Below are 49,512 nucleotides of genomic sequence, written 5' to 3'. Positions count from 1 at the left end.
CGCTGATGACCGCCCCTGTCCCAACCAGGCCAGCCGTGAAGAAGGCAACCCCAAGCCACATGCCGCGAGTCCAGGCGAAACCTCCGGCCAGTCCGAGCAGGCTGCCTCCAAGATAATAGAAGAACAGGTAAAGCGAGGCTGCCTGAGCACGGTCAGCGCCGGCGCGGCGGCCCACCCACCCCGAGGCAACGGAATGCGCCCCGAAGAAGCCGATGGTCACAACCGCAATACCCAGAATGATGACGGGAAGAGGCATGGTAGCAGTCAAAGCGATGCCGGAAAGGAAGAGGAGAAGGAAAGCCCAGAAAACCTTGCCTGCGCCATGTCGGCCGGCCAGACTTCCGGCCCACGTCGAGCTGAGCGAGCCTACAATGAAGAGAAGAAAGATCGCTCCGACGGTTGCTTGGCTGAGATTGTAAGGCGCAGCTACGAGACGGTAGCTCGCATAATTATAAATGCTGACAAAAGCGCCCATCAGGAGGAAAGCTTCCGCAAACAGCCAAGGGATGGCCCTGTCCGAGAACAACCGCCTCAACCCGCCAAGGTAACCCGCCATCGACTGCCGGCGCGGCGTGAAATGGGCAGAGTGGGGCGTATAGCGCCAGAAGAGCAGTGCAATGACGAATACGATGCTGCCGACAAAGCCGACAGCGACGCGCCAGCCTGCATACTCGGCGATGAAGCCGCCTAGCAAGCGACCCATCATGCCGCCCATGGCTGTACCCGCAACATAAATCCCCATCGCGTGGCTTGCAGCCGCGTCCTCCACCTCCTCGACGATATAGGCCATCGCCACTGCAGGCACACCAGCAAGCGCAAGGCCCGCGAGCAGGCGGAGCGCCAGAAGAGAGTGCCAGTCCGGCGCTGCTGCTGCTGCAAGCGTGACAAGACCGGCCGCCAGTAGCGAGGTGATCATCAGGGGGCGGCGACCGAGACGATCGGACAAGACGCCGGCAACCAGTAACGCGATTGCCATGGGACCGATGGTGATCGACACCACGAGGCTCGCCTCTTCGGCCTCCACTCCAAAGTTGTCGCTGAACAGGGGAAGCAGTGGCTGCACGCAGTAAAAGACAGCAAAGGTGGCAAGCCCCGCCAGCAGCATTGCCGCCGTGAATCGGCGATAGGCCGCAGTGCCCCGGGCCGTCTTCTGTGCTGCCATGATCATCCGTCCCCGAATTCCGCTTCAACGTCGAATAAATGAGGTGGGCACCAGCCGTCGAAACCTTGAGCAAGAGCCGCTCCGTCCCGCCATTGAACCCAGCGTCCATATATAGTAAGTACACACTCATCTGCAGTTCGCACTGACGAAAAGCAAGAATTGAATGATCATGCTGATGTTTTGCCTATATGGGGCAGCGATGCATGCAGCTCATCTGGAGGACCATGACAGATCTGTTCGCGCCCCTCTCCTTTGCTCGTGGCCCTGCCGTGAAGAACCGCTTCATGCTGGCACCGATGACAAATCAGCAAAGCCATACCGACGGGCGTTTGTCAGAGGAAGAAGTCCGCTGGCTGGTCCAGCGCGCCAGTGGCGGCTTCGGGCTGGTCATGACCGCTGCTGCCCACGTGCAAGCGGCAGGCCAGGGCTTTCCCGGCCAGCTCGGCATCTTTGGCGACCAGCACCTGGAAGGCCTGACCCGCCTGGCACAGGAGTTGAAGATCCGTGGTGCACTGTCCTCGGTCCAGCTTCATCATGGCGGCAACCGGGCACCCAGGGAACTGGTCGGCACGCCCATATCACCCTCTGATGATCCCAAGACCGGAGCCCGCGGCCTGACCCAGAGGGAGGTCGAGCAGCTGCGCGATGACTTCATCGCTGCGGCCAGGCGTGCGGAGAAAGCCGGCTTTGACGGCGTTGAGATTCACGGCGCACACGGCTACATTTTAGCGGCGTTCCTCTCTCCGGAGATCAACCGCCGTACCGATCGCTACGGTGGCAGCCTCGAGAATCGAGCAAGGATCCTCTTCGAGATCATCGACGGCATCCGCGCCGAATGTCGCGCAGACTTCCAGGTCGGGCTGCGCCTGTCACCCGAACGCTATGGACAACGCTTGCCTGAAATCCGCGAGGTGGCTGGCGAGATCATGCGGCAGGAGAAGATCGATTACCTGGACCTGTCGCTGTGGGACGTGACCAAGGAGCCTGAAGATGAGGCATACAAGGGACGAACCCTGCTGAGCTGCTTTATGGATTTGCCACGCGGCAAGGTGCGCCTAGGAGCTACAGGCAAGGTGATGAACGGCCGGACCGCTGCAGAGGTGATCGAGGCAGGCTGCGACTTTGTTTCGATTGGCCGCGCGGCCATCCTGCGTCACGACTTCCCGCAGCGCGTTCAATCCGATCCGTTCTATCAATCCCCGCCCATGCCAATCAGTGCCGAGCATCTGACGACAGAAGGTGTCAGCGCTCCCTTCCTCACCTACTTGCAGACCTGGCCCGGTTTCGTAGCGGAGGTGCAAACGCCCGCCTGAGCTTGCCGTGATCGGCGTCGGCAGATCCTCGCGAGACCATGAGAACCACTACCCGTCTGTTGTCTACCCCTGTGAGCTGGTGCAATAGGCACTCGGTCTCGGGGCGGGAAGGCGCGACGTGACATTCGCTGCACCTTGATTTTCTGCCCGCCTCACGCCCGCATGCTTCCCGGGGCGCCCTAACACTCCAGCAGCCCGCGGATCGTCTCCAAGTGCCGACGCATCGCCTGATATGCACCGTCGCCGTCCCCAGCGGCGATCGCATCGACAACAGCCAGGTGCAAGATGCTTTGCCGGGCTGCGTACTCCTCCTTGCGCGCCTTCCGAAACATGGCGTCGTGGCGGCGCTGCCAAGAGGCACGACCACGCACGGAGGCAAGCGTGGTGAAGATCGCAGCAAGGAGGGGATTACTACTGGCGCGTGCAACCGCCTTGTGAAAGGCATCATCAAGCCGCTCGTATTCCCACCAGTCTCGGGCCGCTCCCGTGGCGATGGCAAGTTCACGTAGCTCCTTGATGTTCTCTGGCGTTGCTGCTTGCGCAGCAGCGGCGGCCAGTGCTGGTTCATAGACCAGGCGCGCCTCGATAAGGTCGGAGATCGAGGCACTCTCCACAACTCTGTGAACCGGCCTTTCAATGCCGGCAGGAGCTGGCCCGATGAAAGTGCCCTTTCCCTGATGACGCCAGATCGTGCCTTCACCCTCCAACTGCTGCAGCGCCCGTCGCACGGTTTCGCGACTGCAGCCAAGCTCCGCCGCCAGTACGCGTTCGGGTGGAACACGGTCCTGCGGCCCCAGGCGCAGACGTCTCAAGAGAGTGCGTAGCCGCTTCACAACCTCCCCGGCGGGACTACGGCTCGTCATTCTACCCTCAATTTCAGACCAATTTGTGGACCAACACTGCCAGAGAGTATGGTCGCCAGCAACAGTTGGTCAGCGGCCCGCATTTGGCGCGACCTCTTTGCTCTGGGTGCGAGTATGCGACTGAATTCCTTTCTGATGCTGATGATTGTTGCAGTCGTCGTTGCAACAGTATTCCCCGCGACAGGGCCAGCGGCAGATATCATCGACTGGATCGGCACGGCAGGCGTTGCCCTGCTTTTCTTCGGGCATGGGGCCGCATTGTCGCACAAGGCAGTGCTGGCTGGACTGAAGCAATGGCGGCTTCACGGATTTATCTTTGCAATTACTTTCATCGTGTTTCCGCTGATAGTACAGCCACTGCGTCTGGTGCCTGACCACTTCCTTCCGGCCGACCTGGTTCTTGGCTTCATTTACCTCGGCGTCCTGCCATCGGCCGTCTCGTCCTCGATCGCCTATACGGCAATGGCAAGAGGCAATGTCCCGGCGGCCGTTTGCAACTCCGCCGCCTCGAATGTCTTCGGGCTGCTCCTGACGCCTCTGCTGATGGCCTTGTTCATCAAGTCTTCACCCTCGGCGCCAGTCGACCTGAGCCAGGTCCTTGGCAGTGTCTTTGTCGAGTTGCTGCTGCCGTTCGGTCTTGGTCAGGCCATTCACAGTCGAGCAGGACCATTCCTTGCTACACGGAAACATTGGCTGGAAAGCTACGATCAGTCGGTGATTGTGCTGATCATCTACGCAGCCTTTTCCAAGTCCGTCACGGCGGGCCTCTGGCACACCCTTCCCCTGACCGGGCTGCTGATGGCAGCCGGCCTGTGCACGCTCCTTCTGGTCATCGTATTCGTCTTTGCAATCGGCGGTGCTCGCTGGCTCGGTTTCAGCCGGGAGGACGAGATCGCGGCCGTATTTTGTGGATCAAAGAAAAGCCTCGCGTCGGGCCTACCGCTTGCACAGGTCCTGTTTGCCGGAACGAGCGGCTTTGGGATGATCGTGCTGCCGATCCTGCTTTATAATCAGATCCAGATTCTGCTTGGAGCAATCCTGGCTCAACGCTACGCCGCAAGCACCAAAAGGCTCCAGAAAGCAGTCAATGACTAGATTACAGACCAGGCGCTCTCCAGAGAGCCTGCCAAGCTCCGGATCCGGCTGACTGTCAGGTCTGATCCCGCCGGTTCAAGGAACAGGCCCTCAGCAGCGCCTCCATCTTGGCGGAGGTTTCATGCTGGGACAGCGGAGTGAAGATTTCCACGCGAAAGTTTGCATCCACATCTGCATAGAACGAGTAGTATTCGAACGTCATCGCCCCACTGCCTGGGTAGTCGAACGTGATGCGGCGAGATGGTCCGACAGGCAGGTCATAGTTGTTCCACAACTCGCGAAATTCCGGGCTTTCCTTCAGCAGACGCCCCACCAGGGCTTGAATATAGGGGTCGTTGGCATTTCGGGCATAGGTCGCACGAAACAGTGCGACCTGCTGACGGGCCGACTCCCACCAGTCAGGTAGATACTGGCGCACCGGCTGGTGGAGAAACAAGGAGAGCAGCAGATTGCGCTCCGGCCCGGCAAAGGTTTCAAAGTCGCCGAAAAAGGCCCTGGCGGCCTGATTGGAGCCGATGTACTCGCCCCGCGGGGTCAGAATGAACGCCGGGCTCAACCCCAGCCCGTCGATCATGGTCTGAACTGCTGGCAGCACGTCCTCGGGCACCGGCACATCCGGGTTGGCAGCTTCAGGCAGGCCGAGCCGATAGAGCTGCACCCGTTCGACGGCCGTCAGACGCAAGGTATTGGCCAGACGCCGCAACAGGCGCGAGGATACTCGGATATCCAGGCCCTGCTCCAGTTTGGTGTACCAGGAGGGAGAAACGCCAATGAGTTCGGCCACCTCCTCCCGGCGAAGCCCAGGCGTGCGCCGGCGTGTTCCTTGCGGCAATCCCAGATCGGCAGGAGGAAGACGGGCCCGGCGCGTCCGCAGGAAGGTGGCCAGTTCCTGGCGGCGCGCAACATCGGCACCTCCCGCCTCAAGCTTCATCCTGTCACTCTCAGTCATAGGATAAACGTTCCTAGTTTTGGGCCAGAGCCGCTGCATATAAGCTGAGTGTCTGCATAGAGGGAACGGCAGTTGGCAGGGGGGAGCGCGCATGCGGACCCTGTCAGTGGCCTGAAAAAGAACTCATTGGAGAGGCAGGCACCGGATGGGAAAGGTTGTGCGCATAGGCGGAGCTTCCGGGGCGCTGAACGACAGCGCTCTGGCGGTGCCGCAGTTGCTGACGGTTGAAGATCTGAATTACCTGATCTTCGATTATCTTGGCGAAGGCGCCATGGGCCTGTTCAGCCGCATGAAGGCAGCGGACCCCGGTTCCGGATTCTTGCCTGACTTTGTCGATGTTCACATCGGCCCGCATTTCCGGGCGCTGCGCGAGCGCGGCATCAAGGTCGTCACCAATGCCGGCGGGATGAACCCCGAAGGGCTGGCACGGCTCATCGAGGCTCGTGCCAGAGAACAGGGCATCGACCTGCGTGTGGCGGCGATCATCGGCGATGACGTGAGCCAACTGATGCCCGATCTTCCCGCAGCCGAGCGGGTCGACATGTTCTCGGGCGAGCCGCTGCCTGAGGCCCTGACCAGCGCCAATGCTTACTTTGGGGCACTGCCCATAGTTAACGCCCTGGCGCTTGGCGCGGATATCGTGGTGACGGGTCGGGCCGTTGACAGCGCCCTCGTGCTCGGGCCTCTGATCCACGAGTTTGGTTGGTCAATGCAGGACTATGACCGGCTGGCGGCCGGAACGGCTGCCGGACACCTGCTCGAGTGCGGCGCACAGGTCTCCGGGGGAACCTTCACCGACTGGCAGGAGGTGCCGGACTGGGCCAACATCGGGTTCCCGGTCGGCGAATGCTTCGAGGACGGCAGCCTCATCATCACCAAGCCTGCGGGTACTGGCGGCCTGGTCAGCGAAGGAACGGTTGCTGAGCAGCTCCTCTACGAGGTCAGCGATCCCCAAGCCTATTTCGTACCCGATGTCACCTGCGATTTCAGTGCCATACGCCTGGAACAAGTGGGACCGGACCGTGTGCGTGTATCCGGCGCCAGGGGCTACCCGCCAACCAGTCACTACAAGGTCTCGGTGACCTATGATCAAGGCTGGCGATCCATCTCCCTCCAGCCCATCATCGGCATAGACGCAGTCGCCAAGGCCTGCCGGCAGGCCGATGCCATCCTCGAGCGCACAAGCTGCATGCTGCGCGCCCGAAACCTGGGCGACTGGTCCAACGTGCAGGTCGAGGTGATTGGGGCCGAGGCCAGCTATGGTCCCCACGCCCGCCCGGTTGCACCACGCGAAGTGCTGCTGAAGATCGTCGTCGACAGCCCATCCATGGCTGCGACCGACCTCTTCTGGCGCGAAGCCAGCGCCGCCATCATGAACATGTCGGTCGGAACCAGCATTGCACCGGTGCTGGCCACTCCACGCTCCGTGCCGGTCAGCCATCACCGCTCAGTTCTGCTGCCCAAAACGAGGGTTGAGGCTCGGGTCGTGCTCGACGGGCAGACGGTGCCTGTCATCGTGCCGATGGACGGCGGGTTCGAGCCGGGATTGATCACGCGCCCGGCCCTCTCCTGCGAAACGCCTGGTGCGAAAGAGGTGGATACGGCAACAGTTGAGCTGATCCGGCTTGCCTATGCCCGCAGCGGCGACAAGGGAAACCTGTTCAATGTGGGAGTGATCGCCCGCAAGCCGGAATTCCTGCCATGGATCCGCGCAGCTCTGACTGAGGAGGCGGTGCGCGACTGGTTTGCCCACCTGTTCTCAGATGATGCCGGTGCCCGTGTTGATCGGTTCGAAGTTCCGGGCATCCACGCGCTCAATCTCGTCGTGCATCAATCTTTGGCAGGCGGAATGACGGCCTCGCTCAGGCTGGATCCGGCTGCAAAGTCCCATGCACAGATGCTGCTGGAAATGCCGGTACCTGTGCCGAACCACCTGCTGCCCCTGCTGTAAAGGATGTTTCATGAGCAAGGATAAATCGAACCAGCCTTATCTCCTTCGCGGCCTGCAATCGCTGACGACCAAAAGCTCTACTCTGATCAGTTCGTCCAAGTACCTGAACGATCCCCGGCTCAGAGATTGGATCGCCACTCATTTCCTGCGCCGCAGCGGCAAGGACCGGCCAACATCGGCAGATGCCTACCAGCTCTACGAGTTTCTGTTCGACGTTCAGGATCTCGAGCGGATCGAGGACCTGTTCACGCAGGAGCGCGCGCGCTGGCCGGAGCTCGACGCCTGGTTTCACGAGGGCTTTATCTCGACCTTCACAAAGGAGGATCTGCTGGACTGTCCGCAAGGGTCTTTGGGGCGCATCTTTGGCGAATATTTGCGAGACAACAACTTCGAACTGGACATCATCGAGCGGTTCGAGCCGCGCACCCAGTACGACTACTACCGCTTCCGGAGCGGACAGACCCATGACATCGAGCACATCATGTTTGGGGGCGCATTCAATATCCTGGGCGAACTCGTCCCCTACTATGCACGCCTGAGCAACGTTCCGCGCTTTCTTGCACCAGAGCTGGCGGCCGAGGTCAACCTGGGTCAGCTGCTTGGCGCGCAGCGCCTCCTGATGCGCACCGCCTTGCACTATCAGCAGTCGTACTTGAAAGCGCTGGAAGCGACACGGGTGGGGATGGACGTCGGGCTCGCCTCCGATCCCATCTTTCTGATCCGCTACGAAGATGTGCTGCATCTGCCGGTAGAGGAAGCCCGTCGCATCAAAGGCATTCGGAGTGCCCGGGAGGTGGACACGCTGGCGGCTTCGCTCGAGTGGGATGAGTACCGCCCGGACTGAACCTGGCGCCCGGCACCTATAACAAGAAAAATATCCGAAAATAGCGGACAAGTCGCCGCGCCGGTCAGGCTTTGCCTGAAACCGGGCGGGAACACGCAACAACTGCCTGCGGGGCTTGCCGAAGAAAATTACAAAGGGGAGGAAAAGGATGCAGAACTCTGTAGGCACCAAAGGTGCGCTCGCACAGGTCCGACGGCAATCAAATGGCCGTCTGCTCAGCTGCGGCGTGATTGTCGCCGTTGCTTCCAGTGCCCTACCGGCACTGGCGCAGTCCGATGCCGACACAACGCCAAGACTTGAAGAGATCGTGGTAACTGCACAAAAGCGCAGCGAGCCATTGCAGCGCACGGCGCTTGCCATCAGTGCCGTGTCTGCCGACACGCTCGAGACGCGCGGCATTGAAAGCGCGGGCAAGCTGACCGGCATTGCTCCGAACCTGACGACGACGTCGGGCAACGGCAACAGCTCGCACCTGATCATCCATGTACGTGGTATTGGCGATGCCGAGCCGATCCTGACGGCGGACTCGCCGGTCGGGCTTTATGTCGATGGCGTGATCATCGGCCGCTCGACCGGTGCGATCTTCGACGTGGTGGATCTGGAACGCGTCGAGGTTCTGCGCGGACCGCAAGGCACGCTCTATGGCCGCAACACCACGGGCGGCGCCGTCAACTTCATCTCACGCAAGCCAGCAGACGAGTTCGGCGGAGAGCTCGGAGGTAGCCTTGGCAACCTGGACTACTCACAGGTGCGCGCAAGCCTTGACACCGGCCTGATCGGCCGAGGGCTGAAGGCCCGCGTATCTTACACCCACAAGGAGCGCTCCGGCTATGTGGACAATGTCCTGAAGGCGGACAAGAAGGATCCCGGGGCGACCAATGTGGATGCCGTCCGCGCAGTACTCGCCTACGATGACGGCGGCCGCTTCCGCGCCACCTACAGCTTCGACTACTCCGATATCAACAATGTGGTGCCGGCCTCCCAAATCGTAGCGGCTACCGATGCGGTAGTCAGCTATTACCGCCAATCAGCAGCCAATGGCGGCTCGGCATTCATCGAACCGTCCACAGACCGGATCGATGCGCTGCGCGCGGATTACACACCCGTCCATGAAAAGGTGCAGGGCCATGCCCTGACACTGGAAGCCGATGTAGGCGACAGCCTGACGGTGCGCTCGATCACCGGTTTTCGCAAATGGAATTCGGAGTTGCTGAACACCGATCTGGACGGCAACGAGGGCCTCAAGGGCCGGCTCATAACCGGCGTCATTGGTGACGTCTCGCTCTTTGGCGCGGACAATGACCGCCGTCAGAAACAATGGTCACAAGAAATCAACCTCATTGGCAATATCGGCAACCAGCTTGATTTCGTCCTGGGCGGTTTTTACTTCCAGGAAAAATCCCATGAGTATAATCCGCAGTGGTATACCTATCTGGTCGATCTTGGCGGCATCTACCGCGGGTTGGGCCTTACAAATCTGATGGAGTATAGCCACAAGAACCGCAGCACAGCGTTGTTCGGCCAGGCAACCTACCATCTGACTGAAGACCTGCAGTTTACAGGCGGCCTGCGCTACACGCGCGACAAGAAGTGGCTGGACCAGACAAGCCCCACTCCCCGCTCGCTCGAGCGCTCCTGGGAGCGCACCAACTGGGCGGCGACCTTGCAGTACCAGGTCACGCCGGACGTGATGACATTCGCGCGCGTGGCAACCGGCTACAAGGCAGGCGGGTTCAATCCGCGCGCCATGAACGATGGCTATGACCCTGAAAGCCTTACTTCCTATGAACTCGGCTTCAAGTCCGAACTGCTCGACCGGCGCATGCGCCTGAACGGCAACCTGTTCCACATGAGGTTGAAGGACAAGCAGCTCAACCAGCTGATCGCGGGCACGGGCGGCGCCAACTCAGTGACGGTTAATGCCGGAAGCGGCCACTTCACCGGGGTGGAGCTGGAGCTGGATGTGCTGCTGACCGACCAATTGCACATCAATGGCTCGGCTGGCTATACCAAGCGCAAGGTCAAATCCTTCATCGTGCTGGATCCGACGACAGACGAATATATCGATGTGGCAGACGAAGCCCGCTTCAACTATTCGGCCAGCACCACATTCAACGTTGGAGCGGAATATCGGTTTGGCGAGGTGGCTGGTGGCGAACTGACCGCCCGGCTGGATTATGCTTGGCGCAGCCGCATATACTTCAATGCCATTCCCCGGTTCGGACCTTTCGACGATTACCTGACGAGCGGCCCGGTAGGCCTACTCGACGGCCGGGTGGCCCTGACAGGCTTTGAACTCGGCAGCTATGAGGCCACACTGGCACTTTGGGGCCGCAATCTTACGGACAAGAAGCACGTGACAAGCGGTGTGGACTTCGGCTCGCTCGGCTTTGGTACTGTGACCTACAGTGAGCCGCGCACCTGGGGCGTGGACATGAAGGTCAGGTTCTAGGACCTCAAGGACGGGAGCCGGCGCGACCACGCCGCGCTCCCGCGCGGGCCTCACGATCTGATCAGGCCGGATTTGACCGATCAACTCTTAGCAGCTGATGCCAATCTTGCGGTTCTGGCATGCAATCTCGGCGACGACGCGTTGCACGACGCCCCGCTTGCCAGAATCGTAGAAAATTTCCAACGCTCCTGCGCATAATGGGGGGTGTACCCGGCAACCACCCTGAAGATCACTTGCTAGATCGAAGTATTAGAATAGACTTCCCTCCATCCTTATTCCGGTTAACCACTACGGGTCTGCATATGAAAAATAAGGAGAAATACCCGGATTAAGGCAGGGGAGGAAAGTATGGTCAACGTATCGACGAAGTTCGGGATTCTGTTTGGATCTGTTGCGTTCGTGTCCTCTCTCAACCCGGTTCTGGCACAGGAAACAGCCCCGTCGGCACCCCCGGAGGCCTCGACCGGCCTAAGGCTCGACGAAATCGTCGTCACGGCTCGCCGGCGTGAGGAAGCCCTTCAAACCGTGCCGATTGCCGTTCAGGCATTCACCGGCGAAGCGCTGGCCCAGCGCAACATTCAGGACGCGACGGACCTGCAGCGCATGGCCGTGTCGCTGACCACCTACCAGCAGGCGCGCGATGAGGTCACCCTATCGATCCGCGGTATGTCCAGCTCGGGTGCATCCGCCCAGGGCCAGAATCCGCGCGTCACTGCCTATTTTGCCGAAGTGCCGCTCCAGACCGCCGATTCCGGCGGCCCGGGCCGCTTCTTTGATCTGCAGAACGTGCAGGTCCTCAAGGGTCCGCAGGGCACCCTGTTCGGTCGCAACTCGACGGGCGGCGCAGTGCTCTTCGAGCCCCAGCGACCGACGGACGAGTTCGAAGGCTATGTGTCTGGTCAAATCGGTCGCTTCGACGAACGTCAACTGGAAGCGGCGCTGAACGTACCGGTCTCGGAAACCCTTGCGATCCGCTTTGCTGGGAAGCGCTCCAAGCGCGACGGCTTTACGGAAAACCTGGTGACGGGCCAGATGCAGGACGACCGTGACTACTGGGGCGGCCGCGTCTCGGCCATGTTTACGCCCTCCGACCGTTTCAGCAACTTCCTGATGTTTGACTATTATAAGTCGGATACCAACGGCTCGTCACAGCAGATCGGCGGCATCGATCAGAACAAGGTTCTCACGGGCAATGTGCTCGCCTCCTCCCCGCTCGGCGGGTCGCTGCCGCCTTTGCCGCTCTACCTGGGCGGCAACAGACCGTCCGTTGCCTTGCTGCGCACCGATCCGATGGGTGCCATCATGCAGGCCATTGCCGCCGGCGGCTTTGCTTTCGCGCCCTCGCCTATCCTCGACCAGCAGCTGGCAGCCCAGAAGGCCGGGGGGCCGCGCGTTACTTTATCTTCGGTTGATGGCCTGTCCCGCACGCGCAGCTGGGGCATCACCAACATCACCGAATTTGAGCTCAACGACAACCTGATGTTCAAGAACATCTTCGGTCTTCGCCGCTTCAAACAACTCAGCCGCTATGACATGGACGGGACGGCTCTACCGCTGCTCGACCAGACGACGCCCGACGGATGGTCGAGCAATCTCCGGCAGATCACCGAGGAGCTTCAACTGCAGGGCAGCGCCCTTGACGGCAAGCTGGACTTCACCTTGGGCGGCTTTCTCCTTTGGGAGAAAACGCCTGACGTCCAGAAGCTCATCCAGGTGTCCGTCGGCACGCCGTCGCTCAATCTGATCGAGCGCAAGGAGCGCAGCCAGGCAGTGTTTGGACAGTTGTCCTACGACCTGTCAGATCTGGTGGCCGAAGGTCTCAGTATCACGGCCGGCTACCGCTACACCCATGATTATCGGTGGATCAAGACCGACAATCGCCGCGATCCGGCGGGCCAATTTCCGATCACGTCGTGCAGCCTGATCAACGGCTGTCCGGCCGTTGTGGATGAATCCTTCAACGCTTCGTCCTACAATATCAGCCTCGACTGGCAGGTATCGCCCGAGACACTTTTGTACATCACCCACCGCCGCGGCTACCGCGCAGGTGGCCTCAATCCGCAGGCACTTGATTTCGGCATCGCCTATGAGCCTGAAACCGTGACCGACGTCGAGGCCGGCCTCAAGGCTGACTTCGAAATCGGCGGCATGCCGGCGCGCACCAACCTTGCCCTGTTCCGCTCCAAGCTGAAGGATGCACAGGTCTCTGAATCCTTCTCAGAGACCAATCCGGTGACCGGCGAGCTCTCCCTCATCAATCTCATCGTCAACGCGGCCGAGGCGACTGTCAAAGGCCTCGAAGTCGATGCAATGCTGATGCCTGTCGAAGGCTTGAGGCTGACCGCTTCTTATGCTTTGACGGACGCAGAATATGGCCGCTTCATCAGTCGCCGGACGGGAGAGCCTGAGCTCAACCGGCCCTTCCCGTTCCTCGCCAAGCACCGCCTGTCGCTCGGGGCTCAATACAACATGCCGCTGCCGGGTGAGAACGGAGAGCTCAATTGGGCCGCGAACTGGAGCTACTCCAGCAGTTACTCCCTCTCCGTGTTCAAGGACCCGATCGGCGAGGAAAACGGCTACAACCAGCTGGACCTGAGCCTGGAATGGGCAAACATTGCAGGCAGCGATGTGAGCGCCTCCTTCTTCGTCAACAACGTCACGAAGGAGGTCTACAAGATCGGCGGCGTTCCCATCATGAGCGTCCTTGGCACCACGAGCCTCGTTTACAACGAGCCTCGGACCTGGGGACTACGTCTTAACTACCGCTTTGGCAACTAAGGTTCTTCCGATCGAAGAGCAGCCGATCGCCCCTCCCCTGTTTCAAGGGGGAGGGGCGACGGCTTTCAGGCATCAGGGACCATGGCAGTTGTAGTTCTCATCTCAGCAAGCGCCTTCCTCGCCGCGGCCCCGGTCAGATCATGATTTGACATTCCGTCTGCGATGAATTGATTAAGGCTTCCAAGAATACGCGGCGTCAGCGTCACCTGCCTGCGGTCCTGACTGAGCGCGACGAGGCCTTGAGCTTCGGCATCCATTAAAAGTTGGCGAACATGGGTGCGCGAGACCACGAAGCGGCGGCTCAGGTCCGCAAACGACAGCGGCACAGTGGTTGCTCCCTGGCTCATAGCCTCCTTGACAAGTTGCGCCAGCACCAGGATGCCCGCGTCGCGCGTCAGAAAGAGCATGATGTCGGGATTGCGCAGCAGAACCATAGCCGACTGAGCAAAGAAACCCGTGGCGATCTGCCTCTGGACACGTTGAAACTCAGGGTCGCCACGGAGTGGAAGGGCATAATCGGCATCACCATACAGGATCGCAAGTGGTGCGTAATGCGCAGCAAGCCAGTCCTGATCGTGCCGCTTCATCCTGTCGGTGGGCAACAGCAGGCGTGCACGCCTGTCTTGGGGCGAAACCTTGCTTTCAAGATAACCCGTTTGTATCAGGCGGCCAAGGACATGATCAATCCGCCTCGGACTTGCGATATTGAACAACGCAAGCGCTTTCTTGAGGTTACCGACCGTCGGCCAGGTGGCCCGGTCTTCCTTTCGGTAGCCAGCCTCCAGACAGATGACCACCGCAAAGATTACGATCCTTGCGGCTTCCATCAGCAGTTTGTTAAGAAACGCGTTGCCTCCATAGAGCGTCAGCACACTGTCGAGATAGACCAGGCGCGCCCGGGGGAACTCGGCATGACTGAGGATTGCTTCTGCACTCCGGTATGCGACGCCGAAATGCGGATCGTACGCCCTGCGATCAGTTCTTCCGCTCACGCCTGTCAGACCTCGACTGGAAATGTCCAGATCACTCTGGCAATCCTTCTGCTGCCATTCGCATACGACGATTGGGGCAATAAATATACGCAAAAAGTTCCGGTGCTAAGCTGATAGGATTGCGATAGCCGTGGATAAGGCGATCGGGGGAGGACTTGGGCGTTGCTGGTTCAGAACTGGGCAAAAGTGCGTGCTAGGCGTCCAAGCGCATGGCTTTTGCGGCTTGTCTGAGCGACTGCGAAGCTCCCGTATATCACCACAACGGCTGAAGCGGATCTCTGCACTACGGCGTCAGTTTGGCCCAGGCCAGGCCCTTCTTCGGCTGGTGCCGATAAACCTAAGATCAACTGGAAAGACAGCTCGCTCCTCAACAGGTGGCCAGCTTTCCCGCATAATCTTCACCAGGAGTGAAAATGAAACGCTCACGTATAACTGTGCTTGTGACCGGTGCCGTGCTCGCTGCAACCCCGGCGATCGGCGGCTCCACATCGACTGCCGAGATCTATTCCTTGCTTACAGCGTTGCCCGTTTCAGAGGCTTCTTCTGAGGCAATATCGAGCCGGTGCAACAGGGTACTTGCGCTGACCAACAAGGCAAAGTCCGAGCTGGAGAAGCGCAGCGCCCGGGCGACCTTCAATGAAGACTTCGTGGCTTATGACACCCTGATGCTCGGCCTTGGCGACGGCTACAACGAGATGGCTCTCATCTCGCAAACCAATCCAGACAAGGAGGTGCGGCAAGCCGCGGAGACCTGCGTTGCGAAGCTGTCGGATCTCAATAGCGCGATCAGTCTTTCCTTGCCGATCTATGAGCGACTGGCGAGCCTGCCGACGCCCAGCGATGCAAAGGCAGCCTTCACGCTCAAGAAGATGCTGACCAATTACAGGATTGCAGGTGTGGATAAGGATGCAGCGACCCGCGCAAAGGTTGCTGAACTGCAGAAAGAGATCACCGAAGTTGGATTGGCCTTTGCTGCCAACATCCGAGACGACACCGGTGACATCAAGTTGCGGCCCGAGGAACTGGCTGGGCTTCCGCAGGATTATCTGAGCGCCCACAAGGCGGGCGCAGACGGATTTGTGCACCTGACCTATGATTATCCCGACATCTTTCCGGTGCTTGAGTTTGCAAGCAATCGGGAAACCCGCAAAAAAGTGATGACAGCGTTTCTGAACCGGGCGTGGCCGACCAATGCGCCAGTGCTGAAATCGCTACTGGAGAAGCGCTACGCCTTGGCCCAGACGCTCGGCTACCCTGATTACGCTACACTTGTGACGACGGACAAGATGATCGGCGATCCACAGCGTGCCGGTCAGTTCTTGGATGAGATCAATGCGGCCGCCCAACCGAGCGCCGAGAAAGACATGGCGGAACTCCTTGCCTTCGCAAAGACGGTTGACCCGAGCATTACCGAACTGCAGCGCTATGACACGCGTTACTTCTCCAATCTGTTGCGCAAAGAGAAGTATGCAGTCGATGCTGCGGAAGTGCGCCAGTATTTCACTTACGACAAAACGCGTCAGGGCATCTTTGGCTTGATATCGGATCTGTTTGGCGCCGATTTCAGGCCATGGAACACCAAGGTCTGGGCGGATGGCGTCACGGCTTGGGAACTCTATGACAAAGACGGCACGCTGGTAGGACGTTTCTATCTCGACATGCATCCAAGAGAAGGCAAGTTTAATCATGCTGCCATGTTCCCGGTGCGCACCGGCATTGCAGGCAAACAGATCCCAACGGGCGCGCTGGTTGCAAACATGCCCGCCTCCGGACCGATGGACCATCAGGATGTTGTCACCTTCCTTCACGAGTTCGGCCACCTGATCCACAATCTTTACTCTGGCAGAACCCAATATGGGGTTCAGTCGATGGGCAATTTGCAGTGGGATTTCATCGAGGCCCCCTCGCAGCTGCTGGAGGAATGGGTCTGGGACTACGACACCCTGAGGACATTCGCATCCAATCCGCAGGGCGATCCAATACCCCAGGCATTGGTCGAAAAGATGAACGCAGGCCGCCGGTTCGGCCAATCCGAAATGTGGAAACGCCAACTCGCTCTGGCGGCGGTATCTCTGAATTATTACAATCGTGCGCCAGACTTTGATCTTAAAGATATGTATGATGCTCAGTCCCAAAGGTATGTGCAATTGCCCCTTCTGGACGCCGCTTATGAGTTTGCGAACTTCGGTCACCTCGATGGCTATTCGGCGATCTATTATACTTATATCTGGTCGAAAGCGATCGCATTGGACCTGTTCACTGCGTTTGAAAAGGCTGGGTTGCGCGATCCCCATGCCGCATCGCGCTATCGCAAGCTGGTGCTGGAGCCCGGCGGGTCCCAGGACGCCAATGTCCTGATACATGACCTGCTTGGCCGAAACCTGAGCCTTGAAGCCTTCAAAGCTGAACTTCAGAAGTAAAGTATCAAGGGGCGGGTGGGACTTGCAGTGCTGTCCCACCCGACCTGCATCGTTTCGGCCTCGAGAGCAGAAGGCCTCCTCCCGAGCATTGCATCTCCGTTGCCGCTCTCAAGCTTGCCTTTAGCGCCAGTTGGTTAGAGCCTTACGAGGCGGCACTGTTGTTGTGATCTTGTCCGCCGCTGCTTTGCGGCGTGAGGATGAGCGTTCGCCCTTCCACCCTCCAGGAGGCGAGCTGGGACAAGAAATTCATACCTAGAATATCAATCGGGCCGAGCGCCGCAGAGACGACGACTTTGAGATTGCGTGCTTCGATCCCGCCGAGGCTGAGCCGTTCAACGGTACCCGTCTCAGCTTCCACGATGCCATTGGCAGTTCGCATCATGACCGGAAGCATACCGGCACTTCGATCAATCGACGCGGCCTCGGCTGTCCGCTCTGACAGAGCGGTCACGGTTGCGCCGCTGTCTACGAGCATCCGTCTCTCAACCCCATTTATGGCAACCTGCGCCCAGAAATGGCCGTCAGGCGACATGCGGATCCGCACCTCCTCACCCATGACCTCCTGCTGATCAAGGCCAAATCGCGCTGTGATCCGCGCCAGGGTTGGGTCAAACGGCGCCTGCTGAAACAGCAGAAAAAGGCAGAAGACCAGCAACGCAAATGAAAACAGCGAGCGGATGATGCGGCCAACAAAAGGGATATTGAAAAGCAGGATCAGTAGCAACGCCGCACCCGCAGCATAAAGCCCCAACTGCTGCCATTCGGGATTGATCGTGATCGGCATATCCTCCCCCTATGAAGTCTGCTCTGCCGGACCCTCTGGCATTTGTGTCCGGATGACCTCATGCCGTCGTGCGCGCTTCATCATGGGAGCCCTGACAGGTGCTTGCGGCCTAAATCGTCTGACTTCCGGTTCGTATACGCCTCATCATCAGCTGTCTCCCGGTGGCCAGCGCTCGGCAGGAGTCTGTATCCCGTTGACCCAATCCCCAGGCCCGCCTGGCCCGGTCGACACTGCCGGCATCAAGCCATCCCGGTTCAGATGCGGACCGACAAAAGAGTAGGTTCTCGGCCATGACGAGGTGGCCAGCGCTCGCGCTGGAGCGCTGGTTTAGACGATGTTTGCGCAGGACCACCTGCTGAAATCGAGCGGAATGGGTCATCCCCTGATTAAGCGAGCGATCCTAAAGCCGGTTCCGTCAATTGGCCAAATCTGTCCCTGACTGCTGATCTTCAGGCCCACCTCGGTCTGTATGGGCGGAACGGCACCCGACAGACTTACGTTGTACTGCAAATGACAGGGCTGGGGGAAAGATCCGGTGAACGATGAAAGCAAGCCGATTGTTGTCATAACCGGTGCAACCGGCAATCTTGGCCGGTCTCTGGCATTTGCCTTGATGCCTGATTACCGCGTCGTCGGCCTTGATCTCAAGGCGATGGATGTCGGCTTTCCGGTCATAGAGGCTGACTTCACCTCCGACAGCTCCGTTCGCAAAGCCATGGCGCAACTGCACGACAGATGTGGAGGCCGGATCGCCAGCGTGCTTCATCTTGTGGCTTATTTCGATTTCTCCGGGGAGGAGAACCCGCTCTATTCGACTGTCAATGTCGAGGGGACCCGCCGCCTGCTGCATGCTTTGGCGAACTTCGAGGTCGAACAGTTCGTCTATGCCAGCACTATGCTGGTCCATGCCCCGTGTCGCCCCGGCGAGCGCATCGACGAAAACCAGCCGATTGACCCCCGCTGGGCCTATCCCCGCTCCAAGGCCGAGGCAGAAGCCGTCATCAAGGCCGAGCATGGTGCAATACCCTACGTGCTGCTGCGTTTGGCGGGCGTCTACGACGAGCAGTCAACGGTGCCGACCATGGCCCAGCAAATGGCGCGGGTCTACGAGCGGGATCTGGAGAGCTATTTCTACTCAGGTTCTACACTTGTCGGGCAGGCCATGCTCCACCGAGAGGACATGCTCGATGCCTTCCGTCGCACGGTTGACCGCCGCAAAGAACTGCCGCCGGAAACCGAAGTGCTCATCGGCGAGATGGATGCGGTTGGCTACGATGCCCTGCAGGACGAACTGGGCTATCTCCTCCATGGCAGCAACGACTGGCCCACTCTGCGCCTGCCCAAGGCCGTAGCGGCCGCAGGAGCCTGGGCGCAGGAAAAGCTCGAGCCGGTTATTCCCGATATGATCGACCAGGGTGAGAAACCATTCATCAAGCCTTTCATGGTTGCCATGGCCGATGACCACTACGCGCTGGACATCTCGCGTGCGCGGCATCTGCTGGGCTGGGAACCAAAGCACCGGTTGAAATCCGAGCTCCCGGGGATGGTAGCCGCCTTGAAAAGTGATCCGATCGGCTGGTACAAAACCAACAAGATCGCACCGCCCGAGGCTCTTAAGGCGGCGGCCGAAACAGGCATTCAACCACAAGAACTATTTGCCGACCGGCAGGAGCGGATCCGCATCGATCATGGTCAGAACCGCTGGCCCCACTTCGCCAACATCGGCCTTGGCATTTGGTTGCTCAGCCAGCCCTGGGCCATCAACGTGCGCGAACCCGGGCTGGCCTGGACGGAGGTGATCCTTGGTATCGCTCTTGTTGCGTTTGCCTCCATCGCCCTGTCATGGCGGGCCCAGTGGGCACGCTGGGTCTGCGCTGCTATCGGCGCCTTGGTCATGGCCGCCCCTTTCCTGTTCTGGACTGAAAACGCCGCAGCTTACCTTGCGGACACACTGGTGGGCATGCTGGTCTTTGCCTTTGCTGTCGCCATCCAGCCCGAGCCCGGCCCCTCTGCAGCCGCTGCCCTGACCGGGCCTGACACTCCGCCAGGGTGGAGCTACAACCCGTCCGACTGGTCACAGCGCCTGCCAATCATCGCTCTGGCCGTCATCGGTCTCATCATTTCGCGCCATCTGGCCGCCTATCAACTCGGCCATAACCCGGCGGCGTGGGACCCGGTGTTCGGTGGATCCGCTGCTGATCCTCGCAATGGCACAGAAGAGATCATTACCTCCTGGGTATCGGAAGCCTGGCCCGTCTCAGACGCGGCAGTTGGCGCCTATACCTATGCGCTGGAGATTCTGACCGGCATTGTCGGCTCACGCCAGCGCTGGCGCACCATGCCGTGGCTGGTATTGATCTTCGGCCTGATGATCGCGCCTCTGGGAATTACATCCATCTTCTTTATCATCATCCAGCCGATCCTTCTGGGAACCTGGAGCCTGCCCGCACTCATCGCCGCTGCTGTCATGCTGATCCAGATCCCCTACTCGCTTGATGAACTTTTAGCGACGATCCAGTTTATCCGGCGGCGCGTGAAAGCAGGCCGGAACTGGCTCTATGTTCTGCTGTTCGGGGATACAGACGATGGAGAAGCATCAGCACGGGAAGACGAGTTTGCCCGCAAGCCGCGTGCTGTCCTCAAGGATATGCTGACCGGAGGCGTCAGCCTGCCCTTGCCGCTGGCCCTGTCAGGCCTCATCGGGCTGTGGTTGCTGCTTACCCGTGTCACGCTGGGCAACGATGGCACCATGGCAAATGCCGATCATTTGATCGGCTCTCTGGTATTAACGATTGTTTCCATCGCCAGCGCAGAGGTAGCACGGCCCATGCGTTTCCTGAACATCCCGCTGGGCATTGCCCTGTGCGTCACGCCTTTCCTTTATGATGCGACGGGTATTTCCCTGGTTGCCAGCCTTGCATGCGGCGCGGCGCTCATTGCTCTCTCTTTCCCACGCGGGCCAATTCGCAATCGTTATGGTGCGTGGAGCCCATTGATTATTTAACGTCCGTGAATCCGCCCCAGCACTCCGGCACAATCACCCAACTTTACTGAATTGATGCAGCTTAGAATCGGAAGCTTAGGAAACGAAGTGCAGACAAATCCCACAAGGCAAATCGGACGCCGCAACTATATCTGCGCCTCGGATAAAAAGGTCCTTCATCGGCAGTAGCATTGACAATATCGGCCTACAGGTCCTAAAGGGCGGTGAGCCTGCAGGAAGGTTCACAAGATCTTCTTTTGGATCACCTCTCCTTCCTGCCCGTTCCTTGCAAAGTTGGCATCGCCTCTCCGCCTACTAGCTAATAAAATTTTATTAGATCGAGAAACATCCTGATGACAACCGACCTCCTGGAGATGACCGTTCGCCTGGCCTCGGCGCATCTGTCCATCAATCCGGTTTCTGCCGACAAGGTTCCGGATTTCCTCCACTCCATTCACAAGACGCTAAAGCAAATTCAAAGCGAGGAAGCTGCAGACAGCGATCCGAGTGAACTGGTCGCCAAAGAGGCCGCGTTGGCCCTGGCGCCAGTTACACCCGCCTCGGGCCTGGTCATCACACCGACCGATGCGTCGCCCCAGCCGAGCGAAATAGTTCGCGTCAGCAAAGCCCAGAGCGAGTCTATCTCATCTTCAGTTGCGCCCGCACCTGAGAACGACCTTCTTTCCTTAGTTGGCACCGAAACTTCAGCCTCGACCCCGCGCCCGACGGACGCTCACCATGACGATCCTGCCGGGACTTCCGGCGAGGCCGCAGCCGTTGAAAATCCGGCCTATGCAGGCCTTGATCCCTGGCTGGCAGAGCGCATTACGCCGGAGGTTGCCAAGAAGCTGAACCGGAATGGCAGCATACACCCGTCGCTGCACTATGATCATTTTATCTGTCTGGAGGATGGCCGTTCAGTCAAGTTGCTGAAACCTCACCTTGAGCGGCGCTTCAACATGACGCTGGAGGCATATATCCAGAAATGGAATCTGCCGGCCGATTTTCCGTCCGTGACGCCAGCTTACAGACAGAAAAAGGGCTTGCCGCCGTTGTCAGACGGAGCGGAACCCGTCATGGCTCCGAGTGTGGAGATTGCTCCGGTCATCATGACGGACATTAGCAATCCAGCTTACAAGAACCTCGACACCTGGCTGGCGCAGCGCATTACACCGGCCGTTGCCAAGAAGCTCAATCCCGAAAGCGCCGCGCACCCCAGCGTCTTTCCAGACCATCTCATCTGTCTTGAGGACGGCGGCAAGGTCACGCTGCTGAAACCTTACATCCGCAGCAGGTTCAATCTGAGCCTGGAGGATTACATCAAAAGATGGAACCTCCCGGCCGATTATCCGTCCGCACCGCCGCGCTACATTGAAAGAAAGCGCCGTCTCGCACAGAAAAGCGGCCTGGGATACGCCAAGTCAGCCAAGGCCGAACAGGCAGCCGAGCCCGCACCGGCACCCGTTAAGAGAGCCAAGTCCACCCGGCGCGTCGTCACGGCGGCCAGAGCCAACCGGGCCAGCAAGGACGTGATCGTCGAGAAGGTTGTCCGTCGCCAAGCGCGCAAGCCCGGCACCTTGTCACTGTTTGGCAAGAAGGAATAGATCAGGCTGCTGCCGGGTTGGTTGTGCGGCAGAAGGTCGATCAGCCAGCCTGGCAACAGGATGAGCAATTCCCATGACAGGCAGGCCTGAAATAAGGCCTGCTTTCAGATGCGCGACCATATCAGTATAGGATTACAGGGACGCTCGGAAGCTCGATCTGGATAAAGATCTGTCCCCTTTCCTCTTGCTAGCTCACAGGCGAACCGCACCTTCTCAGGTAATCTCAGTGCAAAGCTCGGAAGGTTGGCTTTGATATCGTCGATCATCAGTTGCGGCTCCTCCATGGGCGCAAAATAGCCGCCTGATCCGTGCTTTGCCAGATTCTGGAGATTGTAAATCGGCAGTAGCGCCTTTCCGAACAGACCCTTCCGTCATTTCAGAACAGCGACACGCCTGAGAGTGTCTCGAGCATCGATTTCCAATCATGGAACGGCTGCCATGGCTGCCCGTGCTGCAAGAGCATCTTCATGAAGACAGGCACGAAGCGCAAGGCTGAGCTCGTAGCTTTATTTGGGAGCAGCCTCCAGTTGGCCGAACTTTTCTGAGCATGACCATAATGTGCGTCTGAAGCATCGGCCCAAAACACCTCGATCGCCTTGCTACGGGGGCAAACCTGCGGCCTTAGCCCTTTCGGCCAATGAAGTGCACGGAGTGAGCCGGTCTTTGCCGTGGACAGAACTGGACCCCTTTTTTGCTGGCAGTTTAGAGCATTTCGGGCAGGGGCGGTTTTGAAAGGTTTCATCAGGGATAAGCGCCGGTGCCGTCGGCAAAGTTGCCGCCCCAAAAGAGGGACCCAAACTTCTCCATAAGACACGTCCGCAGCGGCCTGATAACCAGAATTACCACCATGCCCGCTTCCATGGAGAAGAAGCCGGATAGGTCGTGCCAGCAAAAGCTTCTGCTTGAAGCAAATGCCCTGGCGCGGCCGGATACGTTACCGATCTCGGCTCAACCTCCAGAACAAAGCGTCGGAGTCTGCGGAGAGGCCTCGGAAGGGCGGTGTCCACAAGAAATAACGGCCACGCCTGGAGGAGTAGGCGTGACCGTCAGATATTACGCGTTGGGGATAGTTATTGTTTTTGGGTCTTCAGCGCCTGCACTCGCAACTGCAGAGGCAGCCACCGCCGACCGTTATGGCGTCTCCGTAGCCGAGACATGGTTCAGCGCGATGACCCATTTGCCGTCGCGCTTGCGCATCAGCCGCGTGTTGATCCCATCGAGGGTTTTTTGCGAACGGCTGAGACGGAAACGACTGATGAGCTGGGCCGCGTCGGGTGCCAGAATCTCAATCCAGATATCGTAGAAGTGCAGCTGCCCGCGGGTGTCAGCGGACGCGCCGTAATCACGGATATAGTGTTCGAGCGTGCCCTGCCAATCCTTCTGGAACTGGCCGCGGGAGACGAAAGTTACATCTGGATTGGCGAAGCCCGCCATGTAGCCCCGAAAATCCCCACGGTTCCAGGCCGCCTCCATGTCCGCAATGACACCCCGGATTGCCCCCTCTTCCGCCGCCACGTCCACGCCCGCAAGCGTGGCCGCCGCGGGCCCCTCGCCCGCCAACGCGGCGGGAGAGGAACCCACAGGCAGAAGACCGAGGGCCAGAAGGGCAGCACGCAGGTAAGCGCCCATCCTCAGGAGACCTGTCCTGGGCCGTGGCCGCCGTTGGCGATGAACCTCTTGATCTGATCTTCCAGCGTTGGCAACGGCACGGCGCCGAGCTGCAGGATCACATCGTGGAAGTAACGCTTGTCGAATTTCTCGCCGAGCGCCGCTTCGGCCTCTGCGCGCAGGCGACGGATCGTCAGCTCACCCAGCTTGTAGGACACAGCCTGACCCGGCCAGGCGATGTACCGGTCAATTTCGTTCACCACCTCATGCTGGGTGAGGGCGGTGTTGTTCATCAGGTAATCGATCGCCTGCTGGCGGGTCCAGCCGAACTGGTGAATGCCAGTGTCTACGACCAGACGGGCCGCGCGCCACATCTCGTAGGAGAGCTGGCCGAACTCGTCATAGGGCGTCTCGTAGATGCCCATCTCGTAGCCGAGATATTCGGTGTATAGACCCCACCCCTCGCCGTAGCCGGAGAAGTAGATGTTCTTGCGGAAATCCGGCCGCTCCGGCGCTTCCAATGCCAGCGCCGCCTGGAAGCTGTGGCCCGGCGTGCACTCGTGCACGGTGAGCGCCGGGATGTTGAACAGCGACCGGGCCGGCAGATTGTAGGTGTTCATCATGCAGTTCTCGAGACCGCCGCGACCGCCAGTGTAGATCGGCGCCAGCGCTTCGGGAACGGGGATGATGCCGTGGCGGTAACGCGGCAGCGTCGCGATGGTCTCGCTCATTGCAGCATCCGCCTTCTTTGACACGTAGGCCGATTTGGCCAGCAGTTCATACGGCGTCTTGGCGTAGAACTGCGGATCGGTGCGCAGGAAGTGCCGGAACTCAGCCAGCGTACCCTTGAAGCCGGCCTTCTCCTTGGTCTTCTCCATGGCGGCCGTGAGGCGCGCCACTTCCTTGAGGCCGGTTTCGTGAATTTCCTTTGCAGTAATGTCCAGGGTGGTGAACTTGCGCACCATGTCCTGATAGTAGGCGTCGCCGTTCGGCAGGTCCTTTGACGCAATTGTCTTGCGGGCCTTGGGCATGTATTCGCTGCGGAACATGGTGTGCAGCTTGGTGTAGGATGGCGCCACCACCTCGCGAATGACTTTCAGACCCTCGGCCTTGATCTGCTCCCGCTGGGCCGCGGGAATGTTGGCCGGAATCTGCTTGAACGGCTCGAATAGCGGATTGTCCTCGCCGGTGCGCAGGTACGGCTCCATGGTCTTGTCGCGACCTTCAATCGCCACGCGCGGCACGGTATAACCGCGCGCAAGACCCGCACGCATGTTGGTCATATGCTCATCGAAATAACGCGGAATCTCGCGCAGGCGGCTAAGGTAGTCCTGATATTCCGCCATCGTCAGCAGCGACTTGCGGGAGCCGAGGCTGGTCCAAAAGAACGTGTCCGCATTGAACGGCGCTTCATAGGACTTATACCGCAGGTCAACCGCGTCGCCCCATACCATGGCGCGAAACACATCGTAGTTGATCTTCTCTTCCGCAGAGAGCTGGTCGACCGGGATAGCATCCAGCTGCTTTAATACATTTTCCCAATAGGCCAGGCGGCGCTGCTGGCTGGCCTCATTCACGCTCGGCAGATGAGCCGTAGGTTTGCCATCGGGCGTGCGGGCGAACTCCGCCTGGCGCCACTTCCACTCCGCCTCGTAGATGCTGCGCAGGCGCGTATCGGCACTGTTTGCAGTCTGGGTTTGGGCAGCCGACGCCGCAGAAGCGCTGACGAGCGTGGCGGGAACGGCGCCAATCGCCGCTGAGGCCAGCAGCACGCGGAGCATAAGGGAAGCAGTGCGCATACGATATCTCCTCGCCGGGACCCCCGTTTGATTTATCCTGCCGCCACCCGGCTTGGCGACAATCGTATACGGAATACGATACGGAATCGGCCGTTCTGTCAACACCGCAGATGCATAAAATCATGCAGGTACACCGAGCACTGCCCGCTAAGCTGGTTCGTCTGCGCTGCAAACTCGGGCCACCGCCGCAACCCGCCTTGACAGATGCAGGTGGCTACGTATCGTATTACGTATACGATTTTAGCGACAGGCGGATACCAAAATTATGACGACCTCATTGACTGTCGATCGCCGGACTCTGCTTGCCACCGCAGCCCTTAGTGCCCTCCTGCCCTCCTCGGTCCTGGCGGCAGGGCGGGCCAGCCTTCTGCCTGCCCATGCAGCGCCGCTGCCACTCGCCGACGTGCGACTCCTGCCCTCCCCGTTTCTGGATGCTGTGGAGGCCAATCGCGCTTACCTGCACCGACTGGAGCCTGACCGCCTGCTGCACAACTTCCGCGCAAGTGCCGGGCTTAGCCCTAAGGGCGAAGTCTATGGCGGCTGGGAGAGCGATACCATCGCTGGGCACACGCTTGGCCATTACCTGACCGCCCTGTCGCTGATGCATGCCCAGACCGGCGACATCGAATGCAAGCGCCGCGTGGATTATATTGTCAGCGAGCTGGCAGAAGCGCAGGCCGCCCATGGCGATGGCTATGTGGCAGGCTTCACCCGCAAGCGCGGCGACGTGGTGGAGGATGGAAAGGTCATCTTCCCGGAAATCATGGCTGGTGACATCCGCTCCGCCGGTTTCGATCTCAATGGCTGCTGGGTGCCCTTCTACAACTGGCACAAGCTGTTCGCAGGCCTTTTCGATGCCGAGACCTTGTGCGGCAATCCGCATGCGTTGCGCATCGCCGTGAAGCTGGCCGGCTATATCGATAAGGTGTTCGCCGCGCTTAACGACGAGCAGGTACAGCAGGTGCTGGACTGCGAGTACGGCGGCATCAATGAGAGCTTCGCTGAGCTCTACGCCCGCACCAAGGACGGACGCTGGCTGAGGCTCGCCCGACGCCTGGACCATCGCAAGGTTCTCGACCCGCTTCGCAACCGGCAGGATTCACTGCCGTGGATTCACGCCAACACGCAAATTCCAAAAATCATCGGCCTTGCGCGCATTCATGAGCTCATCAACGCCCCGAGGGAGCGCGTCGCCGCAGAGTTCTTCTGGGAGACGGTGGTCCGCGATTACTCCTATGTGATCGGTGGCAATGCGGACCGGGAATATTTCCCGGCGGCACGCACGGTCTCGAAGCACATCACCGAGCAGACTTGCGAAAGCTGCAACACCTACAACATGCTGAAGCTGACCCGGCATCTTTATAGCTGGTCGCCCAGCGCACACCTGTTTGACTACTATGAGCGGGCACACCTCAATCACATGCTCGCCCACCAGAACCCGAAGACCGGCGGCTTTGCCTACATGGTGCCGCTGATGTCAGGCACGCACCGCACCTTCTCAAAGGACTTCGAGCATTTCTGGTGCTGTGTCGGGTCCGGCATCGAGACCCATTCCAAACATGGCGAGAGCATCTATTGGCAGGGTGGCGATACGCTGATCGTCAACCTGTTCATCCCCTCGCAGGTGACCTGGACCGAGCGCAATGCCAGCATCCGGCTCGACACCCGGTATCCCTTTTCTGAGGACGTGACCCTGACCCTGACGGAGCTTGCGCAGGCCGATGCCTTTGCGATTGCTCTGCGCATTCCCGCCTGGTGCGAGGGTGCAAAGGTCGCCATCAATGGAATGGACCAGCCGTTTGACGCCAGAAGCGGCTACGTCGTCCTGCGCCGCAAGTGGAGGAAGGGAGACCGCATCAGCCTTACCCTGCCGATGAAGCTGCGCACGGAATCGACGGTCGATGATCCGGACATGATTGCCCTCCTGCATGGCCCGGTGGTGCTGGCGGCGGACATGGGCTCGTCCGAGGAGCCCTTCAGCGGCCCGGCTCCCGCATTGGTTTCCGACACACTTCTGGCCGGCTTCGTGCCCGTGTCGGTCGAGCAGAAGCAATTCCGCAGCCAGGGCGTCGGCCGCCCGAAGGATCTGGAATTCCATCCGTTCTACAGCCAGTGGGAGCGGCGCACGGCCGTTTATTTCCGCCGCTTCACCAATGCCCAGTGGGCAGACGCGCAGGTGGCCTTTGCTGCCGAGCAGGCACGCCAGCGCGAACTGGAAGCACGCTCGGTCGATATCATGCATCTGGGCGAGATGCAGCCGGAACGCGATCATCAGCTGGAAGCGAAGAACAGCTACCCGGTCACCTACCGCGGCCGGCATGGCCGCGACGTGCGCTCGGAAGGCTATGTACAGTTCCACATGAAGGTGCGCCCGGGTCCGCTGGTATTGCAGGCGACTTACTGGGGCGAGGAGCGCAACAAGCACTTCCATATCCTGATCGACGGACAGCGCATCGCCACTCAAAGGCTGGACGGCGAGAATCCTGGCGAGTTCTTTACAGTGAACTACACTGTCCCCGAAGCGCTCACACGCGGGAAAACACAAGTGCTGGTGCGCTACGAACCGGAGGCTGGCCTCAACCGCGGCGGCCCGATTTTCGGAATGCGTCTGCTGCAAGCCAACTAAGCGTCCGACATGCGCCGGGCAGGCCTGCGCCGTGGAAGTCCCACCGCGCAGACCTGCCCGGTTTTGCCTGATGCAATGCCCCTTCTGGGACGCCGATGCGGAGCCAGCCTGTCACAATTCGGCAACAGTTAAGCCTGCACCGCAAAGCACCCTTATCACTTTCTTGACTCCCGCCCATCTTCGCATACCGTATTTAGTATACGTTATTCGGGGGAACCGTTAACACCGAGAACCGACGGGTGGACCACGAAAGCTCAGCCCGCAAAGAACGTGGCTGGCTTTCCCGCCCGCATCGCCTGGCAACAGGCAATAGGGACGCACAACCGAAAAAGGGACTCGGTTGCGCAAACAAGGGAGAGGATATGAACAGGGACGGAAACTTGCGGCCGTCGCGTGGGAGAGCGCGACTGCTGGCATCGACGCTGCTGGGAAGCGCCGTGCTGCTCGCCTCGGCGAGCGCCTTCGCACAAGACACGGCCGCGGTCGATCAGGCTGGCTCGGCAATGGATACCATCGTGGTGACCGGCTCGCGCCTCGTTCGCAATGACTTGGCGGCGCCCAGCCCCATGACTGTGGTCGATGCCAGCGCCATTGCCATGTCGGGCAGTGTCACCATCGAAAACACCATGAACGAATTCCCGCAGCTGGCGGCTGGCAACACCTCCAGCGTCAACAACGGCGGTGGCTCGGGCGTTCTGACCGCCAACCTGCGCGGCCTTGGCGCCACCCGCACCTTGGTGCTGGTCAATGGCCGGCGCTTCATCCCGGCAAACTCCGACGGCTCGGTTGACCTTGCCTCCATCCCCGACGCCCTGGTCGAGCGCGTGGAAATCATCACCGGCGGTGCATCCGCGGTCTATGGTTCCGATGCGATCGCCGGCGCGGTCAACTTTATCCTGAAGGACAACTTCGAGGGTTTTGAGACCAGCTACAACTACGGTCAGACCTTCGAGGGCGACGGCGCCTCACACAAGGTCGACGTCACCTACGGCTCGAATTTCGCTGATGACCGCGGCAACGTTGTGGTCTCTGCATCCTACACGCGCCGCGACGAGGTGATGCAGGGCGACCGCTCCTTCTCCCGCGTGCCGCTGGACACCGTGAACGGCGAACTGATGCCAGGCGGTTCGGGCAGCATTCCGGGCACCCGCGTGCCGCTGAGCGAGGGCCAGCGTGAAAGCCTGGTCGGCGTTAACCTGACGCCAAGCGGCGACTGCTCGTCCATAACCGGCATTCGCTTCGGCGAGAACGGCGCAGTGCTGCCGTACTGCCAGCCGCAGGACGCCTATAACTATGCGGCCGACAACTATTTGCTGCGCCCGATGGAACGGACCCAGATCTCGGCCATCGGCAAGTTCGACATTTCCGATAATGTCCAGGCCTATACCGAGCTGTATTTCGTCAACACGACGAACAACTACCAGCAGGCTCCTGACAGCTTCACTCCGCTGACGCCTGGTGCTCCGTCCTCCACTCTGCTGGTGCCTAACTACGCCAACAGCGCCAGCCTGCCTGCCAACCTGCGCCAGTTCTTCGTTGACAACGCACATGTGTTCGACGCCGACGGCGATGGCACTGCCGAGATCGCCGGCGCCGGCCGCCGTGCCGACGAACTGGGACAGCGCTACTATTCCTACGAGCGCACGTCATTCAACCTGACAGGCGGCCTGCGCGGCGACTTCCATGTGGCCGGCAGCGACTGGAGCTGGGATACCTTCTACCAGTATCAGCGCAACCGCACTGACACCCGCATCGAAGGGCAGATCTCTCAGACCCGCCTAAGCCAAGGCCTCGACTCGATTGTGGATGCCAACGGCAACGTTGTCTGCCGCAACCAGACCCTGGGCTGCGTCCCGGTCAACATCTTCGGCCTCGGCTCCATCAGTCAGGAAGCCGGCACCTACCTGACCCCAACTCGCGCGCACAGTGAAGTGTTCGAGCGTCAGGTGGCAGGCGCCTCCATCAGCGGCGCACCGATCGAACTGCCTGCTGGTCCGCTGGCGGTGGCCCTTGGCGTCGAATATCGCAAGGACAAGTACGATTTCAATCCGAGCGCACTTGACCTTGGCATGGAGTATGGCCCGGTCTCCCTGCGTCCGATGGCCGGTGACTACAACTTGAAGGAAGTGTTCGGCGAAATGCGCGTCCCCATTCTGGACGGCATGGCGTTTGCCGACACGCTGGCGCTCGAAGCCGCCGCCCGTTACGGCGACTACTCGACCATTGGCAGCGTCTTTACCTGGAAGGTCGGCGGCGAGTATGCGCCGGTTGACTGGGTGCGCTTCCGCTCGGCCTACAACAGCGCTATTCGTGCGCCGACTCTGAACGAGCTGTACTCGCCGATCAGCCGCGGCTTCACCACCGGCACCGATCCGTGCGACGTGTCCAATAATCCGTCGGCTGCTCAGCAGCAGCTTTGCGTCACGCAGGGCGTACCGGCGGCAGACCTCGACAGCTTCACCCAGGCGACGCTCGGCTTCAATGCCGACAGCGGCGGCAACCCGAACCTGCAGGAAGAAAAGTCCAAGACCTTCACGGTCGGCGCGGTCATCTCTCCGCCGATGGTGCCGCGTCTGAACTTCACCATTGACTACTTCAAGGTCAAGGTGACCGATGCCGTCGCGAGCGTGAACGCCAACCAGACGCTGGCGGACTGCTTCTCCTCCCTCGACCCGACTTCGGCCACCTGCCAGTCGATCCACCGCCTGCCGAGTGGCCAGGTCGACTACATCTCGACGCAGCTGAACAACATCGGCTCGCTCAAGGTGGAGGGTCTGGACGCCCAGGCCGACTATCGCTTGGATCTTCCGGACGCCGTGGCGCTGGGCGACGACGGCGCCACCTTGTCGCTCTCGGCTGTTGCAAGCTGGCTGTTCGAGCGCTCGACCCAGGTTCTGGCCGGCCAGGATCCGATCGACTGCGCGGGCAAGATGGGCGGCGGCTGCACCGGCACTGGTGTGTTCGCCGTGCCTGACTTCAAGCTGCTGCTGGGCACGATCTACAACTCGGGTCCGCTCACCTGGCGTCTGCAGGGCCGGATGATCGGCGGTCTCAAGCTCTATGAGGGCGTCAAATCCCCGGTCGAGAAGACCAAGGCCCAGTGGTACTTTGATACCTCTGCGTCCTATGACGTCACCGAGACCCTCCAGGTATTCGGCGGTATCGATAACCTGTTCAACAACAAGCCGCCGATCATGGGCACGGCCCTGTCGGGCGACGCCAACACCGACCCGTCCCTCTACGACGTGATTGGCCGCCGCTTCTTCGTCGGCGCACGGGCCCGCTTCTAAAGCGAAAGCGGAGTTTAGAACTTCTTACCCGCCTTGCGCCGCTGAACATTCGTTCGGCGGCGTTTTTTTTGAGGAGAGACTGAGACATGACCTCACTCCGGATAACGCTGCGCCAATCGCTGCTCGGCCTTGCCCTGGCAGCGCTGGCACCCAACATGGCCGCAGCCGCGCCGTCCAGGTCCGGCCCCATCGCCGACCCCATCCCGCCGCGCAGCCAAGGTGTTGGCCCCTACCAGCGCATCGTGCTGCGCAACGTCACATACGTGGATGGCACGGGCGCACCGGCCCAGGGCCCGGTGGATATCGTAATTTCCGGCGACAAGATCGCCGAGATCCGCTCCATCGGCGCTCCCAAGGTCATCGACGAGGCCCTGCGCGCGCCCAAGGGCGATTATGAGATGGATCTGACCGGCTACTATGTGTTGCCGGGTTTCGTTGATACCCACACCCACCTGCACAGTCTGGAAGACGGACAAAATGTCCCCGCGGACTACATCCTGAAGCTGTGGCTGAGCCACGGCATCACGACCGCCCGCGACGTGGGCAGCGAACGGCCCATCGAGTGGATGGCGGACATCAAGCAGCGCAGCAATCGCAACGAGATCGTCGGCCCGCGCTTCGAACTCTATCCCTTCTTTCACAGCATTCTCGACAAGCCGGTGAACGACCCTGAGACTGCGCGCCTGGCCATGCGTGAGGCCAAGCGCAGGGATGCGGACGGCATCAAGTTCCTCGGCAGTATTCCCGAGGATGTGCTGTTCGCTGCACTTGATGAGGCGGAGAAGCTCGGCCTTAAGACCACCATGCATCACGCCCAGCAGCTGGTCTCTTATGCCAACGTGCTGAAGACCTCGGCCCACGGCCTCGACTCCATGGAGCACTGGTATGGCTTGCCCGAGGCGATGTTCATCGACCGCACGGTCCAGGACTTCCCGCATGATTATGTGAATAACGACGAGGAAATGCGCTTTGCTGAGGCCGGGCGCCTGTGGAAGCAGACCGCCAAACCGGGTTCCGAACGCTGGGCCGCGGTCATGGACGAACTGCTGAAGCGCAATTTTGCCCTCAGCCCCACCTTCACCGCTTACCTCACCAGCCGCGATTTCATGCGCATGAGCCGCGCCGCCTGGCATGATGAGTACACCATGCCGAGCCTGTGGGACTGGTATCGCCCGAGCCGGGTGAACCACGGTTCCTACTGGTTCGACTGGACCACGGAGAAGGAGATGGCGTGGAAGGAAAACTACCGGCTCTGGATGCGGTTCGTGAACGATTACAAGAACCGCGGCGGCCTCGTCACCGTGGGCAGTGACAGCGGCTATATCTACAACCTCTACGGCTTTGGCTACATCCAGGAAATGGAGTTGCTGCGCGAGGCAGGCTTCAGCCCGCTCGAGGTCATCCACGCCGCAACCCAGGCAGGCGCCAAAGTTCTTGGCCGCGAACATGAAGTTGGCACCATCCGCGCCGGACGCAAGGCTGACCTTGTTATCGTGAAGGGCAATCCGCTTGCCAACCTGAAGCTGCTTTTCGGCACAGGCACGATCAAGCTCAACGACGAGACTGGCAAGGTCGAGCGGATCGGCGGCATTTCCTACACGGTGAAGGACGGCATCATTTATGATGCACAGAAGCTCCGCGCCGAAATTAGGGAAATGGTGGCCAGGCAGAAGGCCGAGCGGAACATGCCGCCGGGCCCGATGATGATCGAGGCGGTGGACACCACGCGCTGATCTTTCTAAATTCGTAATATGTAAGAGAAGGCGGTCTTCCAAAGGACCGCCTTCTTTTTTGTAGCTGGATTTCTTTCAACCGAGACCCCGTGTTGTTGGCACCTGAGCGCAGCAAATTCTTTATCGCGCACGCCTCGGCGCATGGGCTTCCGCTGCATTCCCCCCTCAGCTTCTGGAACGAGGGGGTGCACATTTTCTGCTGCTGCCCCTCACGGCTGGCAGTTACAGGTAAATAAAAGGGGCGGCCACCGGAGTGACCGCCCCTTTCTATTTCCGGTGTTGCGTTCGAATTACTGAACCGTCTCCGGCGTTGCTTGCTGCGCCAGCGCGCTGCGGCGGCGCCCGTAGATCAGGTAAACGAGTACGCCGAGCATGTTCCAACCAAGGAAGCGCACCAGCGTGTGATCCGGCAGGCTGAACATCAGGTAAAGGCAGCCAACGATGGCCAGCGTTCCGACCAGATAAGGCGCAGGGCAGCTGAACACGCGCTTGAGATCCGGACGCTTCACGCGCAGGATCATCATGCTCGCGGCAACGGCGATAAAGGCCACGAGCGTTCCGGCATTGGCCAGTTCCGCAATCTCATCCAGCCGGAAGAAACCGGCCACAGCCGCCACGAACACGCCGGTGATGCCGGTGATAAGCAGCGGCGAGCCCGTGCGGGGCGAAACCTCGCTGAGCTTGCGCGGCAGGAGGCCGTCGCGCGCCATCACAAAGAAAATGCGGCTCTGACCGTACATCATCACGAGGATGACCGACGGCAGTGCGATCAACGCAGCCATCGCAATGGCCCAGGCTGCGAACGGATGGTCGAGCATACGCAGCACGAAGGCCAGCGGCTCGGACGACTGCGCCACCTGGGTGTGGTGGACAGCGCCGATGGCAGACAGAGCTACCAGCATGTAAATAATGGTGCATGCAGCCATGGAGCCGACGATGCCGATGGTCAGATCCCGGCCCGGGTTCTTCGCTTCCTCCGCAGAGGTCGCCACAGCATCAAAACCGTAAAAGGCGAAGAACACGATGGCGGCCGCCGCCATTACGCCGCGAGTGGTGCCTTCAGCATCGACTGAGCTGCCGAAGCCGTAGGGCATGAACGGCGTCATATTCTCGCCGTTGAACGCCGGCAGCGCCAGGAAGACAAACGCGGCCAGCGCGCTGATCTTGATGATGACCAGAATGATATTGAGCGTGGCGCTCTCGCGTGTGCCCGCCATCAAGAGGCCCGCGATCGAGAGGGCAACCAGCACGGCCGGAAGATTAACGATACCGCCCGCGTGTGGCCCGGCCAATAGAACGTGCGGCCATTCTATTCCGACGCCTTGCAGCCAGCCGACGAGATAGGCCGCCCAGCCCACCGCCACTGTGCTACACGCCAGCGAATATTCCAGAATAAGGCTCCAGCCCACTACCCAGGCAATGCCTTCGCCGATAACCGAGTATGTGTAGGTGTAGGCACTGCCCGCTGTCGGGATCAGCGTCGCCATTTCGGCGTAGGCCAGCGCCGCACAGGCGCAGACCGCACCGGCAATGGCGAAGGCCAGAAGCACGGCCGGCCCCGCCCGATCCGCGCCGACACCGGTCAGCGTGTAAATGCCTGTACCAACGATCGCTCCGATGCCCAATGCAATAAGATGTGGCCAGCTTAGCGTTTTCTTGAGTCGATGCTCCCGCCCAAGCTGCTCGTTGGTATCGAGCGGCTTGAGCGGCCCCCAAAGTGTTTGTCCCACAGTCCTGGTCCCCTTTGTTATGCGGACTGCCGGATGCCTCCGGCATATTATGTGTCTGCAGGAAGCTGTTTGCGCAGATCCTCCAGAGTTTGACCGATGTGCTCCCGCATCAGTGCAGCAACGGTCTTATGGTCGCGCGCAAGCCACGTCTCGAGAAGCAGGGTGTGCTCTTTATCGGCCCTTTCATCCCGGCCGAGCGGCTCCAGGTGCTTGCGCACGTAGCGGTCCGACAAGATGTGAAGCCGCTCAAGGAAACTGGTGGTCACCACAAGCCCCGATGGGCGGATGAGCGCCAGGTGGAATGCCCGGTTGAAGGTGCCGGCACGGGTGCCCTGTTCACCGTTGATCCGCTCGAGCGTCTCGAGCGCCTCGGACGCAATGCGGCGGTCAGCGTCGCTTGCCCGCTTGGCCGCCAGTGCGACGGCTTCCGGCTCCAGCTTGAGCCGAAGGGCATAGACTTCTTCGGCTTCCGCAGTGCTGAGCGGCCGAACGAAAAAGCCCTTGTTCGCCTGCGAGCGCAGCAATCCTTCCTGCTCCAGCCGGGCCAGCGCCTCTCGCAACGGAATCTTGCTGACGCCGAGCTCGGCGGCCAGCGCATCCTGCCGGATCGGCTTGTCAACCGACACTTGGCCGGAGAGGATGCGGTCACGGACCAGCTCGACAAGCTGATCTGAAAGATTCCGTACGATGAGGCTGCTCATGGGTTGTTTATACCGGTTTCTGATAGGTTGTTTTGATCGTTGTGAAGAAGGTACGGGCGGCCCGTCCCTGCTCCCGCGGACCATAGCTTGAAGCACCGGTTCCGCCAAACGGCGCGTGATAGTCAACACCGGCGGTCGGCATGTTGACCATGAGCATACCGGCTCGGGCGCGGCGCTTGAAGGCCTCCACATAGCCAAAAGACTTGGTGCACAGGCCCGCCGACAGGCCGAAACGGTTAGCGTTCAGAACCTTGATGGCCTCGTCGAACCCACCGACGCGGAACACCCCGGCAACCGGGCCGAAGATCTCGTTGTGGCAGAGCCAGTTGTCGGCGGAGACATGGTCGAACAGAGTCGGAGCGTAGAAGCATTCGTCCATCTGGGCGCTGCTGCCGCCGAACACCGGCTTGAGGCCCGTGGCTTCGGCCTCCTTGACCTGGCTGGCGATGAGAGCCTTCTGGCGCGGCGCGGCCAGGGGGCCCACCTGCGTTGAGGGATCGGCCGGATCACCGATCTTCAGGGCGTCGACCCGCCTCGCCAATGCCTCGACAAAGCGGTCGGCGATCTCGTGCTCCACGATGATCCGCGACGTTGCCGTGCAGCGCTGACCGGCAGCGAAGAAGGCGCCATTGAGGGCGCACTCGACCGCATTGTCCAGATCCGCATCCGCCATGACGATGAGGCCGTTGACGCCGCCCATCTCGGCCTGCACCCGCACGCCGCGTGCGGCCGCGGCCAAGCGCACCTTCTCGCCGGTCGCAACCGAGCCGGTGAAGCTGATGGCGTCAATGCCGTCCGCTTCCACAACGAAACGGCCCGCCTCGCCCGCGCCCAGCACCATGTTCACGCTGCCTGCCGGCAGGCCGGAGGCGGCGATGACATCCATCAGCGCGGCCGCCGTTGCGGACGAGATTTCCGAGGGCTTCCACACCACGGCGTTGCCGTAGGCAATGGCGGGCGCGATCTTCCAGGCCGGAATGGCGATCGGGAAGTTCCAGGGCGTGACGGCAGCCACCACGCCGACCGGCGCATAATCCACCTCGACCATTGCGCCCGGACGGGTTGAGTCGAAGCGCTCGCCGATGTTGCGCAGGGTCTCGCCGGCAAAGAAGTCGAACAGGCGGGCGGCGCGCATCACCTCGCCCTTGCTGTCGCCGAACGTCTTGCCGGTCTCGCGTGCGATCAGGAGGGCCAGCCGGTCGGCATCGGCCTGAAGGGTACGGCCGATTCTGGCCAACGCATCCGAGCGGACCTCGACGCCGCCTGCAGCCAGCACATCAACGGCATCGTGGGCAGCGGTGACGGCACGGGCGACGACGACTGCATCAGCCTCCGGCCCTTCCACGCGCAGATCATCGGGGCGGGCAGGATTGCGCTGCTCGAACGCCGCCTGGGCCGTAATGGATTGACCGCCAATATGATGGGAGAGGCTGATAGTTTCCGTCATGACACCCTCAAACAACCGAAAAACCTGACCAGAACGTATCCGCCTGATCGATCCAGATGGTATTGAAACCCGTCGCGATGGCCGCCCCCTCGATGGAGGGGATGATGGCAGGCTGGTCGCCCAGCATGGTCTCGCCCTCGACGCGGCCGATGAAGCGGCTGCAGATGTAGCTTTCGTGAACGAAAGCATCCCCCGCCTTCAGTCGCCCGGTAGCAGCCAGATGCGCCAGCCGCGCCGAGGTGCCGGTGCCGCAGGGGCTGCGGTCGATGGCGCGCTCGCCGTAGAACACGGCGTTGCGGCCGTCGGCATCGGCGCTCTTGGGCTTGTCGGCCCAAAGCACATGGCTGACGCCGCGGATGGTCGGCTCCAGCGGGTGAACCGGCTCGTAGACTTCGCGAACCTTGGCGCGGATGATGCGGCTCAGCTCCACGATGCGCGACGCACCCAGATCATCCAGCCCAGTGTAGGCGCCCTGGGGTTCGATAATGGCATAGTAGTTCCCGCCATAAGACACATCGATCGACAGGGGGCCGAAGCCCGGCACATCGATCTTGAGGCCCTGCTTGGCGAGGTAGGCCGGGACATTGCGGATCTTGACCGACGTCACCTTCTCGCCTTCGGTCTTGTAGTCGATCTCGATGATGCCCGCCGGCACCTCAAGGCGCAGCTTGCCGGCCTCGCGCGGCTGAATGAGACCGTGTTCAAGTCCGAAAGTGACCATGCCGATGGTGCCGTGGCCGCACATGGGCAGGCTGCCGCTGGTCTCGATGAAAAGAATGCCGCAGTCAGTGTCCTCACGCGTCGGCGGATACAAAAAGCCGCCCGACATCATGTCATGGCCGCGCGGCTCGAAGCACAAACCCGTGCGGATCCAGTCAAAGCGCGCCAGGAAATCCTGGCGGCGCTCCGCCATGGTTGCGCCCTTCAACAGCGGGGCCCCGCCCACCACTAGGCGGACAGGGTTTCCGGCCGTATGACCGTCAATGCAGAAGAAGGTATGTCGCATACGTCTCTCTTGCGCCGCTGCTCTATCGATCGTGCCGTTGGCAGCAAACCGGGCGGTTGCGGCCGGGTTGAGGCGGGTCCGGGCAGAAACTGTGGAACGCGCCCGTGTCCTCCGTTGAACACCTGAATAATATACGGTATACGATACTGCATGCCAATGAAAAAATCGCAATCTCAGTACATTTCTGTGGTGGTCGGCGGCGGCCTGGTCGGCCTTAGCTGCGCCGTGAACCTGCAAGCGCGCGGGATCGCAACGTGCTTGATCGACCCGGCGCGCGAGCACCGCCCCGCTTCGTGGGGCAATGCGGGCCATATCGCCGTGGAGCAGGTGGAGCCGCTGGCCTCAATTGCCACGCTCAAGAGTTTTCCCCGCCGTCTGTTCTGGCGCGGCGGGGCGCTCAGTCTGCCGCTGAGGGACATCTCGGCATGGCTGCCGTTTTCCTTGCGGTTGATGATGGCCGCTCGTCCGAAGCGCTTCGCCACTGGCAAGGCGGCTCTGAAGGCTGCACTCGCCGAGGCCGTACCGGCCTGGCAGCGATTGCTGGCGTTCGCAAAGGCGGAAAGTCTCTTGGTGCAGGACGGACATTACATTGTATGGGAGTCGGAAGCGACTGCTGTAAAGGGCCGCGCCACATGGGCCAAAGCGGACACGGGCACGGCCTCGTGCCGCGACGTCACCGACGCAGAAATGCGGGAGATTACCGAGCTGACCGGTATTCGTCCCGCAGGCGCAATCCGGTTCCTCGGCAGCGGCCAGATTACCGATCTGGGCCAGTTGGCCGAGGCGCTGGAGCGCCGGTTCGAGGCATTGGGCGGGCGACGGCACAAGGCCTCCGTCCTCACGATCCAACGGTCGGGCAATAGCCTTAGCATCGCGACGGACGACGGCGAGACGCTGCTGGCACAGACGGCTGTGGTGGCGGCGGGCGTCGCCTCGGGCGACCTCTTAAGGCCGCTCGGCTACACCGTTCCGATCATTGCCGAGCGTGGCTACCATATCCAGACGCAAAATACGACCTGGCCGGAGACCATGCCGCCGGTGGTGTTTGAAGACCGCTCGATGATCGTCACCCGCTTCCGCTCCGGCCTCAGAGCTGCCAGCTTCGTCGAGTTTGGCCGGCTGGAAAGCCCCGCCGATCCGCGCAAGTGGGAGCGGCTGAAGGCGCATGTCAAGGCGCTCGGCCTCTCCTTCGGCGAACCGGTCAAGCCTTGGATGGGCGCTCGCCCCACTCTGCCGGATTATCTGCCCGCCATCGGCCGTGCCCAGGATCTGCCCGGCCTCTACTACGCCTTCGGCCACCAGCATTTAGGCTTGACGCTCGCCGCCGTGACGGGCGAGGCGATCGGTGCCCTTGTCTCCGGGGAAACTCCGGTCATTAATACTGAGCCCTTCTCCCTCGAGCGTTTCAGGAAGTGATACGATGACGCGCGGAATCGGCGGCTCCAGCGCCGCAGCTGAACTGGCAAGCCTTGGTCCCTGGCAGGATCGCGCCCCGTCAATCTCGGTTGAGGAGCGCCAGGCCCGCATCGAGAAGGCGCGCCGCCTGATGCGCGAGCACGGCATCGATGCCCTGCTCGTCAGCGCCGGCACCAGTCTGCGCTACTTCGCAGGGGTCACCTGGGGTGCCACCGAGCGGCTGGTGGCGATGCTGCTGCCGCTCACCGGCAAGCCCATCATCATCTGCCCCAATTTCGAGCTGGGCAGTTTGCAAGCCGAACTTGTCATCGAGGCTGATATCCGACTCTGGGAAGAGGACGAGTCTCCGAGCGAACTGGTGGCCGGGGCATTGCGTGAGCTTGGCACGCGGCGCCTCGCGCTCGATCCTGCCATGGCCTTCCTGTTCGTGGAGCGTATCCGTCGGGCAGCACCCAGCATTGACGTGGTGGAAGGCTCCGCCGTTATCGACGGCTGCCGCATGCAGAAGTCGCCTGGCGAACTGGCCCTGATGAAGCAGGCCAAGGCGATGACGCTGGAAGTGCACAGGCGCGCCGCCAGCATTCTGCGCGATGGCATTACGGCCTCTGAAGTCCGCCGCTTCATCGATGAGGCGCACCGGGCATTGGGCGCTTCAGGCTCCAGCTTCTGCATCGTGCAGTTTGGCCGCTCCACTGCCTTCCCCCACGGCTTGCCGGGCGAATCCTACTTGGCGGAGGGCGACGTGGTGCTGATCGACACCGGCTGCACCATCGAGGGCTACCACAGCGACATTACCCGCACCTATGTGTTCGGTCAGCCAAGCGCCGAACAGCGCGCCATGTGGGAGCTGGAACAGGCCGCCCAGCAGGCGGCGTTCGATGCAGTCAGGCCCGGCGTGCTGTGCGAGGCGGTAGACTATGCCGCCCGCGCCGTGCTCGAAAAGGGCGGCCTCGGCCCGGATTACAGGCTGCCGGGCCTGCCGCACCGCACCGGCCACGGCATCGGCCTTTCCATCCACGAACCTGCCTATCTGGTGCGCGGCGACACGACGCCTTTGCTATCCGGCATGTGCTTCTCCAACGAGCCAATGATCGTGGTGCCGGACCGCTTCGGCATCCGACTGGAGGATCACTTCTACGTCACCGAGACCGGCGCAGAGTGGTTCACCAAGCCGTCGCCTTCCATCGACGCCCCGTTCGGCTGAGACGCGAGCCCTGCCTTCACGCCGGTTCTTTTCGCCTGCGCGACAGGGCAGTTTGCATCTATCCCTGTTCATTGTATATCGTATACTATTATTGATAACCATCTTTCCCCGCCATGCCGGCTCAGGCCACAGGCGGATGGAGATCGCCCGGCCTTAGCCGGAAGAACGGGAGCAATGGTGTGACGGAGACTGTGCGGATTTCCCTTGATGAGGTGCGGACGTTGGCAGAAGCGGTGCTGTCGCGCCACGGACTTTCCGAACCCCATGTGAAGGCAGTTGCCGACACAATCGTTGCAGGGGAACGGGATGAGTGCGCCTCCCATGGCATCTATCGGCTGTTGGTCTGCGCCCACACCATCAAGGCGGGCAAGGTGTCGCTCGATGCCGAACCTGTGGTGCAGGACATAGCTCCTGCACTGGTAAAGGTGGACGCCAAAGGTGGCTATGCCCAGCTCGCGTTCAACATGGGCAAGCCGGTACTGGCCGAGAAGGCGCGGCAGTGCGGCATCGCCGCGATGGCGATCAACAGGTGCATCCACTTCTCCGCCCTGTGGCCGGAAGTAGAGGAGTTGGCGGGCAACGGGCTTGTCGCCCTCGCCTTCACGCCGAGCCACGCCTGGGTTGCGCCTGCCGGCGGCAAGAAGCCGATTTTCGGAACCAACCCCATCGCCTTCGGTTGGCCGCGCCCGGGCCCCCACCCTTATGTATTCGACTTTGCAACCAGCGCCGTTGCCCGCGGCGAGATCGAGCTGCACCGGCGCGAGGGCAAGTCCATTCCCCTCGGCTGGGGGATCGATGCGAACGGAAACCCGACAACCGATGCGACTGAAGCGCTGGAGGGCGCAATGCTCACCTTTGGCGGACACAAGGGCTCGGCCCTCTCGACGATGATCGAGCTGATCGCAGGGCCACTGATCGGTGACATGACGAGCGCCGAGTCCCTCGCCCACGATGATGGCGCCAAGGCCTCGCCTTATGGCGGCGAGCTCATCATCGCCATCGACCCCGCCCGCTTCCTTGGGTCCTTGGCGGCCGAGCATCTGGCCCGGGCCGAGGCGCTGCTCGAGGGCATCACAAGCCAGGGCGCACGTCTGCCGTCTCAGCGTCGCTACGAGGCCCGTGCGCGCACGGCACTTGGAGGCGTCCGCGTGCCGCGCACACTCCTGGAAGACATCCGCGCCCTGCTCGACTAATTTTGGCAGATCATAAGAGGCATTGGGCCAAGCTCAGTGAAGGGGAACCTACAATGAAAGCCATCTTCAGGACACTCGCCGCGGCCGGCGCGCTCGCAGCCCTCGGCGCGATGCCTGTCAGCGCCGAGGTAGATTATACGGCCCGGCTGACCGAGGGAAATGTGGTTCTGAAGAACTTCACCTTTGGTACCGGCGAGACGATGGCAGAACTTCGCATGCACTATGCCACCCTTGGCACGCCGAAGCGCGACACCAAGGGCAACATCACGAACGCGGTGATGGTGCTGCACGGCACCGGCGGCAGCGGGCGGCAGTTCCTCGCACCACAGTTCGCGCAGGAACTCTATGGCCCTGGCCAGCCGCTCGACATCACCAAATACTATATCATCCTGCCGGACAACATCGGCCACGGCCAGTCCTCCAAGCCGAGCGACGGCCAGCGCATGGACTTTCCCAAGTATGACTACGCCGACATGGTGGAAGCCCAGCGCCGCATGCTGATCGAAGGCCTGAAGGTCAACCATCTGCGGCTGATGATGGGAACCTCCATGGGCTGCATGCATGGTTTCGTGTGGGGTGCCAAGCACCCGGACTTCATCCAGGCGATGTTGCCGATGGCCTGCCTGCCCATGCAGATCGCCGGGCACAACCGCATGTGGCGCAAGGCCGCCATGCACGGCATCATGTCCGACCGGGCATGGGACAACGGCACTTACCAGACCCCGCCAGTGCGGGGCCTGCGCACGGCGGTGAGCCTCTTGCAGGTGGCGGGCTTCGCGCCGCTCTATCTGCAGAAGGAATTCCCGACCCGCGATGCCGCCGACGCTTACATTGTGGAGCGTGTCGAGGCGGACATTCCCCGCCGCGACGCGAACGACCTGATCTATCAGCTGGATGCCTCGCGCACCTACGATCCCTCAAAGGATCTGGAGAAGATCACCACGCCCATGACCTGGATAAATTCCAGCGACGATTTCATTAACCCATGGGATTACGGCCTAGCCGAAAAATTCGCTGAGCGCCTGCCGGGTGCCCGGTATGTGCTGATCAAGGCGACCGATGAAACCCGGGGCCATGGCACCCATACGTGGGCAAAGTTCTGGAAGGACGAGCTGATCGATCTTCTGAAACGCACCGAGACGAAATAACCCAAAGTCCCCTTTTCTGGATCTCACCGGGCATTCCCGGATGCGCGCGCGGCGGCCCCCTCCCCGGCCGCCGCGCATTTTTTTGTACAGGCGGTTCGCGACCGATCATCGCCAGTCCGAACTGGCCCAGTCTCCGCAAAAGTACATACAAAATCACTGCCGGCGCCATGGGCGTTCAAACGCGCTGACGGAGCTTTTTTGCCTGGCTCATGGCAGGGTGACCAGTTTGGCGCTCTGTGATTCTGTCGCAGGCAATTACGGCCAATGCCGACGGCCAAATCGCCTTGGTCCCTGCAACACAGCGATTCTCGCAATTCCTGAGAGTGAGCATTTTAGGCAGCAGGCGATTCAACAAGAAAGTATCTGTCTACTCGACCTTTTGCACAACGCAGCCCGCAGGAAACGGCCTGCAGCGCTACCAGACATTAACATGCTCTGGCACTTATGTGAGGTTTTCAGGCCGGCTGTTGAATACCTCAACTTTATCATCGACAAATCGTATACTAAATACTATCGTCTGATCTGAGAGTATGGATGATACGCTCACGTTATGGTTTTGAAGCCTGCAGACGTACAGGCCAACAGGACGGTCAAAAAAATGAAAGCCAAGATTTTTTCCGGTGTTATTCCAGCCCTCATGACGCCTTGCACGGCGGACCGCACCCCTGACTTTGATGCCCTTGTCCGCAAGGGCAAGCAGCTCATCGAAATCGGGATGTCTGCCGTAGTCTATTGCGGCTCCATGGGGGACTGGCCCCTTCTGACGGATGCGCAGCGCATGGAAGGCGTCGAGCGCCTGGTGAAAGCCGGCATTCCCGTCATTGTTGGCACCGGCGCCGTTAACACGGCCGCGGCCGTCGCTCTCGCGGCCCACGCACAAAAGGTTGGCGCTCAGGGTCTGATGGTCATTCCGCGGGTCCTGTCGCGCGGCCCGTCGATCACTGCGCAGAAGGCGCATTTCAAGGCGATCCTGGCCGCAGCGCCTGACCTGCCGGCAGTCATCTACAACAGCCCGTACTACGGCTTCGCTACTCGCGCAGACCTGTTCTTCGCGCTACGCGCCGAGCACCCCAACCTCATCGGCTTCAAGGAGTTCGGCGGAGCCGAGGACATGCGCTATGCGGCAGAGTACATCACCAGCCGCGACGACGATGTCGCACTGATGGTTGGCGTCGATACGACGGTGTACCATGGTTTCGTGAACTGCGGCGCAACCGGTGCTATCACCGGCATCGGCAACGCGCTGCCGCGGGAAGTAATCCACCTGTGCAAGCTGTCCCAGGCCGCAGCCGCAGGCGACTTCGAAGCTCGCCAGCGCGCGCAGGAGCTTGAACAGGCGCTTGGCGTTCTGTCCTCCTTCGATGCAGGCCCGGACCTTGTTCTCTATTATAAGTACCTGATGGTGCTTCAGGGGGATAAGGAATACACGCTGCACTTCAATGAGACTGACGAGCTGACGGAAAGCCAGCGCGGTTATGCCGAAGCCCAATTCAAGCTGTTCACGACCTGGTATGCCGAATGGAGCAAGCTCCCGGGCGCTGTGCAGAAGTACAAGGCCTGATCAAACGCTCAACAAGACGCTAAGCAGGCGCTGCAACGGGCCCTTCCACACGGGAGGGCCCTTTTACTTTCGGGGTCAGACGAGCGTTCAGATAGTCCCATCGGCTCTCGGCAGAATTCTGGAAGATGAATCTTTTGGCTTTTATGCTGACCCTCACACTCTGGAATTGGTCTCAAAGTCATGCTCTGATGGGCCGGTTATTATTCTCTGCGGCCCACTGGGAGCTGACCTGATGACCCTAACAGAAGAGCTGATCGTCGCGCAGATCTGGCGGTACCCGGTAAAGTCGATGGGCGGCGAGCAACTGACCCAGGCAGACGTCGGCGCGCGCGGGATCCGGTGGGACCGTGGATGGGCGGTCCGCGACGAGAAGGCAGGCGCTATTAGAAGTGCCCGCTATATTCCGCGTCTCCTGATGTGCTCGGCTCGCTATCTACCCGGCACGGATGCCGGACTGGTGCCCCATGTAGAAATCACGCTGCCGGACAGAGCAACCGTCAACTCGGATGATCCGAAGGTGCACACCCGCCTGTCTGATGCCCTGGGCAAGGACGTGACGCTCCTGTCGCTTCGCCCTGGCAATCAGGTCGACCATCTCCGTCCAGGGCAAGGTGCGCTCGTGACAGGCAGTATGGAGACCGAAATCCGCATGCTCTTCGGCCTGGAGGACACGGAGCCTCTGCCCGATATGAGCCGCATGCCTCCCCACCTGATGCGGGAGCTCAGTGAACTGGGCGCGCCGCGTGGCACCTATTTTGACGCGTTTCCGATCGACATCCTGACGACCTCGTCAATCAGGCACCTCCAGCGACACTTGCCGGACGTGGATCTTGATGTACGCCGGTTTCGTCCGAACTTTCTGATCGATGATGGCGGTGCATCAGATGCGATACGGGAGCGAGAATGGATTGGACAGGCAGTGCAACTGGGCCAGGTACAGTTCGATGTGGTGATGGAATGCCCGCGCTGCACGATCATCGCAGCCGAGCAGCAAGGCGGCATCGCAAAAAACTCGGCTATCACAAGAACCATCGTGCGTGAAATGCGCCAACTCATGAGCGTCTACTGCAACGTCATCACGCCCGGACAGGTCTGGCTGGGAGACAAGGCGATCGTCACCGGCGTGAGGCCTGGCTAATCGATGCCAAGCCCGCCGCGATGGCGGCCATGTGCCGACAGCCTAGGGGGACAGGTTAACGCAATCATGATGAGCGGTGTCGCGCACGCAGGTTGACCCGCGCGCCGACGACTGACTGAATATGTTGACCCGGTTGTTTGCACGTGCACGATCGGGTGCTAGACTCAAGGATCGGCGACGAGCAAGAACAAATGGTGGCGGCGACCGCCCGCCATATCAGCGCTTCTGCTTCAAGGCCAGGCTTGGCTCCCCTCGCCTCAGAGGTGCATTGCCAAGGTGGGAGGCAACAAGTGATGCTGCCTCAGGCGATGCGAGGATCAGATATGGTGATTGTTGAGGATATTCTGGCCGGATCCGTAGCGCCACTGGGACCTCGCGGCGCCCCGAGCGCAATTGACAAGCGCCCAGTCACTGGGCGCGTGCGTGTTGGCTTGGAGGGACTGGCTTGCGACGCCCAAGGAGACCGCAAGCATCACGGCGGCCCTGAGAAGGCGCTGCATCACTACGCCCGCGATCATTACCCGACTTGGCGCCAACTGATCGGACCTCGGGCACTGCTCGACACTCCAGGCGCGTTTGGCGAGAACCTGACCACCAACGGGCTGACCGAAGAGAGCGTCGCGGTTGGCGATACCTTTCGGCTGGGCGGGGCCTTGCTTCAAGTCAGCCAGGGACGGCAACCCTGCTGGAAGCTCAACGCTCGGTTCGCCGTCCCGGACATGGCGCTGCGTGTCCAGCAAACCGGCCTGACCGGCTGGTACTACCGCGTGCTTGAGGAAGGATACATCAAGAGGGGAGACGAGCTGCGGCTGGTGGATCGCCTATCGCCTGAATGGACCCTTCGTCGGCTGTGGCGCGCACTCTATGTCGATACGATGAACTTGGATGAACTTGCGGCCATGAGTACCCTTTCGCATCTGGCTGACGGCTGGCGCGGCTACGCTGAGAAGAGGCTGGCTACGCGTCAGGTGGAGGACTGGTCGCGTCGACTGTCAGAGGGTGCCTGAGCGCCTTTGATAGCGAACGGCGAGACAGCACCAAGTCAGACCGCGACTGATTGGCCAAGTGTTAGACCCCGGATGTGGTGATGCAGTCAATTGCCCTATTGTGAAGGAGGCACTATGGGCCAGGTTGTTCTAAGAAGAGCACCCGCTCGATAGAGCCGGTTCGTCGCGTAATACAGCTTGCGTCGGGGAAAACGCACGGCCACCGACCAGACGCATCAACACCCAGGTCACCTGCAAGAACGACTTTGACCAGCCGGCCCCCGCCCTGTCTGGGTCTGGCCAAGGTTTTGCCCGGTTCTTGTCCTTCCGATACCTAAGAATCATATTCCGTGCAGAATTGCGAAAGTCGACAGGATGACTGGCTTGCAGCGCCTTCACGCCGGAGGAGATCATGCCGACCTCGCTGCCCGGTGGCTTCTATTTTCAAGGACAACTTTTGGCCTGCCTCAATGACTTAACGCATGAACGAGCAACCCATGTCTCCCAATATGCAGCGGCCCTTATTCCCATAACAGTTTAGAAAAACGGCGGAGCCGGAAAAGCATGGGCGTTCATTGGGGGCGCTATCTTGCGCAAAGGATGGTCACCACATGAGTGCGGGCGCGCATCAGTCTTTGATAATTCAATAATATGTGCACTTCAACTACCCAAAATTTGATATTTCCAAAGAGTCTATGGCGCACCTCTTTGCAAATATGCTAATATGTTTACTATGAGTACACCTAGAAGCGATAAGCTGAAGACCATCCTCGAAGCCGTCCCGGCTGGTTTTCTCGTGGATGCGCCATGGCTGGAAAAGCAGGGCGTTAGCCGGTTCCTGACCCGCAAATATATAGAGAGCGGCTGGCTGGAGCGCGTTGAGCGCGGGGTCTTCCGCCGCCCGACCCCGCAGCCGGTAGCGCTCGACTGGCAGACCTGCCTGCTCTCTCTTCAGCATATCATGAACTACCCGGTGCATGCCGGTGGCAGCACGGCTCTCGGCCTGCATGGTTACAGCCACTATCTGCCGCTCGGAATGTCCCCGCCCGTGTGGCTGTATGGCAGCGTCATCCCGTCATGGCTCGCGCGCATCGAACTCGACGCGCCGCTGGTGTCGCGCGGCCTCGGCCTGTTCAGCGACCCGGGGCTCGGTCTCACCATGAGCAAGTCCGGCCACGCTCATGTCTTGCCTTGGGGTTGGGCGCTGCGCATCTCTACGCCGGAGCGCGCCATCCTCGAGGCTCTCGACGAACTGCCAGACCACGAAAGCTTCCACAATCTCGACATGGTGTTCCAAGGGCTCGCTACGTTGAGCCCGCGCCGCCTGTCGGCGCTTCTGAAGTGCTGCCGCAAGATCAAGGTGCGCCGCTTGTTCTTCGTCTATGCGGATCGTCACAAGCATGCCTGGCGTGAACGCCTGAACCCGGACGAGTTTGACCTTGGCACGGGCGACCGCGCGCTTGTGAAGGGGGGTAGGATCCATCCCCGCTACCGGATCATGGTCCCTTCGGGATTCGTGCCCACCATAGGAGAGGCTGATGGCCCGTGAACTTTACGCTGCACAGGTGTCCCTGCTTGTGCGGCTGCTGCCGTTCATCGCCCCGGAAGAGGTCTTTGCGCTGAAAGGCGGTACGGCCATCAACCTCTTCTACCGCGACATGCCGCGCCTGTCCGTGGATATCGACCTGACCTACCTGCCAGTGCAGGATCGGGCCAAGGATCTCGCGGACATCAACGAAACGCTCGACCGTATTATGACCGCCGCCAGCAGCGGCATCGCAGGCCTTGATGCCCGCCGCATTGACGGTGGCGGCGGAGGCGCGACCCGCATCCGCGCCCGGCTCGGCACCGCCGAAATCAAGATCGAAACCTCCCCTGTCACGCGCGGCGTCGTCCACGATCCCGACCGGCGCGAAGTCTCGGCCAAGGTCGAAGAGGAGTTCGGGTACGCAGCGCTGCAAGTCGTCTCTTTTGAGGACCTGTTCGGGGGCAAGCTGCATGCCGCCATGGACCGCCAGCATCCGCGCGACCTCTTTGACGTCAAGCTGCTCTACGAGAACGAAGGGTTCACAGACGAGCTGTTCCACACCTTCCTTGTTTATGTCGCAAGCTCTCCCCGCCCAGCGCATGAATTGCTCCGCCCCACTCGTAGCAGGCTTGACGAGCCCTATGCGCGCGAGTTCATCGGTATGACGACTATCCCCGTCACCCTCGCTGATCTCATGAACACAAGGGAACGTCTGATCGCCGATATCGGCGCACGCCTCGATGCCAATGCCCACCGGTTTCTGACCACGCTACATGACGGCGAGCCAGATTTCGAAGTGATCGGGCTGCCACAGGCAGCGGACCTTCCCGCCGTGCGCTGGAAGCTGCTGAACCTAAAGAAACTCGCCGCAGAGAACCCTAACAAACACAAGGCACACAGGGAAGAGCTCGAAAGGCTCTTTACCTAAAAGAAAACCGGACAATGCGAATGGAGTCTTCCTGGCGTGTCGATATACCCGGTCCCATGCCATTAGGGCGCAAACTCATAAACTTGGTTGAGTTCCGGACGCCAGCGTGATTCAACAGCCTTCCTGTAATGGAGAGGCTGATGGCGCGGCGGCGATACGAACTGACGGATAAGGAATGGGCAATCATTGAACCCTTGCTTCCCAACAAGCCGCGCGGTGTTGCACGCGTAGACGACCGTCGGGTGATCAATGGCATTCTCTGGCGGTTCCGGTCCGGTGC

Annotated in this window: 33 protein-coding genes; 22 read left to right on the top strand and 11 right to left on the bottom strand. The window is 60.7% G+C overall.

The features are described from left to right. Positions 1-1,162 (bottom strand): MFS transporter (locus VIG90_RS02200; RefSeq protein WP_331591795.1); only part of this gene is annotated, 1,162 nt, incomplete at its 3' end. Positions 1,163-1,386: 224 nt separating this feature from the next. Between VIG90_RS02200 and VIG90_RS02195 the strand changes: the two genes are divergently transcribed. Continuing rightward, complete coding sequence (locus VIG90_RS02195; protein WP_331591794.1) at positions 1,387-2,475, top strand: NADH:flavin oxidoreductase; 1,089 nt, start codon at positions 1,387-1,389, stop codon at positions 2,473-2,475. 179 nt (positions 2,476-2,654) lie between these two features. Here the strand turns inward: VIG90_RS02195 and VIG90_RS02190 are convergent, their stop codons facing one another. After that, positions 2,655-3,338, bottom strand: coding sequence for a FadR/GntR family transcriptional regulator (locus tag VIG90_RS02190; protein WP_331591793.1), 684 nt, complete (start codon positions 3,336-3,338; stop codon positions 2,655-2,657). Positions 3,339-3,452: 114 nt separating this feature from the next. Here VIG90_RS02190 and VIG90_RS02185 point away from each other — a divergent pair, with 114 nt between their 5' ends. After that, entirely contained in the window at positions 3,453-4,433 is a 981-nt protein-coding gene (locus tag VIG90_RS02185) for a bile acid:sodium symporter family protein (protein WP_331591792.1), read from the top strand. 55 nt (positions 4,434-4,488) lie between these two features. Here VIG90_RS02185 and VIG90_RS02180 read toward each other — a convergent pair whose 3' ends face one another. Beyond that, a complete protein-coding gene (locus tag VIG90_RS02180) occupies positions 4,489-5,421 on the bottom strand; it encodes a helix-turn-helix transcriptional regulator (RefSeq protein ID WP_331591791.1) in 933 nt (310 codons plus the stop codon). A gap of 106 nt (positions 5,422-5,527) precedes the next feature. Between VIG90_RS02180 and VIG90_RS02175 the strand changes: the two genes are divergently transcribed. The 4 genes from VIG90_RS02175 (at position 5,528) to VIG90_RS02160 (ending at position 13,407) form a co-directional block, all read left to right on the top strand. Further along, positions 5,528-7,333: an acyclic terpene utilization AtuA family protein gene (locus tag VIG90_RS02175; RefSeq protein ID WP_331591790.1), complete on the top strand. Its 1,806-nt coding sequence runs from the start codon at positions 5,528-5,530 to the stop codon at positions 7,331-7,333. A gap of 10 nt (positions 7,334-7,343) precedes the next feature. Further along, complete coding sequence (locus VIG90_RS02170; RefSeq protein ID WP_331591789.1) at positions 7,344-8,177, top strand: Coq4 family protein; 834 nt, start codon at positions 7,344-7,346, stop codon at positions 8,175-8,177. A gap of 148 nt (positions 8,178-8,325) precedes the next feature. After that, a complete protein-coding gene (locus VIG90_RS02165) occupies positions 8,326-10,629 on the top strand; it encodes a TonB-dependent receptor (protein ID WP_331591788.1) in 2,304 nt (767 codons plus the stop codon). Between the two features lie 348 nt (positions 10,630-10,977). Continuing rightward, the gene (locus VIG90_RS02160) at positions 10,978-13,407 is read left to right on the top strand and encodes a TonB-dependent receptor (protein ID WP_331591787.1); all 2,430 of its coding nucleotides are present in this window, start codon (positions 10,978-10,980) and stop codon (positions 13,405-13,407) included. 65 nt (positions 13,408-13,472) lie between these two features. On the opposite strand, the gene VIG90_RS02155 is transcribed toward VIG90_RS02160, so the two are convergent. Further along, entirely contained in the window at positions 13,473-14,399 is a 927-nt protein-coding gene (locus VIG90_RS02155) for a hypothetical protein (RefSeq protein ID WP_331591786.1), read from the bottom strand. Between the two features lie 413 nt (positions 14,400-14,812). Here VIG90_RS02155 and VIG90_RS02150 point away from each other — a divergent pair, with 413 nt between their 5' ends. Beyond that, complete coding sequence (locus tag VIG90_RS02150) at positions 14,813-16,819, top strand: M3 family metallopeptidase (RefSeq protein WP_331591785.1); 2,007 nt, start codon at positions 14,813-14,815, stop codon at positions 16,817-16,819. Between the two features lie 142 nt (positions 16,820-16,961). On the opposite strand, the gene VIG90_RS02145 is transcribed toward VIG90_RS02150, so the two are convergent. Then, positions 16,962-17,603, bottom strand: a complete 642-nt coding sequence (locus VIG90_RS02145) for a retropepsin-like aspartic protease (protein ID WP_331591784.1) — start codon at positions 17,601-17,603, stop codon at positions 16,962-16,964. A gap of 535 nt (positions 17,604-18,138) precedes the next feature. Here VIG90_RS02145 and VIG90_RS02140 point away from each other — a divergent pair. Continuing rightward, positions 18,139-20,607, top strand: coding sequence for an NAD-dependent epimerase/dehydratase family protein (locus tag VIG90_RS02140; RefSeq protein WP_331591783.1), 2,469 nt, complete (start codon positions 18,139-18,141; stop codon positions 20,605-20,607). Positions 20,608-20,939: 332 nt separating this feature from the next. After that, entirely contained in the window at positions 20,940-22,190 is a 1,251-nt protein-coding gene (locus VIG90_RS02135) for a MucR family transcriptional regulator (RefSeq protein WP_331591782.1), read from the top strand. A gap of 1,131 nt (positions 22,191-23,321) precedes the next feature. On the opposite strand, the gene VIG90_RS02130 is transcribed toward VIG90_RS02135, so the two are convergent. Both VIG90_RS02130 and VIG90_RS02125 read right to left on the bottom strand, forming a co-directional pair. Then, positions 23,322-23,819: an SgcJ/EcaC family oxidoreductase gene (locus tag VIG90_RS02130; protein WP_331591781.1), complete on the bottom strand. Its 498-nt coding sequence runs from the start codon at positions 23,817-23,819 to the stop codon at positions 23,322-23,324. Between the two features lie 2 nt (positions 23,820-23,821). Beyond that, positions 23,822-25,597, bottom strand: coding sequence for a DUF885 domain-containing protein (locus VIG90_RS02125; RefSeq protein ID WP_331591780.1), 1,776 nt, complete (start codon positions 25,595-25,597; stop codon positions 23,822-23,824). A 265-nt stretch (positions 25,598-25,862) separates the two neighbouring features. On the opposite strand from VIG90_RS02125, the gene VIG90_RS02120 reads away from it, so the two are divergent. From VIG90_RS02120 to VIG90_RS02110, 3 genes are all read left to right on the top strand, one after another. Further along, positions 25,863-28,223, top strand: coding sequence for a glycoside hydrolase family 127 protein (locus VIG90_RS02120; protein WP_331591779.1), 2,361 nt, complete (start codon positions 25,863-25,865; stop codon positions 28,221-28,223). A gap of 362 nt (positions 28,224-28,585) precedes the next feature. Continuing rightward, positions 28,586-31,513, top strand: coding sequence for a TonB-dependent receptor plug domain-containing protein (locus VIG90_RS02115; protein ID WP_331591778.1), 2,928 nt, complete (start codon positions 28,586-28,588; stop codon positions 31,511-31,513). Positions 31,514-31,599: 86 nt separating this feature from the next. Beyond that, positions 31,600-33,246, top strand: coding sequence for an amidohydrolase family protein (locus VIG90_RS02110; protein WP_331591777.1), 1,647 nt, complete (start codon positions 31,600-31,602; stop codon positions 33,244-33,246). 290 nt (positions 33,247-33,536) lie between these two features. Here the strand turns inward: VIG90_RS02110 and VIG90_RS02105 are convergent, their stop codons facing one another. Genes VIG90_RS02105 through VIG90_RS02090 form a run of 4 tightly spaced genes read right to left on the bottom strand, consistent with a single transcriptional unit; the run spans position 33,537 to position 38,130 of the window. Then, on the bottom strand, positions 33,537-34,976 hold the full coding sequence (locus tag VIG90_RS02105) for an amino acid permease (protein ID WP_331591776.1): 1,440 nt from the start codon (positions 34,974-34,976) through the stop codon (positions 33,537-33,539). A gap of 47 nt (positions 34,977-35,023) precedes the next feature. Next, positions 35,024-35,677 (bottom strand): GntR family transcriptional regulator, encoded by a 654-nt coding sequence (locus tag VIG90_RS02100; RefSeq protein ID WP_331591775.1) that lies wholly within the window; start codon positions 35,675-35,677, stop codon positions 35,024-35,026. Positions 35,678-35,684: 7 nt separating this feature from the next. After that, positions 35,685-37,124, bottom strand: coding sequence for an aldehyde dehydrogenase family protein (locus VIG90_RS02095; RefSeq protein WP_331591774.1), 1,440 nt, complete (start codon positions 37,122-37,124; stop codon positions 35,685-35,687). Positions 37,125-37,131: 7 nt separating this feature from the next. After that, positions 37,132-38,130, bottom strand: coding sequence for a 4-hydroxyproline epimerase (locus tag VIG90_RS02090; RefSeq protein WP_331591773.1), 999 nt, complete (start codon positions 38,128-38,130; stop codon positions 37,132-37,134). Between the two features lie 156 nt (positions 38,131-38,286). Between VIG90_RS02090 and VIG90_RS02085 the strand changes: the two genes are divergently transcribed. From VIG90_RS02085 to VIG90_RS02040, 10 genes are all read left to right on the top strand, one after another. After that, positions 38,287-39,546, top strand: a complete 1,260-nt coding sequence (locus VIG90_RS02085) for an FAD-binding oxidoreductase (RefSeq protein WP_331591772.1) — start codon at positions 38,287-38,289, stop codon at positions 39,544-39,546. Positions 39,547-39,550: 4 nt separating this feature from the next. Continuing rightward, positions 39,551-40,750, top strand: coding sequence for a Xaa-Pro peptidase family protein (locus VIG90_RS02080; protein WP_331591771.1), 1,200 nt, complete (start codon positions 39,551-39,553; stop codon positions 40,748-40,750). Positions 40,751-40,929: 179 nt separating this feature from the next. Continuing rightward, positions 40,930-41,943 carry an Ldh family oxidoreductase gene (locus VIG90_RS02075; protein WP_414695460.1) on the top strand — a complete coding sequence of 338 codons (1,014 nt, stop codon included), beginning with the start codon at positions 40,930-40,932 and terminating at the stop codon, positions 41,941-41,943. Positions 41,944-41,996: 53 nt separating this feature from the next. Next, positions 41,997-43,091, top strand: a complete 1,095-nt coding sequence (locus VIG90_RS02070; protein WP_331591769.1) for an alpha/beta fold hydrolase — start codon at positions 41,997-41,999, stop codon at positions 43,089-43,091. Positions 43,092-43,689: 598 nt separating this feature from the next. Continuing rightward, entirely contained in the window at positions 43,690-44,652 is a 963-nt protein-coding gene (locus tag VIG90_RS02065; RefSeq protein WP_331591768.1) for a dihydrodipicolinate synthase family protein, read from the top strand. A 232-nt stretch (positions 44,653-44,884) separates the two neighbouring features. After that, a complete protein-coding gene (locus VIG90_RS02060) occupies positions 44,885-45,790 on the top strand; it encodes an MOSC domain-containing protein (protein ID WP_331591767.1) in 906 nt (301 codons plus the stop codon). A gap of 419 nt (positions 45,791-46,209) precedes the next feature. Then, the gene (locus tag VIG90_RS02055; RefSeq protein WP_331591766.1) at positions 46,210-46,797 is read left to right on the top strand and encodes an MOSC domain-containing protein; all 588 of its coding nucleotides are present in this window, start codon (positions 46,210-46,212) and stop codon (positions 46,795-46,797) included. A 712-nt stretch (positions 46,798-47,509) separates the two neighbouring features. Next, positions 47,510-48,325, top strand: coding sequence for a type IV toxin-antitoxin system AbiEi family antitoxin domain-containing protein (locus VIG90_RS02050; protein ID WP_331591765.1), 816 nt, complete (start codon positions 47,510-47,512; stop codon positions 48,323-48,325). Then, positions 48,315-49,232, top strand: a complete 918-nt coding sequence (locus VIG90_RS02045; protein WP_331591764.1) for a nucleotidyl transferase AbiEii/AbiGii toxin family protein — start codon at positions 48,315-48,317, stop codon at positions 49,230-49,232. The genes VIG90_RS02050 and VIG90_RS02045 overlap by 11 nt, the downstream gene beginning before the upstream one ends. Positions 49,233-49,372: 140 nt before the next feature. Next, a partial coding sequence (locus tag VIG90_RS02040) for a transposase (protein ID WP_331591796.1) occupies positions 49,373-49,512 on the top strand: 140 nt, incomplete at its 3' end.

Origin of the sequence: Pedomonas sp., from assembly GCF_036515995.1 — a bacterium.
Lineage (GTDB): Bacteria > Pseudomonadota > Alphaproteobacteria > Sphingomonadales > Sphingomonadaceae > Pedomonas.
This window is presented reverse-complemented; position numbering and strand designations above follow the sequence as displayed.

Bases quoted from the DNA above. Each gene is read 5' to 3' on its own strand.
- VIG90_RS02170 (WP_331591789.1), top strand. From the start codon at position 7,344: ATGAGCAAGGATAAATCGAACCAGCCTTATCTCCTTCGCGGCCTGCAA.
- VIG90_RS02050 (WP_331591765.1), top strand. From the start codon at position 47,510: ATGAGTACACCTAGAAGCGATAAGCTGAAGACCATCCTCGAAGCCGTC.
- VIG90_RS02160 (WP_331591787.1), top strand. From the start codon at position 10,978: ATGGTCAACGTATCGACGAAGTTCGGGATTCTGTTTGGATCTGTTGCG.
- VIG90_RS02145 (WP_331591784.1), bottom strand. From the start codon at position 17,603: ATGCCGATCACGATCAATCCCGAATGGCAGCAGTTGGGGCTTTATGCT.
- VIG90_RS02135 (WP_331591782.1), top strand. From the start codon at position 20,940: ATGACAACCGACCTCCTGGAGATGACCGTTCGCCTGGCCTCGGCGCAT.
- VIG90_RS02070 (WP_331591769.1), top strand. From the start codon at position 41,997: ATGAAAGCCATCTTCAGGACACTCGCCGCGGCCGGCGCGCTCGCAGCC.
- VIG90_RS02180 (WP_331591791.1), bottom strand. From the start codon at position 5,421: ATGCAGCGGCTCTGGCCCAAAACTAGGAACGTTTATCCTATGACTGAG.
- VIG90_RS02095 (WP_331591774.1), bottom strand. From the start codon at position 37,124: ATGACGGAAACTATCAGCCTCTCCCATCATATTGGCGGTCAATCCATT.
- VIG90_RS02175 (WP_331591790.1), top strand. From the start codon at position 5,528: ATGGGAAAGGTTGTGCGCATAGGCGGAGCTTCCGGGGCGCTGAACGAC.
- VIG90_RS02060 (WP_331591767.1), top strand. From the start codon at position 44,885: ATGACCCTAACAGAAGAGCTGATCGTCGCGCAGATCTGGCGGTACCCG.
- VIG90_RS02165 (WP_331591788.1), top strand. From the start codon at position 8,326: ATGCAGAACTCTGTAGGCACCAAAGGTGCGCTCGCACAGGTCCGACGG.
- VIG90_RS02125 (WP_331591780.1), bottom strand. From the start codon at position 25,597: ATGCGCACTGCTTCCCTTATGCTCCGCGTGCTGCTGGCCTCAGCGGCG.
- VIG90_RS02065 (WP_331591768.1), top strand. From the start codon at position 43,690: ATGAAAGCCAAGATTTTTTCCGGTGTTATTCCAGCCCTCATGACGCCT.
- VIG90_RS02085 (WP_331591772.1), top strand. From the start codon at position 38,287: ATGAAAAAATCGCAATCTCAGTACATTTCTGTGGTGGTCGGCGGCGGC.
- VIG90_RS02130 (WP_331591781.1), bottom strand. From the start codon at position 23,819: ATGGGCGCTTACCTGCGTGCTGCCCTTCTGGCCCTCGGTCTTCTGCCT.
- VIG90_RS02120 (WP_331591779.1), top strand. From the start codon at position 25,863: ATGACGACCTCATTGACTGTCGATCGCCGGACTCTGCTTGCCACCGCA.
- VIG90_RS02190 (WP_331591793.1), bottom strand. From the start codon at position 3,338: ATGACGAGCCGTAGTCCCGCCGGGGAGGTTGTGAAGCGGCTACGCACT.
- VIG90_RS02090 (WP_331591773.1), bottom strand. From the start codon at position 38,130: ATGCGACATACCTTCTTCTGCATTGACGGTCATACGGCCGGAAACCCT.
- VIG90_RS02185 (WP_331591792.1), top strand. From the start codon at position 3,453: ATGCGACTGAATTCCTTTCTGATGCTGATGATTGTTGCAGTCGTCGTT.
- VIG90_RS02195 (WP_331591794.1), top strand. From the start codon at position 1,387: ATGACAGATCTGTTCGCGCCCCTCTCCTTTGCTCGTGGCCCTGCCGTG.
- VIG90_RS02150 (WP_331591785.1), top strand. From the start codon at position 14,813: ATGAAACGCTCACGTATAACTGTGCTTGTGACCGGTGCCGTGCTCGCT.
- VIG90_RS02045 (WP_331591764.1), top strand. From the start codon at position 48,315: ATGGCCCGTGAACTTTACGCTGCACAGGTGTCCCTGCTTGTGCGGCTG.
- VIG90_RS02110 (WP_331591777.1), top strand. From the start codon at position 31,600: ATGACCTCACTCCGGATAACGCTGCGCCAATCGCTGCTCGGCCTTGCC.
- VIG90_RS02115 (WP_331591778.1), top strand. From the start codon at position 28,586: ATGAACAGGGACGGAAACTTGCGGCCGTCGCGTGGGAGAGCGCGACTG.
- VIG90_RS02100 (WP_331591775.1), bottom strand. From the start codon at position 35,677: ATGAGCAGCCTCATCGTACGGAATCTTTCAGATCAGCTTGTCGAGCTG.
- VIG90_RS02080 (WP_331591771.1), top strand. From the start codon at position 39,551: ATGACGCGCGGAATCGGCGGCTCCAGCGCCGCAGCTGAACTGGCAAGC.